A 56,564-nucleotide genomic window follows, 5' to 3' on the forward strand; every position below is an offset into this window, starting at 1 on the left:
TGGAAGTGCGTTGTGGCGAGCTGGACGTCGAGTTCCTGTGCCGTGCCGACGAGCTCTACGTGAGTCCCGGCCTGGCGCTGGCGACCCCGGCCCTGCAGGCTGCTGCCGCCCGCGGCGTGAAATTGTCCGGTGACATCGAGCTGTTCGCGCGTAACGCGAAGGCGCCGATTGTCGCCATCAGCGGTTCCAACGCGAAAAGCACCGTTACCACCCTGGTCGGCGAGATGGCTCTGGCGGCGGGCAAGCGTGTCGCTGTCGGTGGCAACCTCGGTACGCCGGCGCTGGATTTGCTCAGCGACGACGTCGAGTTGTACGTGATGGAGTTGTCGAGCTTCCAGCTCGAAACCACCGATCAACTCAACGCCGAAGTGGCGACCGTGCTCAACGTCAGTGAAGACCACATGGACCGCTACAGCGGTCTGCCGGCCTATCACCTGGCCAAGCACCGGATCTTCCGTGGCGCCAAACAGTTTGTGGTCAACCGTCAGGATGCCCTGAGCCGTCCGCTGATGGGCGAGGGCCAGCCGTGCTGGACCTTCGGTTTGAGCAAGCCCGATTTCAAGGCTTTCGGTATCCGCGAAGAAGACGGCGAGAAGTACCTGGCCTTCGAATTCCAGAACCTGATGCCGGTGCGCGAGTTGAAGATTCGTGGCGCCCACAACCAGTCCAACGCCCTCGCGGCCTTGGCGCTGGGCCACGCCGTCGGCCTGCCGTTCGACGCCATGCTCTCGAGCCTGCGTACCTTCGCTGGCCTCGAGCATCGCTGCCAATGGGTCCGGGACCTGGATGGCGTGGGCTACTACAACGATTCCAAAGCCACCAACGTCGGCGCCGCACTGGCGGCCATCGAAGGACTGGGCGCGGACATCGACGGTAAGGTCGTGCTGATCGCCGGTGGCGATGGCAAGGGTGCCGAGTTCAATGATCTGCGGGATCCGGTGGCGGCCAACTGCCGCGCCGTGATCCTGATGGGCCGCGACTCCGACAAGATCGGTGAGGCCATCGGCGATGCCGTGCCACTGATCCGCGCCGCTTCCCTGATCGAAGCCGTCGAACAATGCCGCGCCGCTGCGCAACCGGGCGACGTCGTGCTGTTGTCGCCTGCCTGCGCCAGTTTCGACATGTTCAAGAATTACGAAGACCGTGGTCATCAGTTCGTCCGCGCCGTGGAGGAACTGGCATGAGCCTGCTCAATATCATCAAGCCCTATCCGTCGCCGATCATCACCGGGCGCGGCATCGACCTCGACTTCCCGATGCTCGCCGGTTGCCTGGCCTTGATCGGCCTCGGGCTGGTCATGATCGCCTCGGCGTCGACCGAAGTGGCGGCCGTGCAGTCGGGCAGTGCCCTGTACTACATGATTCGCCACCTGATCTACATCGTGCTGGGCCTGGGTGCCTGCGTCGTCACCATGATGATTCCGATCGCCACCTGGCAACGCCTTGGCTGGTTGATGCTGATTGGTGCATTCGGTTTGCTGGTGATGGTGATCATCCCGGGGATCGGCCGTGAAGTGAACGGTTCGATGCGCTGGATCGGCTTCAGTTTCTTCAACGTCCAGCCGTCCGAGATCGCCAAGGTGTTCGTGGTGATCTACCTCGCCGGTTATCTGGTGCGTCGCCAGAAAGAAGTGCGCGAAAGCTGGATGGGCTTCTTCAAGCCGTTCATCGTTCTGCTGCCCATGGCCGGCCTGTTGCTGATGGAGCCGGACTTCGGCGCCACCGTGGTCATGATGGGCGCGGCGGCGGCGATGCTGTTCCTCGGCGGGGTCGGACTGTTCCGTTTCTCCTTGATGGTGGTCCTGGCGGTCGGGGCGGTGGTGCTGTTGATTCAAGTGCAACCGTATCGAATGGCGCGCCTGACCAACTTTGCCGACCCATGGGCTGACCAGTTCGGTGCCGGCTACCAGTTGTCGCAGGCGTTGATCGCGTTCGGTCGCGGCGAATGGCTGGGCGTTGGCCTGGGCAACAGCGTGCAGAAACAGTTCTACCTGCCGGAAGCCCACACCGACTTCGTGTTCTCGGTCCTGGCCGAAGAACTGGGTGCCGTGGGTTCCTTGTGCACGGTGGCGTTGTTCGTCTTTGTTTGCGTGCGTGGCATGTACATCGGCTATTGGGCCGAGAAGGCCAAGCAATTCTTCGCCGCCTACATCGCTTACGGCCTGTCGTTCCTGTGGATCGGCCAGTTCCTGATCAATATCGGGGTGAACGTCGGCTTGCTGCCGACCAAAGGCCTGACCCTGCCGTTCCTCAGTTATGGCGGCAGTTCGTTGGTGATCTGCGGTGCCTGTCTTGGCTTGTTGTTGCGCATCGAGTGGGAGAGTCGAACCCACCTGGGCAGCGAAGAGATGGAGTTCCATGAGAGCGACTTCGCCGAGGAGCCGACCCATGGGCGCTAACGTCTTGATCATGGCGGGCGGTACCGGTGGACACGTGTTCCCGGCGCTGGCGTGCGCGCGCGAATTCCAGGCCCGCGGTTACACCGTGCACTGGCTCGGAACACCGCGTGGGATTGAGAACGAACTGGTGCCGATGGCCGGCATCGAGCTGCATCGGATCAACGCCACCGGTCTGCGCGGCAAGGGCAAGTTGTCCCTGCTCAAGGCCCCGTTCATGGTGCTCAAATCCGTCTGGCAGGCGCGGGCGATCATTCGTCAGCTGCGGCCGGTGTGCGTGGTCGGCTTCGGTGGTTATGTGACCGGCCCCGGCGGCGTTGCAGCCAAACTGGCCGGCGTGCCGGTGATCGTTCATGAGCAGAACGCCGTGGCCGGTACCGCCAATCGGTTGCTGGTGCCGTTGGCCGCCCGAGTCTGTGAAGCGTTCCCCGACACCTTTACCCTGTCGGACAGCCGTCGGACCACCGGTAACCCGGTGCGCACCGAGCTGTTCCTCGAAACACAGCGCCCCGCCCTGGCGGGTCGCAAGGCGCGTTTGCTGATTCTGGGCGGAAGCCTGGGCGCAGAGCCGTTGAACAAGTTGCTGCCTGAAGCCCTGTCGCAAGTCGCCCCCGACCTGCGCCCGGAAGTGTTTCATCAGGCCGGCAAAAACCACGATGAAGTGACTGCAGAGCGCTATCGCGCGGCTGGCGTCGAGGCGCAAGTGCAGCCTTTCATCAAAGACATGGCCCAAGCCTATGGCTGGGCCGACCTGGTGGTGTGCCGCGCAGGCGCATTGACCATCAGTGAGCTGGCTGCCGCCGGTCTGCCCTCGATGCTGGTGCCTTTGCCCCACGCGATCGACGATCACCAGACCCGCAACGCCGATTATTTGGCCCGCGAAGGCGCTGCCTTCCTGATGCCGCAAAGAACGACTGGCGCAGCGGATCTTGCCGCACGCCTGACAGAGGTCCTGATGCAACCACAACGACTCAACGACATGGCCACTGCGGCACGCCGCCTGGCCAAACCCGATGCCACCCGTAACGTGGTCGATACCTGCCTGGAGGTGGCCCATGGTTGAGAAACAGAAAGCCATGCCGCAACCGGAAATGCGCCGCATCCGTCGCATCCACTTTGTCGGCATCGGCGGCGTGGGCATGTGCGGCATCGCCGAAGTGTTGCTGAACCTGGGCTATGAAGTGTCCGGTTCCGACCTGAAAGCTTCGCCAGTGACCGAGCGTCTCGAGTCTTTTGGCGCGCACATCTTTATCGGTCACCGTGCTGAAAACGCTGCTGCTGCTGATGTGCTGGTGGTGTCGAGCGCCGTGAACACGTCCAACCCGGAAGTCGCCACCGCGCTGGAACGTCGCATCCCTGTGGTGCCGCGTGCCGAAATGCTGGCCGAGCTGATGCGCTATCGCCACGGCATCGCCGTCGCCGGTACGCACGGCAAGACCACCACCACCAGCCTGATCGCTTCGGTGTTCGCGGCCGGTGGCCTGGACCCGACGTTCGTCATCGGTGGCCGCTTGAATGCCGCGGGCACCAATGCCCAGCTTGGCACCAGCCGCTACCTGATCGCCGAAGCCGACGAAAGCGACGCCAGTTTCCTGCACTTGCAGCCGCTGGTGGCCGTGGTCACCAACATCGACGCCGACCACATGGCGACCTACGGCGGTGACTTCAATGTATTGAAGAAAACCTTCGTCGAGTTCCTCCACAACCTGCCGTTCTACGGTCTGGCAGTGGTGTGCCTGGACGATCCGGTGGTGCGTGAAATCCTGCCGCTGGTGAAACGCCCGACGGTCACGTATGGCTTCGGCGATGACTGCGACGTGCGCGCCATCAATGTGCGCCAGCAAGGCATGCAGACCTTCTTCACCGTGCTGCGCCCTGATCGCGATCCGCTGGATGTCTCGGTGAACATGCCGGGTAACCACAACGTATTGAACGCGCTGGCCACCATCTGCATCGCCACCGACGAGGGCGTCAGCGATGAAGCCATCGTCCAGGGCCTGTCCGGCTTCCAGGGTGTTGGTCGACGCTTCCAGGTCTACGGCGAACTGCCGGTAGAAGGCGGCAACGTGATGCTGGTCGACGACTACGGTCACCACCCGACGGAAGTCGCGGCTGTGATCAAAGCCGTCCGCGGTGGCTGGCCGGAGCGCCGTCTGGTGATGGTGTACCAGCCGCACCGTTACAGCCGCACCCGCGACCTGTACGACGACTTCGTCAATGTACTGGCCGATGCCAACGTTTTGCTGCTGATGGAAGTCTACCCGGCCGGTGAAGAACCGATCCCGGGCGCCGACAGCCGCAAGCTGTGCAACAGCATCCGTCAGCGCGGTCAGCTCGACCCGATCTACATCGAACGTGGTGTCGACCTCGCACCGATCGTCAAGCCGCTGTTGCGTGCCGGCGACATCCTGCTGTGCCAGGGCGCCGGTGATATCGGTGGTCTCGCCCCGAAACTGTTGGCCAGTCCGCTATTCGCGGGTGCTGTTGCCGCGCCGACTGCGGGGAAGTTGAAATGACTGCTGCCTACGCCAACCTCGTCTCCACGGTCGCGCCGAAAGACTTCGGCCGCGTCGCCGTGCTGTTCGGCGGCAAGAGTGCCGAGCGTGAAGTGTCCCTGAAGTCCGGTAACGCTGTCCTCGACGCGCTGCTGAGCGCTGGTGTGGACGCGTTCGGCCTCGATGTGGGCGATGACCTTCTGCAGCGTTTGCTGAACGAAAAGATCGACCGCGCCTTTGTCATCCTCCACGGTCGTGGCGGTGAAGACGGCAGCATGCAGGGCCTGCTTGAATGCCTGGGTATTCCGTACACCGGCAGCGGCATTCTGGCTTCGGCGCTGGCCATGGACAAGCTGCGGACCAAACAGGTCTGGCACAGCCTCGGCATCCCGACGCCACGTCACGCGGTACTGAGCTCTGAGGCCGATTGTATTTCGGCAGCGACGGAACTGGGCTTCCCTTTGATCGTCAAACCGGCCCATGAAGGTTCAAGTATCGGGATGGCCAAAGTGACGTCCGCGTCGGAATTGATCGACGCCTGGAAAGCGGCCAGTACCTACGATTCGCAAGTGTTGGTCGAGCAATGGATTCAAGGTCCGGAGTTCACCATCGCCACCCTGCGTGACCAGGTGTTGCCACCGATTGCCCTGGGCACCACTCACAGCTTCTACGACTACGACGCCAAGTATGTGGCTTCCGATACCCAGTACCGGATCCCATGTGGCCTGGACAGCACCAAGGAAAAAGAACTGATGGACCTCACGGCGAAGGCCTGTGAGGCGCTGGGTATCGCCGGTTGGGGCAGGGCGGACGTGATGCAGGACGCCGACGGGCAGTTCTGGTTCCTCGAAGTCAACACGGCACCGGGCATGACCGATCACAGCCTGGTGCCGATGGCGGCCCGTGCTGCCGGTCTGGATTTCCAGCAACTGGTTCTGGCAATTCTGGCCGCAAGTACTGCCAGCAACCAAGAGCCGCGAGGTTAAGACCATGCAAGGCGCACAGCTGAGACATCAGCCCCCTCCAGCACCCGGCCGCAAGCCGGTGCCGCGGGGTGCCAGCCGAATGGTGGCCAAAGAGCCGATGTCTGCGCGCCTGCCGAAAGCCAATTTTGGTTTTCTGAAAAGCCTGTTCTGGCCGGTGCTGTTGGTGGCGCTGGGGTTCGGCACTTACGAAGGCGCGCAGCGTTTGCTGCCCTACGCCGACCGGCCGATCACCAAAATCGCAGTGCAGGGCGACTTGAGTTACATCAGCCAGCAAGCGGTGCAGCAGCGAATTGCCCCTTATGTGGCGTCGAGCTTCTTCACCATCGATCTTGCGAGCATGCGCACCGAGCTTGAAACGATGCCATGGATTGCCCACGCCGAAGTGCGTCGGGTGTGGCCGGATCAAGTCGTGATCCGCCTGGAAGAACAACTGCCGGTGGCCCGTTGGGGCGATGAATCGCTGTTGAACAACCAGGGCCAGGCATTCACCCCGCGTGAGCTGGCCAATTACGAACACTTGCCACAGCTGTTCGGCCCACAACGGGCGCAACAGCAAGTGATGCAGCAATACCAGGTGCTGAGCCAGATGCTCAGGCCATTGGGCTTCTCGATTGCACGCCTGGAGTTGCGTGAACGAGGCAGCTGGTTCCTGACCACCGGCGCCGGCAGCGCGGGCCCGGGGATCGAACTGCTGCTGGGACGCGGCAAGCTGGTGGAAAAGATGCGCCGCTTCATTGCCATCTACGACAAGACGCTTAAAGAACAGATTACGAACATTGCGCGCATCGATCTGCGCTACGCCAACGGCCTCGCTGTTGGCTGGCGGGAACCTGTAGCGCCCACGACAGCCCAACCCGCTGTCGCGAAGAATTAAGAAGAGGCAGGACCCATGGCAAACGTGCAAAGCGGCAAAATGATCGTCGGTCTCGATATCGGCACCTCCAAGGTGGTGGCGCTGGTCGGCGAGGTCTCGGACGACGGCACGCTCGAAATCGTCGGGATCGGCACTCATCCGTCCCGTGGCCTGAAGAAAGGCGTGGTGGTGAACATCGAGTCCACCGTGCAATCGATCCAGCGCGCGATCGAAGAAGCGCAGCTGATGGCCGGTTGCCGGATCCACTCGGCGTTCGTCGGCGTGGCCGGCAATCACATCCGCAGCCTGAACTCCCACGGCATCGTGGCGATTCGTGATCGCGAAGTCAGCGCCGCCGACCTTGAGCGCGTCCTCGACGCCGCCCAGGCCGTGGCGATCCCGGCTGACCAGCGCGTGCTGCACACCTTGCCGCAGGATTACGTGATCGATAACCAGGAAGGCGTTCGTGAGCCGCTGGGCATGTCGGGCGTGCGTCTGGAAGCCAAGGTCCACGTGGTGACCTGCGCCGTCAACGCTGCACAGAACATTGAAAAATGCGTGCGTCGCTGCGGTCTGGAAATCGACGACATCATTCTCGAGCAACTGGCGTCGGCCTATTCGGTCCTGACCGACGACGAGAAAGAGCTGGGCGTATGCCTGGTGGACATCGGCGGCGGCACCACCGACATCGCGATCTTCACCGAAGGCGCGATCCGTCACACCGCGGTGATCCCGATTGCGGGCGACCAGGTGACCAACGACATCGCCATGGCGTTGCGCACCCCGACCCAGTACGCCGAAGAAATCAAGATTCGCTACGCCTGCGCCCTGGCCAAGCTGGCCGGTGCCGGTGAAACCATCAAGGTGCCAAGCGTTGGCGACCGTCCACCGCGCGAGCTGTCCCGCCAGGCCCTTGCCGAAGTGGTCGAGCCGCGTTACGACGAGCTGTTCACGCTGATCCAGGCCGAACTGCGCCGCAGTGGCTACGAAGACCTGATCCCGGCCGGCATCGTGCTGACCGGCGGTACCTCGAAAATGGAAGGCGCGGTCGAACTGGCCGAAGAGATCTTCCACATGCCGGTCCGCCTGGGCGTGCCCCATGGCGTCAAGGGCCTGGACGACGTGGTGCGCAACCCGATTTATTCCACCGGCGTGGGCCTGTTGATGTACGGCCTGCAGAAGCAGTCCGACGGGATTTCGTTCTCGGGCATCAGCAGCCGTGACAGCTACAGCAATGAAGAACCGAAAGCCGCCTTGCTCGATCGCATCAAGAGCTGGGTACAAGGCAACTTCTAAAGATTTACCGCAGCACCGTTGTAGATACAGGCAGTAGGCGAAAAAACTAGAGAAATGAAAGGAGAGGGAAAATGTTCGAACTCGTAGACAACATCCCCGCAAGCCCGGTAATCAAAGTTATCGGTGTTGGCGGAGGCGGCGGCAACGCCGTCAACCACATGGTCAAGAGCAACATTGAAGGCGTTGAATTCATCTGCGCCAACACTGATGCCCAGGCGCTGAAATCCATCGGCGCGCGGACCATCCTGCAACTGGGCACCGGCGTGACCAAAGGCCTGGGCGCCGGCGCCAACCCTGAAGTAGGTCGTCAGGCCGCTCTCGAAGACCGTGAGCGCATTGCCGAAGTCCTGCAGGGCACCAATATGGTGTTCATCACCACCGGCATGGGCGGTGGTACCGGTACCGGTGCTGCGCCGATCATTGCTGAAGTGGCCAAGGAAATGGGGATTCTCACCGTTGCGGTGGTGACTCGTCCGTTCCCGTTCGAAGGCCGCAAGCGTATGCAGATCGCCGACGAAGGTATCCGTCTGCTGTCTGAAAGCGTCGACTCGTTGATCACCATTCCCAACGAGAAGCTGCTGACCATCCTCGGTAAAGACGCAAGCCTCTTGTCGGCTTTCGCCAAGGCCGACGATGTACTGGCCGGTGCCGTTCGCGGTATCTCCGACATCATCAAGCGTCCGGGCATGATCAACGTCGACTTTGCCGACGTACGGACCGTGATGAGCGAAATGGGCATGGCGATGATGGGCACTGGCTGCGCCAGCGGTCCGAACCGTGCACGTGAGGCCACCGAAGCGGCCATTCGCAACCCGTTGCTCGAAGACGTGAACCTGCAAGGTGCACGTGGCATCCTGGTGAACATCACCGCCGGTCCTGACCTGTCCCTGGGTGAGTACTCCGACGTGGGTAGCATCATCGAAGCCTTCGCTTCCGAGCACGCGATGGTCAAGGTCGGTACCGTTATCGATCCGGACATGCGCGACGAACTGCACGTGACTGTGGTTGCCACCGGTCTGGGCGCGAAAATCGAGAAGCCTGTGAAGGTCATCGACAACACCGTTCACACCTCCATGGCCTCCCAGCCGCAACAATCGGCGCCCGCTCGTCAGGAACAACCGGCGGTAAACTACCGTGACCTGGACCGTCCGACCGTCATGCGCAACCAGGCTCAGGCCGGTGCTGCGACTGCCGCGAAGATGAATCCGCAAGATGATCTGGATTACCTGGACATCCCGGCTTTCCTGCGTCGTCAGGCTGATTGATGGAATGTATCAGGGCTATGAAGGTGATTGGTGTTCAGCAAAGGTCTGGTCTGCTATTATCGCCAGCCTTTGTTGATACCAGTTCGCAATTTGCGCTGAAGCGGCCCAAGCCATGATTAAACAACGCACACTGAAAAATATTATCCGTGCTACAGGTGTAGGCCTGCACTCCGGGGAGAAGGTTTACCTGACCCTCAAGCCTGCACCTATCGACACCGGCATTGTGTTTGTTCGTGCCGACCTCGACCCTGTGGTGCAGATTCCTGCCCGCGCGGAAAACGTTGGTGAAACCACGATGTCGACCACATTGGTCAGTGGTGACACCAAAGTGGATACGGTGGAGCACTTGCTCTCGGCCATGGCTGGCCTGGGCATCGATAACGCCTACGTCGAGCTCTCCGCGTCCGAAGTCCCGATCATGGATGGTAGCGCTGGACCTTTCGTATTCCTGATTCAATCGGCCGGCCTGGAAGAACAGGACGCACCGAAGAAATTCATCCGGATCCTGCGGGAAGTGACAGTGGAAGACGGCGACAAGCGCGCCACTTTCGTCCCTTTCGAAGGTTTCAAGGTGAGTTTCGAGATCGATTTCGATCACCCGGTTTTCCGTAACCGCACACAAAGTGCAAGCGTGGATTTTTCCAGCACTTCGTTCGTAAAAGAAGTCAGCCGCGCCCGCACCTTTGGTTTCATGAGTGACATCGAGTACCTGCGCAAGCACAACCTCGCACTCGGCGGCAGCGTTGAAAACGCTATTGTGGTCGACGCGGATGGTGTACTGAACGAAGACGGCCTTCGCTATGAAGACGAATTCGTGAAGCACAAGATCCTCGATGCAATTGGTGACCTCTACCTGCTGGGCAATAGCCTGATTGGTGAGTTCAAGGGCTTCAAGTCCGGACATGCATTGAACAACCAGCTGCTGCGCAAGTTGATTGAGCAGACAGATGCTTGGGAAGTCGTGACTTTCGAAGACGCCAGCACTGCACCGATCTCTTACATGCGTCCCGTTGCGGCGGTGTAAGTAAAAAACCTCTCTAGTTTTTAAAGGCTGCCTTCGGGTGGCCTTTTTTTATGCCTGCGGGAAAGAGGTGGTGTTTGTTCCGGCCCCATCGCGGGCTTGCCTGCGATGGGGCCAGAACAAACACCCTGGATTTTACTGCGTGGCGACCACCCGATTCCGCCCCTTTTCCTTCGCCTGATACAACGCCTTGTCCGCTGCAAACAGCAAACTCTCCAAGCTGATATCGTTCGAAGTCGTCCAGGTGCTGATCCCGATACTGACAGTCATCGGCAACTCGGCGCCCTGAATCATCGGCAACTGCTCAACCGCCTTGCGGATGTGTTCGGCAATCTGCCGCGCACCCGCGCTATCGGTTTCCGCCAGGATCACTGAAAACTCTTCGCCGCCGTAACGGGCTGCCAGGTCCGCCGGTCGTCGGATGTGGGCGCTGATGACGTTGGCCAACGAGCGCAGCGCTTCGTCGCCAGCCTGATGGCCATGAAGGTCGTTGAACGCTTTGAAATGGTCGGCGTCAATCATCAGCAGCGACAAAGGCATGCCGGAACGTTGTGCGCGAAACCATTCATGGCGCAGGGCCTGATCCAGCGTTCGGCGGTTGGCCAGCCCCGTCAACGCATCGGTGGCGGCCAATTGCGCCAGTTCGTGTTCGGCGTTGTGGCGCCGACGCAACTCCCGGCGGAGCAACCACGTCAGCCACAGCAGGCTCACGCACAAGGCACCGGTTGCAGAGCTGACCACCACCGCCGTGCGTTTCCACGACGCAAACACTTCGTCGCTGGAGAGGGCAACGATGACGATCAACGGCAAGTTGCCCACCTTGGAGAACGTGTACAGGCGTTTGTCCTGGTAGCGGCTTGAAACACTGGTGAAGCTGCCGTTGCCTTCTTTGACGATGCGCTGGAAGTTGGGTCGGCTGCTGAAGTCCTTGCCAATCAGCTCTTCGGCCAGTCGCGGTTCCTGGGCCAACAGGATGCCGTCCGAGCTGATCAGGTTGACCGAGCTGTCCTTGCCGATACTCAAGCTGTTGAACAACTGATCGAAGTAACTCAAGCGCATGGCAGCTTCGGCCACGCCGAGGAATTCGCCCTGCGAGCCGCTGACCCGGCGACTGAAGCTGATTCGCCATTCGTGTTCAGCCTGCCTTGAGCGGAAGGGACGGCTGATGAACATGCCCGGGTCGCGATTGTTGACGTGGGACTGAAAATACTCTCGATCGGCAAAATTGCCCTTTCTGGGCTCCACCGACGCTGAGTCGGCGATCACGTCGCCCTTGTTGTCGAGCAACAGAATGTCGCCCTTGTACGGCGCAGCGGTGGCGCGGTCGAACAAGGCCAGATGGCGGATGGCGGCGGAGACTTGCTTGAGGTCTTCTCGCTGCGAGGCCGCGATCAGGCCGAGCAAGGACAGGTCATAGAGTTCGACATTGCGCAGTACGTCGGCGTCGATCAATTGCACGATGTTGGACGCTGAGCGTGTGGCAGACAATTCTGCATTGGCACGCTCACGCACCAACAGGAATGCGACGATGCTCAGGATAGCGATCACCAGCAGCAAACTGCCGAGAACCAGAAGCTGGTCCGACCGGGTCGAACGGATCGGATCGTGAGGTTGTGTACGGCTCACACTCATGGTTCTGGCTTCTGCTGATAAGCGTTATGAAAGTAGTGCTGCAAGCATCGGGCAGAACCCCGGGAGCCATTTGCGTTCAGGGCGCCTGTATAAGTCCCTGATAAACAAAAGGCCAGTAAAACGTGCTGGCCTTTTGTTTATTCAAGCTTAGAAGACATTGAACGGGTAGTCGACGATCACCCGGTATTCATCGGTGTCTTGATCCAGCGCGCCATAGCCATTGCCGCCACGGTTGGTGGCCCATTGCAGGCGCACCGCCAGATCCTTGGCCTTGCCGCTCTGGACCACGTACTTGAGATCGATGTCTCGTTCCCAGTGCCTGGCGTTTTTGCCGTCGGCGCTGTACCACGAGGCGTAGCCGCGGCTCTCTGGATCGACTTTGGTCAGGTCCAGTTCTCCTCGAGAGTACGACAGCGCCGAGGTCAGGCCGGGCAGCCCGATACCGGCAAAGTCGTAGGCGTACTTGAGTTTCCACGAGCGCTCGTTCGGACCGTTGAAGTCCGAATACTGCTGGGAGTTGTCGAGGAAGACGCTGTCGCCCTGGCTGATGTAGTCGAACGGCGTGTTGCCGTTGACCCGCTGATACGCCGCGGTAACGCTGTGATGACCCACGCCGACGGTGAAATGCAGGCTGTAGGCGTTGTTGTCGATGTTACCCAGCAGCGCATCGCCGGTGTCTTGCGTGTGATAGAAGTGCAGGCCCGGGTTGAGGCTGACCAGGTCGTTCAGCGCGTAGGTGTAATCCAGGTCGTAGTAGTACTGGTTCCAGATGTCCTTGAGTTCGGACGCGTACAGGCTGCTGGTCAACCCCGGCAGACCGCTCCACGCTATGCCGGCCCAGTTCAGGTGCTGACTGTCGTCACCGGCTGCCAGGCTGCCGTAGGAAGTGCCGATGCGGGTGTGGCCGCTCTGGTTGTACGGCTTGGTGAAACTCGCCTGGCCACCTTCGATCAGGAAACCGTCGAAGCTGTGGTTGGTCAGGCTGACGCCACGAAAGGTCTGCGGCAGCATGCGGGTTTCGCCGCCGGCAATCACCGGGTTGGTGAGGAACAGGTCGCCGGCCTTCAACTCGGTATCAAAAGCACGCATTTTCAGCGTGCCCCCCGCCGTCGAGAACGATCCCGGCGATTTGCCGTTGCCATCGCTGATTGGCAGGATGCTAGAACCATCCGTGCCGCCACCGCCGTCGAGCTTGAGCCCGAGCATGGCGTGGGCATCAACGCCGAATCCGACGGTGCCCTGGGTAAAACCCGATTCAAAGATGCCGAGGAAACCCTGGCCCCATTCGATGTTGTCGTCCGCCTGCTGCAGGCGGTTACGGTTCATGTAGTAGTTTCGGGCATTGAGGTTGAGGCTCGAACCTTCAGCAAAACCTTCCTGACTGGATTCGTCGGCGGCGTGTGCGGCGGGGGTCATCGTTGCAGCGATTGCAATGAACAGCGGGGTGAAGCGGAGAGGGAAACGCACTTGCAGTAAAGCTCCTTGGGTCAACTGAACACTTCATATGCTTGAAGTGCAAAATGTTTCTTGTTAGTGAAGACGAACCGGATGGCGTTTAAACCACAACGAAAAAAAGCCGCTGATAGCAGCGGCTTTGAAGACAACTTTTCAAAGGGAAGAGCCGATGAAAAGTGTCGAGGGAAAAGGAGCGGTGACGCGGGATCAGCTGTCTTTCTCAACCCGTTGCTGGGTCGTAGAGGTTGACGCTTGAGGGGTTTGTGCAGCGTCCTGGGCCTTGGCGGTCATTTCGCTCTGATGCTCTTCATACGCCGCGGCGCGCGCGGCATTTTGCGCGACGAACGTCTGCGACTCTTCAGCCATGGCGAATGGTGACAGGAACAAAGAGGACAAAACGAAAGCGCTGGCAATACCCATAGTGTTGGACATCTTTAAAACCTTCTTGCTTGGCAAGTGCTGTTTGGTGCGGGCAAAGGTAAGGGGGATTGGACAGGGGAAAAAGAGCGGATTCATGAAAGGACTGTTGCGTAGGAGGTAAGAGTCGAGTTTTTCGTTGGTGCAAAGAAACACCCCTCACCCCAGCCCTCTCCCCATGGGGGAGAGGGGGAAAGGGAGCCGATCTCCATGCTGTTCAAACCTGAGTTCGACTCGATATTTCAGGTCGATGTAGCTCGAAGCGCGCCGCGGTCAGTCCCCTCTACCCTTGGGGAGAGGGTTAGGGTGAGGGGGGATTCCGAGCCGGGCAAAGTCAGACCGGTAAATGGATTCCAAACGTATTCATGCCGTGGTCACTGCGCACAAACACATCCCCGCCATGCATCAGCGCAATCGCCTTGACGATCGCCAGCCCTAACCCGTGGTTGTTGCCGCTGTTGCTGCGTGATGCGTCGACGCGGTAAAAGCGTTCGAACAACCGTGGCAAATGCTCGCTGGCAATCGGCGATCCCGGGTTGGCCACGCCGATGCTGACCTGATGCTCCTCAACCTCGATGCGCACTTGAATCACCTGGCCGGGTTCGGTGTGTTGCACCGCGTTACTCAGCAAATTGATCAACGCCCGGCGCAGATGAGCAATCTCGATCCGTACCTGCGCATCACCACTGACCTGCACCTGAACCTGCGCATCCTCAAGAATGAAATCCAGGTACTCCAGCGTCGTCGCCACTTCATCGGCCAGCGAGGTGGAGGTCAGTTTGGTCGCCTTGCTGCCCTGATCCGCGCTGGCAAGAAACAGCATGTCATTGATGATCGAACGCAGCCGTTCCAGCTCTTCAAGGTTCGATTGCAGCACTTCGAAGTAGTGTTCCGCCGAACGTCCACGGGTCAGCGCGACCTGGGTCTGGCCGATCAGGTTGGTCAGCGGCGAGCGCAGTTCGTGGGCGACGTCGGCGTTGAACGACTCAAGACGCGAATAGGCCTGCTCGACCCGCTCCAGCGTGGAGTTGAACGAATTGACGAACTGATTGAGCTCCGGCGGCAACGACGATAAGCGCAAGCGCCCGGATCGCAACGGCGGCGCCAGGCGCTGGGCTTCCTGCGACAACTTGATCAAAGGTTTGAGGCCAATCCGCGCCACCCAATACCCCAGCGCGGAGGCCAGCAACACGCCAATAATTGCCAGGCTGATCAGCGCGATCAGCAAATGATGCTGGGTCTGTAAAAACGTCTCGGTGTCGATGCCGATCATGAAGCGCAGCGGCGGACGCTGATCCTTGGCCGGGAACTGGCTCACCAGCACTTTCAGCGGATAAGGCTGGTCTGGCAACGTCATGTCGCGCATCCCCAGCGGCCCTTCGGCAAAGGCGCGGATCTGCGGCGTCAGGTTGCCGTATTCGTAGTGAGGGTCGCCGCTGATAATCCAGAAACTGATGCGCTTGTCTTCTTCGCCGAGCAACTTGAGCTTGTTGTTGATCTTCACCCAATGCTCCGGCGTACCGTAACGCCCGACGGTGGATTCGAGCACGCTGTAACGCGCGTCCAGCTCCGCCTCAGGCAGCAAACCCAGGCCTTTGTCGACCTGCTGGTACAAGGCCCAGCCGATCAACAGAAACACCAGCAACGCCACCAGCGTGAACATTCCGCTCAGGCGCAGGGCAATCGAATTACTGGACACCGCGGCTCTCCAGCACATAACCCATGCCCCGGATCGTGTGCAGCAGTTTCTCGTCGAACGGCCCGTCGAGCTTGGCCCGCAGGCGCTTGATCGCGACTTCGACGACGTTGGCGTCGCTGTCGAAATTGATGTCCCAGACCATCTCGGCAATCGCCGTTTTCGAGAGGATTTCACCCTGCCGACGGGCCAGAACGCTGAGCAGCGAGAACTCCTTGGCGGTCAGGTCCAGGCGCGTACCGGCGCGGGTGGCCTTGCGGCTGATCAAATCGATCCACAGGTCGGCGATGCTCACTTGCACCGGTTCATGACCGCCGCTGCGCCGAGTCAGCGCTTGCAGGCGCGCCACCAGTTCGAGGAAGGAAAACGGTTTGCCAAGGTAATCGTCGGCACCGTCGCGCAGGCCTTTGATGCGGTCTTCGACCCGCTCGCGGGCGGTGAGCATGATCACCGGGGTTTGCTTGCGCGCACGCAGCGCGCGCAAGACGCCGAAGCCGTCGAGGCCCGGCAGCATGACGTCGAGGACGATCACCGCGTAGTCGCTTTCCAGCGCCAGGTGCAGGCCTTCGACGCCGTCCCGCGCCAGGTCCACGGTGTAACCCTGTTCCGTCAGGCCGCGGTGCAGATAGTCCGCGGTTTTTTCTTCGTCTTCGATAATCAGAACGCGCATGACCCCGCCTCAGTCTGTGGTTGCCAGCGCCGGCATCGGTGCGGGTTTGGGCTTATGGAATAGCCGCTCAAGCCACAAGTATATGACCGGAGTGGTGAACAGCGTCAGCGCCTGGCTCACCAGCAAGCCGCCGACCACCGCGATGCCCAATGGCTGGCGCAGTTCGGCGCCGGTGCCGTAGCCGAGCATCAACGGCAGGGCGCCGAGCAGGGCGGCGAGGGTGGTCATGATGATCGGCCGGAACCGCGTGATACAGGCCTGGTAAATCGCCTCTTCCGGCGGCAAGCCACGATTGCGCTGGGCATCGAGGGCGAAGTCGATCATCAGGATGCCGTTTTTCTTCACGATCCCGATCAGCAACACCAGCCCGATCAGCGCCATGATCGAAAAGTCCTGGCCGCAAATCCACAGCATGATCACCGCGCCAAGCCCCGCCGATGGCAAGGTCGAGATGATGGTCAGCGGATGCACGAAGCTCTCGTAGAGCACGCCGAGAATGATGTACACCGCCACCAGCGCCGCCAGGATCAGCCACGGCTGGCTGGCCAGCGAACTCTGGAACGCTTGCGCCGCGCCCTGGAAGTTGCCGCTCATGGCGGCCGGCATGCCGATGTCGGCCTTGGCCTGGTTGAGCATGATCACCGCATCACCCAACGCTACGCCGGGCGCCAGGTTGAACGACAAGTTGGCGGCCGGGAACATGCCGTCGTGGGCAATAGACAACGGGCCAACCGTCGGCGCATCGAATTTCGCCAGGGCCGACAGCGGCACCATTTCCCCGCTCAGCGGTGAGCGCAGGTAGAAATAGTTGAGGCTTTCGGCCTTGCCGCGCTGCTTGGTGTCCAGTTCCAGGATCACGTTGTACTGGTTGATCTGGGTTTGGAACTCATTGATCTGCCGCTGCCCGAACGCGTCGTACAGCGCTTCATCGACATCGCTGGCAGTCAGGCCGAAACGCGCGGCGGCGCTGCGGTCGATGCTGATGTGGGTGATGCTGCCACCCAGTTGCAGGTCGTTGGAAATGTCGCGGAACGCCGGGTTGGCGCGCAGTTTTTCCGTCAGGCGCTGGGTCCAGGTGCTGAGGGTCGCGCCGTCGTTGCTCTTGAGCACGTATTGATACTGGGCGCGGCTCGGGCCAGAGCTGAGGTTGATGTCCTGGCCGGCGCGCAGATAGAGCACGATGCCTGGGACTTTCATCAGTTGCGGACGAATGCGGTCGATGAACTGGCTGGCCGAGACGTCGCGGTCACTGCGCTTTTTCAGGGAAATCCAGAAGCGGCCGTTGGCGATGGTCTGGTTACTGCCCGAGACGCCGACCGAGTGGGAAAACGCCGCAACTGCTGGGTCTGCGGCGACGATTTCGGCCATCGCCAGGTGTTTTTTCACCATGTCGCCGTAGGAAATATCGGCGGCGGCTTCGGTGGTGCCGAGGACAAAACCGGTGTCCTGTACCGGGAAGAACCCTTTGGGGATAAAGATGTAACCGGCAATCGCCAGGCCCAGCGACAGGCAGAACACACCGATCATCAATTTCTGATGGGCGAGGGCGCGGCGCAGCAGTTTTTCATAGCCTGCCAGCAAGCGTTCGCCGAACGTGGCTTTGCTGTGGGCGTGATGCACCGGGGCGCGCATGAACAGCGCGGCCAGGGTCGGCGCCAACGTCAGCGACACCACCACCGAAATCATGATGGTCGATGTGGCGGTCAGGGCGAATTCCTTGAACAGCCGCCCGACCACGCCGCCCATGAACAGCAACGGAATAAACGCCGCCACCAGCGAAAAGCTGATCGAGACCACGGTAAATCCAATCTCACCGGCGCCCTTGATCGCCGCCTCGCGCATGCCGTCGCCGGCCTCCAGGTGGCGGTGAATGTTTTCCACCACCACAATCGCATCGTCGACCACAAATCCCACGGCCACCACGATCGCGACCAGCGTCAGGTTGTTCAGGCTGAAACCCATGATGTACATCAGGGCGAAACTGGCGACCAGCGACACGCCCAGCACGGCGGACACAATCAGAGTCGCCGACCATTGGCGCAGGAACAGCGCCATCACCGCCACCACCAGCATAATTGCGATCAGCAGGGTGATTTCCACTTCATGCAGCGAGGCGCGGATGGTCTGGGTGCGGTCGACCAGCACCTTGACCTGCACCGAGGCCGGCAGCATGGCTTCGAGGCCGGGCAGGGCAGCCTGGATGCGATCCACGGTCTCGACGATGTTGGCGCCCGGTTGCCGGGAAATCACCAGGTTCACCCCCGGCTTGTCACCGGCCCAGGCTTGCACGTAGGCGTCTTCCGAACCGTTGACGACTTTGGCGACATCCTTGAGGTGAACCGGGGCTCCGTCCTTGTAGGAAACGATGAGTTGGCTGTATTCCTCGGGATGGAACAACTGGTCGTTGGTCGACAGCGTCGAGATGCTCGACTCGCCATACAACGCACCTTTGGCGAGGTTGAGGCTGGTGTTCTGAATCGCCAGGCGAATGTCCGCCAGGGTCAGGCCGATGGCCGCGAGTTTGTCGGCAGACGCCTGAACGCGGATCGCCGGACGTTGCTGACCGGTGATGTTGATTTGGCCTACACCGTCGATCTGACTGATCTGGCGGGAGAGCAGGGTTTCCACCAGGTCGCTGAGTTCAGTGCCGGGCATTTGTGTCGAGTTGACGCTGAGGATCAGTACCGGGCTGTCAGCCGGGTTGACCTTGCGCCACGTCGGCAGGGTCGGCATGTCTTTCGGCAGTTTGCCGGCGGCGGTGTTGATTGCGGCCTGCACTTCCTGGGCGGCAGTGTCGATGCTTTTATCGAGGGTGAATTGCAGGGTCAGGTTGGTCGAGCCGAGGGCGCTGCTCGAGGTCATCTGGGTGACGCCGGGGATGGCGCTGAATTGCACTTCAAGCGGCGTGGCCACCGATGACGCCATGGTTTCGGGGCTGGCGCCGGGCAGTTGTGCGGCGACCTGAATGGTCGGGAATTCGGCTTCCGGCAGCGGCGCGATCGGCAGGCGCGGGAAGGCGATGACGCCGAGCAACACCAGGGCAAAGGTCAGCAGGATGGTCGCCACCGGATGATCGATGCACCAGGCCGAGACAGAACCGTGGCCCTTCATGGCTTCGACTCCGATTGCACCACTTGCGGCGGCTCGGTCATGACCTGCACGGTCGAGCCGGGTTTGAGCCGCGACTGGCCGTCGCTGACCAGCACGTCACCCGGTTTCACGCCTTTGATGATGTCCTGGCCGCTGCCTTGGTAGACCATTTGTACGGTGACGGTTTCGACCTTGTCGCCGTTGACCCGGTACACGAAATGTTGATCGAGGCCGCGCTGTACGACAGTGGGCGGGACCACCAGCGCATCTTTCTCCAAGGCTGTCTGAATTTTTACCGTCACCAGCAGGCCCGGCCAGAGTTTCTGCCCGGGGTTGTTGAATTCGGCCTTGGCGCGGATGGTCCCGGTGTTGGCGTTGATCTGGTTGTCGATCAGGGTCAGGTGCCCTTCGCCCAGCAGGTTGCCAGTTTCACCGTCGGTGTCGGCGCCGATATAGGCCTTCACTTGTGCGCGCTCGGGGTCGCCGATCAGGCCTTGCAGGGTGGGCAGCATTTGTTGCGGCAGGGAGAACTCCACGGCGATCGGGTCGATCTGGGTCACGGTGAACAGGCCCTGGGTGTCGGTCATGCGCAGGAAGTTGCCTTCGTCGACTGTACGAATGCCGACGCGGCCGGTGACCGGGGAGCGAATCTGTGTGTAGGAAAGCTGCACCTGAGCGGCGTCGATTGACGCTTGATTGCCTTGGGCGGTGGCTTTGAGTTGGTTGACTAGGGCTTGTTGTTGGTCGTAGGTCTGTTTGGACACGCCGTCGTCGACGCTGAGCAGTTTGTAGCGTTTGAGGTTGACCTGGGCGACTTGCAGTTGGGCCTGGCTTTCGCCCAATTGGGCCCGGGCCTGGTCGAGGCTGGCGCGGATCGAGCGGTCGTCGATGGTGGCGAGCAGGTCGCCTTTGTTCACCAATTGGCCTTCCTTGACCAGGATTTTGGTGAGGATGCCGTCGATTTGTGGGCGGACCACTACGCTGTGCAGGGACAGGACCGAGCCGATGCCGCTGACGTAGCGGGGGACGTCTTTTTCGGTGACGCTGACGACCCGGACCGGGATCGCTGTGGGCGCGGCTAGTTTGGCGGTGGCGGGTTTGGTGAGGTACCAGGTGCCCAGCGCTGCCAAGGCGATCAACAGACCTGCGATGAAGGCGGTTTTTTTCTGAATTCGCATGCGAGTGGGGCGCCGGGCTAGGTGGTCGGGAGTCGGGTCAGGTTTATACCTCCTTTATAAACCTGTTCGCTGGTCAGGAAGGTGACTGCTAACTGACGGCGCTGTCAGTTTGGGCTTGGCGGCCTGGTAGCCGACCAAGCTCTTGTTGAGGGCGTACATATCCATTTCTGCGGTAACGGCCGCTTATGGTTTCGCTCTTACAGCGAGTCCCTTTTGGCAAACGCCCCAAAAGGAACCAAAAGGTCTCGCCCCGGCGTCCGGCCCCTCGCCTGGGCTCGGCGTTCCTTCGCTCCGGCATTCATCTGGGGGCATCGCCTCCGGTCGGCTTCGCTTCGACCTCCTCTCGATGTGTGCGGCTTCGCCGCACGGCGCTACGCGCCCACCCCCCAGATGAACGCCTCCACTCAGCCTCCCGAAGGGGCGGGCAGATCAAGATCAAGAGCAGGCGAGCTAACGCTCGGCCTAATGAGTGGTGAGAAGCCTCGGGCGTACACCGTCCATTGTAGGAGTGAGCCTGCTCGCGATGGCGGCCTGACAGCCGACCAATTTCTTTCTACTGCCCCGATTGATCGTTCCCTACGCTCCGCGTGGGAATGCCGCCCGGGACGCTCCGCGTTCCATTTTTGTGTTGAATGATGTGTAAAAAACACGGCGTTTTCCCACGCATTTTTCAGGTTGCCGGGTAGGAAGCGTGTTCTCTAACCTTTGGTCGCTGAAAACTCAGCGACCGGGAGTGAGATTCCGGCTGAACAATTGGAAACCAGCGCAAGGCCCCCCATAATTGCCGCCAGCTTATCCGCTGCCTGCAAGTTTTTTATGGCGGCTGTGTGCGGGCAGACTTCGGTCTGGCCGGGTTCCTTTTGCCGGTAATCTCACACCGCACATAGCTGCCACCTCTGCTCCGAGTGAGATCGGAAATTGATGGCTCCAACATCAAAAGGAAATTTGTATGGATAAGTTAATCCCCGATCCACCCATCGACACCACCACTCCCCGCGACGAAGCCACCCAGGCCGAATCGCTTATCAAAGACCACGAAGCCATGAAGCGCGCGCTCGATTACTACCTCGATCCGCCCGAGTGCTACAGCGCAAAACCGCGCCGCCCGAGCACAATGTTTGTGGTCGATCCTGATGTTGATTCTGAAAGTCTGTTGGCCCATGCCTGTGAGTCGTTGGCGTCGGCGAGTGTGATGAGCAGTGATTTTGCGACGAGTCTGGAGGGGCCGCAGCGGCATACGGTGTTGGCGATTCAGCAGGTCATCATGCTGGCGGAGTTGGCGGTGAATCGGGTGCTGGACAGGGTTGAGGTTCCGGCGTAGGTAGCGATTGGTCAGGTCCACCGCGTTATCGTTCATCGCGGGCAAGCCCGCTCCCACAAGGACAGCGCTGTACCTGTGGGAGCGAGCTTGTCCGCGATGGCGGTAGATCAGTCAACACAAAACCCGACGGACTCGCTTGCGGTGTGAAGCTTGCGGCTCTGGACACAGGTATACTCCCGCCTTTCGCGGCTCGCTGACCGGGCCCGACTTTTTGCATCACCCGGAGCTTTCATGACTTCCCCAACACAACCGCCGGTTGCCGACGCTTTGAGCGACGACCCGGCAGACCTGCCAGACAGCGTCGACTCCAGCGCAGACAGCGAAACCAAAGCCGCGATCCCGGCGTTCAAGTTCCCGTTCAAACCGGGTGATCTGGCCGCTGCGAAGAATGCCAGCCAGCCTTGGTACAAGAATGGCGCGAAGAATGGCCATACAAAGACGCCGGGGGCTGCGCCTCCAGGGACTCGTCGGTCGATGGGTAAGCGCTGAGTTTTAGCTTTTGCGGTGCCTGTGATGGCCTCATCGCGGGCGAGCCCGCTCCCACAGTGGATCTTTGTCGTACACAAAATCGGTGCCTGTGGAGATCACCTGTGGGAGCGGGCTTGCCCGCGATGAAGCCATCAAAGGCAATACACCTTCCGGATCAAGCCGCCCGCAACGAAATAAACGCGTAGTTCACCGGCACTTTAGTCGCCACGTGCGCCCCGGCTGCCTGCACTTGCCCGGCGATATCGTCGCCCGACACATGAAACTGCCAATCACTGCCTGAGCCCGCCAGTGGCTGCCCGGCCAGCTGATCAATGACAGCGGCAAACGCATTCATATCCGGCAGATAAGCCGTAAACCCATCCCCCTTCAGCGCTGTAGTCCGAATCCCCAGCAACCCGCAAATCACATCTTTGGTCTGAATGTCATCGCGATCCGCCTGACGGGAGCGCTGGATCAATCCTGCCAGTTCCTGATCCACCAGCTCACCACCGATGATCAGGTCCGGCCCCTGTTCCCACGACTCGGGCGGGCATTCTTTCACTGCGGTGTTCAGCGCAATGTGCGGATTGATTTCCATCGGGTAGATGCGGCACACCAGCGGGCGGCGTTCGTAGATGCGGCAGAGGTTGTCTTCGTCAAGATTCCGGCAGGGACCGACGTTGTAGGCGGCAAAAGTGATCGCCACGTAAGCCTCGGACGTGCCGCTTCGGACCACTACTGAACGACGTTCGGCGTGTTCGCGTTGCTGCACGGGCAGGCCCAGGCCGTTGCCGAGGAAACCTTCCACCAACACGATCACCTGACCGCCGTCGGCCGCCCACATGCGGGCTTCGGCCAGGGTCAGGGGCACGTGGTGGTCGTTGCAGCATTTGCCGCAACCTACGCAGGAAAATGTCGTATTCATTGAGCGGCCGGTCGCTTCCGAGGGCATGAAACGGCGCCAGAAAGACACCGCGAAAGCACGTTTCGAAGCAAGTTATGCGCCACTCACTGGGCTTTGGCGGTGGGGCGGATGGAGTCCCACTCGGTCACGTAGGCGGTTTTGCTCTTTTTGTTGTAGAGGCACAGCTCGGTGCCTTGCTGGCCTTTCATGTGTTTTTGCGGGTATTGGCCTTGCAGCAGGAGTGCGGTGTAGCCGACCCGGTCGTCGAACTGAGCGGCGTTGCCGACGGGTTTGGCGTCTTTCAGACCGCTGGCTTTGGTGCAGCTGGCGAGCACGGCTTTGTCGTAGGCGGCCCAGGCGTCGGGGCTGGAGGCGTGGGCCTGGGTGGCGAGGGCGGTGAGGCAGAGGAAGGTCAGGGTTGCGGTTTTCATGGGGCAGGCATCCTTGGGCGGTGAGTTGGCCGAGGGGGGAGTATGCCTGATGGTGTTGGGTTGAATGTGTCGGCCTCATCGCCAGCAGGCTGGCTCCCACATTGGTTCTGCACAGGGCACAGATTTTGTGTTCGACGAAGACCCATTGTGGGAGCGAGCCTGCTCGCGATGGCGGTGTATCAGACCGGAACCGGCTCCCGGCGGACCACATACATCCCGGCACTTTCATACAGCCGCTGCGCTCGAAGGTTATCTTCCAACACCTTCAAATCCACAAAGCCTTCCCGGCGATTCTGAAATACCTTGAACGCGTGAAGCAGTAATGCGCGGCCAATCCCGCGTCGCTGTGCCCGTGGGTGCACCATCAGCTTTTTGATATAGGCGCTGGTCCAGCACTGCGCCACGCCGACGATCCCTTCGGCATCTTGAGCGATGAAGCAGAGCGTTGGGTCGTATTCAGGATCGGTTTCAAAACGCCGCTGCCAGATCGCCAGTTCCGGCACACGGCCGCCGCCTTCGAGATGACCCAGCTCCATCACGCGATGGACCGCTTGGGCGATTTCGGGACAGTATTGGGTCAATTCAATGCCGACCGGCCAACTGATCGTGGGCACAGCCTCAGCCAGGTTGCGCCGCATCAGCAAGCAAAAGCCTTCGGCCATGACTCAGTGACCTTGTTCGGCGACGGCCTTGGCCGCTTCGATCAGGCACCGGGTCAGTTCTGGCGAGGAGAACTTGGTCAGCACCGCGTTGGCCCCGGCCAGGCGCGCTTTCTCGCTGTTCATCGCGCTGTCCAGCGACGTGTGCAGCAGCACATAAAGGTGCGAGAAGTCCGGGGTCTCGCGCAGGGTGCGGGTGAAGGCGTAGCCGTCCATCTCTGACATTTCGATGTCCGAGACGATCAGATTGATCTGCTGCGCCGTGCCTTGCAGGTCCAGCAGGCAGTCGATGGCTTCCTTGGCGCTGCGGGCGGTGTGGCATTGCAGGCCGAGGTTGCGCAAGGTGTGAACCGATTGCTGCAGCGCCACCTGACTGTCATCGACCACCAGAATCCGCGCGTTGCCCAGCACTTCGGCGTCTTCCATGCTCAGTTCGGTCGGTGCTGTTTCGATCTGCGCCGGGGCGATGCCGTGGATGACCTTTTCGATGTCCAGCACTTGCACCAGGGTGCCGTCGACCGAGGTCACGCCGGTGATGTACGAGCGCACGCCGCCGGAGCCGAAGGGCGGCGGGCGGATGTCGGTGGTCAGGCAGTGGACGATTTTGCTCACGGCCTGAACGTGCAGGCCCTGTTTGGAGCGACTGACGTCGGTGACGATCAGGCAGCCACCGTTCGGGTCTTCCAGCGGCCGCTCGCCGATGGCCCGGCTGAGGTCGATCACCGACAACGAGGTGCCGCGCAGGGTGGCGATGCCTTTGACGTGGGGGTGTGACTCCGGCAGCTTGGTCAGCGGCGGGCAGGGGATGATTTCGCTGACTTTCAGCAGGTTGATTGCCATCAGCTTGCCGCTGCGCAAGGTAAACAGCAGAAGCGAAAGTGAGTCTGCGCGGGCTTTGGTGGTGGACATAAAAACCTTCTGTGGAAAAAGGTGATGGGCGAATAAAAAGTCGCCAAAAGCTATTGATGCCGGGTTATCGACTTGTTAGGGGCAGGCTTTAGGCTAAATACCCATTCCCGGCCCAACGGCGAACCCCTGTGGCGAGGGAGCTTGCTCCCGCTGGAGTGCGAAGCGCTCCCGATCAGATGATGTGTGTTATCAGACTATCTACATTTTCAGGTTTTGCGGCTGCTTCGCAGCCGAGCGGGAGCAAGCTCCCTCGCCACAGTGGGGGGTTATTTCATGCCCAACCGCTTGGCCATCCGCCCGAGATTCGCCCGGTCCAGGCCTAGTTCGCGCGCCGCGCTTGCCCAGTTGTCGTGATGCCGTTCCAGGCAAGCGCTGATCAATTGTCGCTGATAATTTTCGGTGGCCTCGCGCAGATCTCCCGCAACCAGAGCGGCGGGGCTGGCAACCGGTTGCTCGGCCGGGAGCTCGATGCTGCCGTTGGGCAAATCCAGATCCGCCGCACTCAAGCTGAGAATCTTCGGCCGCTCCTTGCAGTTACCCAACGCCTTCAACGCGCTGCGACCAATCAAATGCTCCAGCTCCCGTACATTCCCCGGCCAACCATACGTCAGCAATGCTGCTTGCGCATCGCTGTTCAGGCGCAGGCTGTTGAGGCCCATCCGCGAGCGGTTCTGTTCCAGGAAAAAACCGCTGAGCAGCAACACATCCCGCCCGCGATCGCGCAGCGCCGGCACCAGCAACGGATAAACACTCAAACGGTGATAGAAGTCGGCGCGGTAGCGGCCACTGCGCACTTCTTCGGCCAGGTCGCGGTTGGTCGCCGCGATCAAGCGCACGTCCACCTGATGTTCTTTATCCGACCCCAGGCGCTGCAACTGACCGCTTTGCAGCACCCGCAACAACTTGGCCTGCACGGTCAGGGACAGTTCGCCGACTTCATCGAGAAACAGCGTACCGCCATTGGCCAGTTCGAATTTGCCGCGCCGATCGCTGGTGGCGCCGGTGAAGGCGCCGCGCACATGGCCGAACAATTCGCTTTCCACCAGGGTGTCCGGCAGGGCGGCGCAGTTAAGGCTGATGATCGGTTTGTCCGCCCGAGGCGAGGCCGCATGAATCGCCTGCGCCACCAGTTCCTTGCCGACCCCGGTTTCGCCGGTGATCAGCACGGTCAGGTCGCTGCCGCCCACCAGGCTGATCTCTTCCACCAGGCGTTTATGCGCCTTGCTCTGGCCGATCATTTCGCGGTTCTGCTGGCCGCTGGCCTGGCGGTACACCTCGGCGCGCTGATGTTCATCTTCGGCGCGATTGGCCAGGCGCTCGATGCGCTCGGCGGCGTTGACGGTGGCGGCCGCGAGGCTGGCGAAGGCTTGCAGGGCGTCCAGTTCGATGGGTTCGAATTGTTCCGGGTCGAGGGCGTCGAGGGTCAGCAAGCCCCACGGACGCTCATCGATAAACAACGGGCAGCCCATGCAGTCGTGGACTTCCAGATGATCGTCGAGGCCGTCAACCAGGCCGTCGTAAGGGTCAGGCAAGTTGCTGTCGGCGGCGAATCGCGTCGGGCCTTGGCTGCTGAGCAACGCTTCGAAGCGCGGGTGCTCGCTGACTTTGAAGCGACGGCCAAGGGTGTCGGTGCTCAAGCCGTCGACGGCCAGCGGCACCAGCCATTCGCCATCAAGGCGCAGCAGGGCGGCGGCATCGCAGGGGAGCAGGGCGCGCATGGCTTCGAGCAGGCGTCGATAGCGCTCGCCCTCGGGCAGTTCGCGGGACAGGTCGGAGACCAGTGGTAGCAGGGCGGTGAGCAAGGATTTTGCAGTCATAGTGACTCCGTGTAGTCGGTATGACTATAAGTCAGCCTGTGTCGATATGACTACTGTGTTTTTAAGTTATTGATTTTAAACGTTTAAATATTTGGCATGGAAACTGATAAGCATAGGTCAATCAGTTAGCAATCCAAGTAGCCCCAGGAGTCACCTTATGCTTAGCGTCCAAGACCGTGCCATCGTCAAATCCACCGTGCCGCTGCTGGAAAGCGGTGGCGAAGCGCTGATCACTCACTTCTACCGCATGATGCTCTCCGAATACCCGGAAGTCCGCCCGCTGTTTAACCAGGCCCACCAGGCCAGCGGTGATCAGCCGCGCGCACTGGCCAACGGCGTTTTGATGTACGCGCGTCACATCGACCAACTCGATCAGTTGGGCGACCTCGTCGCCAAGATCATCAACAAGCACGTGGCCCTGCAAATTCTGCCGGAGCACTACCCGATTGTCGGCGCTTGCCTGCTGCGTGCGATCTCCGAAGTGCTGGGCGACGAAATCGCCACCCCTGAAGTGATGAGCGCCTGGGGCGCGGCCTACGGTCAATTGGCCGACATCCTGATCGGCGCCGAAACCAGCATCTACGATCAAAAGGAACAGGCACCCGGCGGCTGGCGCGGGGCGCGGGAATTCATCGTGGCGGCGAAGGTCGAGGAAAGCGCGGAAATCACCTCGTTCTACTTCGAACCTGCCGACAAAGGCGCGATTCTGGCGGCTGAACCGGGCCAGTACATCGGCATGAAATTGATCCTCGATGGCGAAGAGATCCGTCGTAACTATTCGCTGTCGGCATTGGCCAACAAGGGCCAGTACCGCATCAGCGTCAAGCGTGAAACCGGTGGCCGCGCCTCTAACCACTTGCACGATCAACTGCATGTCGGTTCGAGCATTCAACTGTTCCCGCCATCGGGCGAGTTCACCCTGACCGCCAGCGACAAACCGCTGGTGCTGATCAGCGGCGGTGTCGGCATCACCCCAACACTGGCGATGCTGGAAGCGGCGCTGGCGACCGAGCGGCCGGTGCACTTTATCCACTGCGCGCGCAACGGCAGCGTTCACGCCTTCCGCGACTGGATCGATGGCTTGGCCGAGCGTCACCCGCAACTCAAACGCTTCTATTGCTACGCCGAAGATGACGGCGTGAGCCCGGCGGCGCACAAGGTCGGGTTGTTGAGCCGCGAGCAATTGGGCGAGTGGCTGCCGGAGCAGCGTGATCTGGATGCTTACTTCCTGGGGCCGAAAGGGTTCATGGCGGCGATCAAGCGTCACCTCAAGGCGCTGGGTGTGCCGGAGAAGCAGAGCCGTTACGAGTTCTTTGGGCCGGCTTCGGCGTTGGAATAAATGATGTGGCGACTCGGACACACCGAGTCGCCTTCATCGCGGGCAAGCCCGGCTCCCACAGGATTGATGTCGATCACAAACGTTGTGTACGACATCAATCCTGTGGGAGCCGGGCTTGCCCGCGATAGGCCGCGCCGTGGTCCCGATTCGTAAAAATCCCTTAAAAGTTAATCCGTTCTTAACCGGTTTATCGTTTATTCCCCGATGCTGATGATAGGCGCTCGTTCGTTTACATGATCAGGATCGCCCCATGACTCACTTCACCTTCTCCCGTCTCGTTCTATCGGCTGCGTTACTGGCCAGCCCTTTCGCATTCGCCGAATCCACCTTGCTCCAGCCGCAGACCGTGATCGTCGATCAGAGCTTGCCCAAGGCGCAGCGCGATGCGATGGAATTGGCAGCCCGGCGTTACGGCAGTTTCTGGAACAGCGGGGAAGAGGCGTTGGCCAAGGCGGCCTTGTCGGAGCAGTTCATCGACATGACCCCGCCCGAAGGCCGGGTCCAGGGGCCGACCGGGCCGCTGCTGGCGTCGAAGTTTTTTCGCATGGCGGTGCCGGACCTGAGTTGCGAGATCGAGCAAATGATCATTGCTGGCGACCGGGTGGTGGTGCATTTGCACTTTCGCGGTCACTTCACTGGCCCGTTCAAGGCTCTCAAAGGTCAGGGCCAGCGTGTAGACTTCCGGGCAACCGATATCTATCAGATCAATAACGGTCGCATCGCGGCCAATTGGCATATCGAAGACAACATCAGCCTGATGCAGCAGCTGCAAGCGCAGCCGCCGGCGAGCTGATCCACGAGCACAAAAGGGAAACGCGATGAGCGAGGAAACAATGCGGTTGGGACGTGAACGGCGCTATCTGGTGTTGCTGGGCATCATCTGCCTGGCGCTGATCGGTGGCGCGCTGTACATGCAAATTGTGCTGGGCGAGGCGCCGTGCCCGCTGTGCATCCTGCAACGTTACGCGCTGTTGCTGATTGCGCTGTTTGCCTTCATTGGCGCGGCGATGCGCACCCGCCGCAGCATCACGGTGTTTGAAACCCTGGTGGTGATTTGCGCACTGGCCGGCGTCGCCGTGGCCGGGCATCACGTCTACACCCAGTTCTACCCGGCGGTCAGCTGTGGCATCGATGTGCTGCAACCGATTGTCGATGGACTGCCGCTGGCGAAGATCTTCCCGCTGGGCTTCCAGGTCGACGGTTTCTGCTCCACGCCGTACCCGCCGATCCTAGGTTTGTCGCTGGCGCAGTGGGCGCTGGTGGCGTTCGTGCTGATCGTGGTGCTGGTGCCGCTGCTCACTTCGCGTAACCGCAAAGCACTGCGCTGAGGTCATCCGCCACTCGCGCGGATAACGTGAAAAAACGCTCCGGTCCTCATCAAGAGAGCCGGGGCGTTTTGCATTTCAGGGCCAGCGTAAAAAGTTCGTGATGTGTGGCAGCGAAGGGTGCGACACGTGTGCGACATGTTGTCACAGCGGGACAGTCGCAAGGCATTTCACGGGGCTGGATCGGTGTATAGCGAGGCAACGAAATTGGCCTGCTCAGGCGTCTGCTGATTTATAGGCTATCGCGCGCATGCAGGCAGTTTTAACAGGGGCTTGCGAAACGCCAGAGCCCTTATCTCATAGGGGCTAGGGCATCGCCGAAGTGCCTGCGTCAGCCCCGATAGCTGTCTGAACTGCGCCCTGTAGACCTACAAATTTTGGTGTTTTTGTTGAGAATGAATTTCGATAAGATGCCGCACTTTTGCGAAAACCGTTAATGATTGTTGCTGGAATGGATAAAAATTATTTCGGGATGAGACATGGTTTATGAATCGCTACATATCTACAATCGCCCGCACTGAATTCCGGCACTGCTCTCCTTGAGCAGGAAAACAGGGCGTCGAGGGGCTTGAACGCTTCGTGCGACTCCCAGGTGTCGGAGCCTTCCAACTATCCGCACCAAATGGAATTGGTCTGTAACAAGGCCTTTGACCACGAATTCGAATAAGAACTTACCGCTAGCCCAGGATTTGTCGAACAGCGTCTGACGCGCGACGGGCAGCCCTTATTCAATCCAAGAAAAATGCCAACCCTTGGCAGGGTGAAGTGTTGGCGATCAAAACCCAACTGCATTGCGCAAGCTGCTTTAGAGGTCGTGAGATGAGTAAAAACAGGTACCCCAGACTACTAGGCTTATTGCCGCTGCTCGGCACGTTGTTGCTGTCAGGCTGCAACATGACCTTGCTCAATCCCACGGGCCAGGTCGGCCTGGAACAGCGAAACCTGATCATCACCGCCACGCTGCTGATGCTGTTGGTCGTGGTGCCGGTTATCGTCATGACCTTCCTGTTCGCCTGGAAGTACCGTGCCTCTAACAAGGACGCCATCTACACCCCGAAATGGTCTCACTCGACCAAAATCGAAGTGGCCGTCTGGACCATCCCGGTCCTGATCATCGTTGCCCTGGGTTACATCACCTACATTTCGACCCACGAATTGGACCCTTACCGTCCGATTCAATCCGACGTCAAGCCTGTGACCATCGAAGTGGTCGCGCTGGACTGGAAGTGGCTGTTCATCTACCCGGAACAAGGCATTGCCACGGTCAACAAGATCGTGTTCCCGGCGCACACGCCAATCAACTTCAAGATCACCTCCGACGCCGTGATGAACTCGTTCTTCATCCCGGGCCTGGGCGGCCAGATCTACGCGATGGCGGGCATGCAGACCAAGCTGCACCTGATCGCTGACCGTAACGCTGAAATGGACGGTATCTCCGCCAACTACAGCGGCGCAGGTTTCACCGGTATGAAATTCAAAGCGATCGCAACTTCCCAGGAAGATTTCGACGCCTGGGTAAGTGAAGTCAAGAAGGCACCTAAGCAGCTTGAACAAGCTGAGTACGCCGCCCTTGCCAAGCAGAGCCAGAACAACCCAGTCGAGCTCTACTCCTCGGTGACGCCGAACCTGTTCCAGACCATCGTCGACAAGTACGAAGGCATGAAACCGGGTCCTAAGGTGAAGCACGAGAAGAAAGAGAAAGAAGTGGCCGCTACGCAAGGAATGGACATGAACTCGCATTCAGCTGCCGGGGCAGAGGAGTAAACGATGTTTGGTAAATTAAGTTGGGAAGCGGTCCCGTTCCACGAACCGATCGTGATGATAACCATCGCCATGATCGCGCTCGGCGGTCTGGCGCTGTTCGCTGCAATCACCTACTTCAAGAAGTGGACCTACCTGTGGACCGAGTGGCTGACGTCGGTCGACCACAAGAAAATCGGCGTGATGTACATCATCGTCGCCATGGTCATGCTGCTGCGTGGTTTTGCCGACGCCATCATGATGCGTACCCAGCTGGCCATGGCCACCGAGGGTTCGCCTGGCTACCTGCCGCCTGAACACTATGACCAGATCTTCACCGCCCACGGTGTGATCATGATCATCTTCATGGCGATGCCATTCTTCACCGGCCTGATGAACCTTGCAGTGCCGCTGCAGATCGGTGCGCGTGACGTTGCCTTCCCGTTCCTGAACTCCCTGAGCTTCTGGCTGCTGGTGTCCGGCGTGGTGCTGATCAACCTGTCCCTGGGCGTCGGCGAATTCGCCAAGACCGGTTGGGTTGCCTATCCGCCGCTGTCGGGCCTGCAATACAGTCCGGGCGTGGGGATGGATTACTACATCTGGGCGCTACAGCTATCGGGTTTGGGGACAACGCTGACGGGGGTCAACTTCCTGGCCACCGTGCTGAAAATGCGTACCCCTGGCATGAAACTGATGGACATGCCGATCTTCACCTGGACCTGCACCTGGGCCAACGTTCTGATCGTGGCTTCGTTCCCGATCCTGACCGCTACCCTGGCACTGCTGACGCTTGACCGTTACATGGATTTCCACATTTTCACCAATGAACTTGGTGGCAATCCAATGATGTACGTCAACCTGTTCTGGGCGTGGGGTCACCCTGAGGTGTACATCCTGATCCTGCCGGCATTCGGCATTTTCTCGGAAGTCATCTCGGCCTTCACCGGCAAGAAACTGTTTGGCCACCACTCGATGATCTACGCTTCCGGCGCGATCTCCGTACTGGGCTTCATGGTTTGGCTGCACCACTTCTTCACCATGGGTTCGGGCGCCAACGTCAACGCCTTCTTCGGCCTGGCGACGATGCTGATTTCGATCCCGACGGGGGTGAAGCTATTCAACTGGCTGTTCACCATTTACCAGGGGCGTCTGCGTTTCACCAGCCAGGTTCTGTGGACCCTGGGCTTCATGGTGACCTTCGCCATCGGCGGCATGACCGGCGTATTGCTGGCCATCCCGGGTGCTGACTTCGTTCTGCACAACAGCCTGTTTGTAATCGCGCACTTCCATAACGTGATCATCGGCGGCGCCGTGTTCGGCTACATCGCCGGTTTCGCCTTCTACTTCCCGAAAGCGTTCGGCTTCAAGCTGCACGAAGGTTGGGGCAAGGCAGCGTTCTGGTTCTGGATCAGCGGCTTCTTCGTCGCGTTCATGCCGCTCTATGCACTGGGCTTCATGGGCATGACCCGTCGTCTGAACGCCACCACCAACCCCGAGTGGGTGCCGTACCTGTACGTCGCCATGTTCGGTGCGGTGATGATCGCTGTCGGCATCGCCTGCCAACTGATCCAGCTGTACGTCAGTGTGCGTGACCGCAACAAGCCAGAGAACATGTGCGAACACGGTGATCCGTGGAATGCCCACACTCTGGAATGGTCGACCTCGTCGCCACCACCGTTCTACAACTTTGCCGTGCTGCCGAAAGCCGACTGCATCGACCCGTTCACCGAAGCCAAGGAAAACGGTACCGCGTACCGCGCTCCGGCCAAGTACGAGCCGATCCACATGCCGAACAACACCGCCACTGGCGTGGTGATGGGCGCGCTGTTGACCGTGTTCGGTTTCGCGATGATCTGGCACATCTGGTGGCTGGCAATCGCGAGCCTGGCTGGCACTGTCATCTACTTCGTGATCCACGCTGCACGTGACGATCAAGGCTACATGGTGCCGGTCGATGTGATCGAACGCATCGAAGCCGAGCAGCACAAGCGTCTGGTCGCGGCAGGGAAAATCCCGGCCACCGCCACCCGTGTTGAAACCTCGTTGGAACAGGCTTAAACCATGTCGAACTTAGTGACCAATGCTGGACACACCCATGTCGATGGACATGGGCACGATGACCATCACCACGACTCGGGCGAGATGACCGTATACGGTTTCTGGCTCTACCTGATGACCGACTGCATTCTGTTTGCGTCGATCTTCGCGGTGTACGCGGTACTGGTTAACAACGTCGCCGGTGGCCCGTCGGGCCACGACATCTTCGAACTGCCTTACGTGCTGGGCGAAACCGCTCTGCTGTTGTTCAGTTCGATCACCTACGGTTTCGCCATGCTGGCGTTCTACCGGGGCAACAAGAAGCAGGTCCTGGGCTGGTTGGCCATGACCTTCCTGTTCGGTGCCGGCTTCATCGGCATGGAGATCAACGAGTTCCACATGTTGATCTCCGAAGGCTACGGCCCTAGCCGCAGCGGCTTCCTGTCCGGGTTCTTTACCCTGGTCGGCACCCACGGTCTGCACGTCACCAGCGGTCTGATCTGGATGGCGATCATGATGTATCAGGTCAACAAGCATGGCCTGACGTCGACCAACAAGACCCGCCTGAGCTGCCTGAGCCTGTTCTGGCACTTCCTGGACGTCGTGTGGATCTGCGTATTCACCGTTGTTTACCTGATGGGGACTATGTAAATGGCTAACACACACTCCCATGACAGCCACGACGCCGGCCACGGCAGCGTCAAGTCCTACGCGATCGGCTTCATCCTGTCGGTGATCCTGACCGTCATCCCGTTTGCGCTGGTGATGTACCCGACGCTGCCGAAGTCGATCACCCTGATGATCGTCCTGGCATTCGCCGTGATCCAGGTACTGGTGCACCTGGTGTACTTCCTGCACCTGGACCGTTCGGCCGCGCAGCGTAACAACGTGATTGCGTTTGTTTTCGCCGCGATCGTGATTGTCCTGCTGGTGGGCCTGTCGCTGTGGATCATGTTCAGCATCCACACGTTCATGATGGCGAAGTGAGGTAAATCCGGATGTCCTTGAAGCACTTTATCCAAATCACCAAACCGGGGATCATTTTCGGTAACGTGCTTTCAGTGGCAGGCGGATTTTTCCTGGCCTCCAAAGGGCATGTCGATCTGGCCATTTTCCTGGCTGCAATGATCGGCACGTCCCTGGTGGTGGCTTCCGGTTGCGTGTTCAACAACTGCATCGACCGCGACATCGACCTGAAGATGGAACGCACCAAGAATCGGGTGCTGGTCCAGGGCTTGATCTCCCTGAAACTGGCGCTGATTTACGCGACCGTCTTAGGTGTTGCCGGCGTTGCATTGTTGTACAAGGTGGCGAACCCGTTGGCCGCGCTGTTCGCGGTGATCGGTTTCGTCATCTACGTCGGCTTCTACAGCTTGTACCTCAAGCGCAAGTCGGTTCACGGCACGCTGGTGGGCAGTCTGTCGGGTGCGATGCCGCCGGTGATTGGCTACGTGGCCGTGACCAACAGCTTCGACATGGCCGCACTGACGTTGCTGGTGATGTTCAGCCTGTGGCAGATGCCGCATTCCTACGCCATCGCGATTTTCCGCTTCAACGATTACCTGGCCGCATCGATTCCGGTGTTGCCTGTGAAGCGCGGAATTCAGGTGGCCAAGAGGCACATCCTGCTCTACATCCTGGCGTTCCTCGTGGCGACCTTGATGCTGACCTTCAGCGGCTACGCCGGCATGAGCTACCTCGCCGTCGCCGCCGCCATGGGCATGTACTGGTTGTACATGGCCTGGACCGGCTACAAGGCAGTGGATGACACAGTCTGGGCACGCAAGCTGTTCGTGTTCTCGATCTTCACCATCACCGCGTTGAGCGTGATGATGTCGCTGGACTTCAAAGTGCCGAGTGAGTTGTTGCTGACTTACGCGCCTTAAGCGCCGGCTGCTGTAAAGAAAAGCCCCGTCTTCGAGAGAAGTGCGGGGCTTTTTGTTGGGTGCGATTTCAGTCGTTCGGCACACCAAGTCTCGTAGGCGCGCAACTAATGCGAGGCCCAGTGCTCCTGCTTACCCATATGGAAGAATCTTCCTACAAACCTTTCAGGTTGTCGGTCGGAAGTCGTCTTTCTAACCTCGGACTTTGCCAAATCAGCTGCAGCAGCTGCCTGGCGTTTTGTCGCTAGAGGTTCGAATATGGATTTGCCGGACGTAATCAATCCCCGTGTTAATACGAGCACGGCGTTAGGGCAGGCTTTGATTTCAATGTTCAAATCTGTCGAAGCTGAGTTGGTGCTTGAGTCTGCAGACACTGGGGCGGTCAAAATTATTGTGTTCGGTGGGTGTGCGGTTCACCTCTATACAAATCACCGTGTTTCCACGGATGTCGATGCCGAAATTTACGAGGCTAATGTCCCAAAAGGTCTCCACCTTCAAACTATGCTCGCAGAGGTTCCGGAACAGTTTGTCGATGAACGATCCGGTCGATTGATGGAACTGAACTACGACCTTCAATACAACACAAGCTTTGGGCCTGTTCACGAGGATTACTGGGAGCGAAGCCTTGCACTTGCCGAGTTTCCAAATGAGTCTCCTCTGCATGTCCACATTGCATCGCCTATTGACATTGCCATTTCTAAATTGGGCAGAGCTACTGATCAGGACATTGGCGATATCATGGCGCTGCTCAGAAGTGGTTTCATACTCACCACTGAGCTCCGCCGACTGGCGTTGCAGGCTATTGATGTATATGTTGGCAATAAAGAATCACCAACCTCTGTTCTCGAAAATATTCTGCAAAACTATCTGGAGAATACAGATGACGAAGCCCCTTAGCGGCCACGTCCTCTCATCCGCATTGGACACTCTGGTCAAAAGTCCTTTGAATCAAGCAGATGACGTTGCGCTTGTGAGCGCTGCCAAAGCTGTTTGGTACTCAAGCTCGAACCTCTCAAGTGAAGTCTCGGCTTTTTTGAGTCGGCATTCTGATGAGGTCGAGGTTCGTCGCGCAGGCTACCTGCTCGAACGCTTTACACGTTTTTCATGCGTGTCTGATAGCCGCGTGTTGGAAACCTTTAATGCCCTTGAGCTTTTTGCCTACTCGACTTTCAAGCAAGGCGTGAAGCCAGAACCAGCCGCGCCGCTTCGCCGTCGCCGTGATGAACTGGCAGCCTCCTGGGGGTTGAGTGAAGGCCTTGGCCTAAAGGCTCAAACCCTCATGCCTTTTCAGACTCGACATTACGAGGCGGAGCAACGCGCAACATTTTCTTGAACTGAGTTGCAAAACAAGAACCCGATGCAGTTCCGGTTGAAAGCCCCGTCTTCGAGAGCAGAGCGGGGCTTTTTGTTGGAACAGCAAAATGGCATCAGAAAAACTCAGCGATCGAGCAGCCGGAAAAACTGCTCACGCACCTGCAAGCTATCGCTATGCGCCACATTGAAACGCAGGAAACTCCTGGCATCGGCGGCTTTACTCAGCAAAGTGCCAGGTGCCAGCACCAGGTCGTGTTCAAGGCCTTTACTGGCCAGCGTTTCGGCGTGCAGTCCTTCGGGCAAGCGAGTCCAGATAAACAGCCCTTCGCCCGGTATCGATGACACCGAGCATCCAGCCTCTATCAGCCATCTCGCCACGCGACTGCTCGATTCATACAGGCGATCAACCGTGCGCCGGGTGTGTTTGGCGTAGCTGCCGTTACTGAGCATGGTGCAGGTGATCTGCTCCGCCAGTTCCGAGGTCACGCCACCGCAGGCTAACTTCAAGGTGATCATTCGTGCGGCCAGTTGCGGCGATAGCGCGGTATAGCTGACCCGGCTGTTGGCGGTCAGGGTCTTGGAGAAACCGGACACGTAACTGACATTGTCCAGACCGCTCGCGGCCAGGCGCGGGGTGCGTCTTTGCTGGATGTCGCCATACAAGTCATCTTCGAGGATGTGGACGCCGTAACGGTGACTCAGCTCCAGCAAGCGATAAACCTGGGCTGCGGAGAACGAGTGCCCGGTCGGGTTGTGCAGCGTGCTGTTGGTCATATACAGCACGGGACGATGGGCTATCAGCAATTGCTCGAATGCTTCCAGGTCCAGCCCGTCGCAATCGCGGGCAATGGTGATGACCTTGGCGCCGTGCAGCGCCAGATTGGTGTGCATGTTGAAGTAGCATGGATCGTCGAGCAGCACGGTGTCGCCGGGCTTTATCAACAGGCGCATCAGCAGGTCGATGGCCTGCACGGTGTTGGCGGTGGTGATGATCTGCTCCAACGGCACCTCGATGCCGACGGTCGACAGCTTCACGCGCAACGCCTCACGCAACGGGAGGTAACCGCCGACTTCACCGTATTCGCCCATGCGCAGCGCGGTCGCACGAAGGGTGCTGCGCACGGCTTTGAGCAATTCGTCGGCGGGCAGCCACGAGGCGGGCAGAAATCCGCAGCCGGGGCGCAGCGCACCGTTGTCCAGGAGCAAGGCGCGGCGGACCCGGCTGAGCGTGTCTTGGGGTTGCAGGTCCGGGCCAGTTGCATGCTGGGATTGATTGCTTGGGCGGTGAATGTAATGCCCCGAGCCTTGGCGAGAGACCACCAGTCCCTTGGCCCGCAAGCGGTCGAGGGCGTCGACCACCGTGGATTTGCCCACGTTCATCAACTCGGAGAGTTCGCGAATCGGCGGCAACTTGGCCCCGTTAGGCAGGCCACCCTGGTTGATGGCGACGGTCAGCTGATCGACGATCTGCTGCACCAGCGGCACTCCGGGCTGGAACTCGATGGCGGCGATGACGGCGCGCTGCATTTTACTGGTCTCCCTGGCAGTAAAGTTTGTTGGATCTTATACGAAGTTGCCCTGATCAAGACACGCATCTCTCTCTACCATCATCTGCGCGTATGCATGATTGATTAAGAGGGTTCGGTTAATGAGTAATCAAATGAGTCGCGACGAACGCTTCCTCGCGATGGCAAAAGAACTCGGCTTTGATATCTACGACGAGAACTCTGCCGGCGGGCATTACGCGCCGCTGATCCGGCACGATGACGAACTGTATGTCAGCGGGCTGGTGCCGCGCATGAACGGCAAAATCCAATACCCCGGCCGAGTGGGACTGGAACTCAACCTGGCCGATGCCCAAGAGGCTGCGGGTATCAGCGCGATCCGCGGGCTTGCACTGATTCGTGAGGCCATCGGCTCACTGGATAACGTCAAGGCACTGCTGCGCATCACGGTCTATGTGAAATCCACGTTCGATTTTGTGGACCTCAGTGAAGTTGCCAACGGTGCGTCTGACGTTTTCACGCATGTATTGGGTGAGGCCGGTAAACACACCCGAACAACCGTCGGTGTTTACCAGTTGCCAAAAAACGCGCCGATAGAAGTGGATATGATCGCGGCCTTGTATCCGTCAGCGCGGTAAGTCTTTCGGGCATTAAAAAGCCCCGCTTCCGGGGCTTGATGCTGTTCACTCAAACGCAACACCATATCTGTGGCGAGGGAGCAAGCTCTCTCGCCACAAATGCAGGCTCGCGCTCAAGTAAACGGCATTACGCCCCGGGAGCGGGGCTTTCAGGTCGATCAGGTTACTGCGCAGCGATGCTGTAGCCGTCGAACGCGGTTTGCTGTTGAAGAGCAGTGATGATGTTCTTGCGGTTGACCGCTTGTTCGGCCCCGGTGTTGTCCAGGAACGTTTCGTTTTCAATCGCCGCGTCATCACCTTCGCCGACAAAAGTGAAACCGAGGAACTCCAGCGCCTTGCGATCAACGTTCAGGCTCGCACGTGGCGTGCGCAGCGGCAGCGTAACGCTCACGCCATCCTTGCTGATGGTGAACACTTCGAGGTCTTTCTTGGCGCGAGCCACTTTGCTCTTGCCGGTGCTTGGGTTGCTGATGGCCTGGTGAGTCTGGTTCAGCACCTTCAAGGCCAAGCCATAGACGATTTCCTGAAAAGCCGGGTCGTCTTTGAAGCTGGAAAGAATACGGCTGATCGGGAACTTGCTGCTCAGGTCTTCCAGCGCAGCAATGTCAGACGCTTCGGCGTCTTTCAGTTGTTTGAGTTCGCCCATCAGTTCATAGGCTTTATCGTCGTCGAAGCTGTCGTGCGCCTGGCGAATCGCGGCGCGCAGCTCGCGGATCTGGTCGCTTTCCCGGGTGGATTGAAAAGCGTCCAGGACCATCTCGCTGATGGTCTTGGCCTGAGGCACATGTTGTGAAAGATTGATGGAGTTTTCGTATTCCGCTTTGGACGACAAGGTGACTACGGATTCAGCGGTATTGGAATCGGACATTGAAATTTCACTACTTCTTTTTACTTGGGTTTAGGCGAGAAAGCACAGGGCCTTTTCAGGCCGCCTAATCTATTGGACCTGACCCGAGTTGTCACGGATGAAACAGGCGGTTGGTCATCATTTTTGGCGTGGGGGCTTTAGCCCGCGGCCATTTGCGGGCGTTGTGCCTGGAGTGTTCGAAGCAACCGATAGAATTTGATCGCTCGACCGCTGATCACTCCGCAGACAACGCCGGACGCCGAGGCCTTGAGCAACAACATTTCAAGCATTGCGGCCTGTTCCGGGTGAACGTCATTCTGATAACCGAAGTAATAGTTCACCGCAAAAAACATCAGGTAAAGCACCAGGGTTTTCGCAGTGCCCGGCACGATCAGGCCGGTATTCGACTCATCCAGTGCGACGCCTTTGCGTGGGAAAATCGCAAGTGCTATCAATCCGCCCACAATGACTGCTGCCAACCAGCAACTGACTGATAGCGGAGGGTTTAGCGAGAGGTTCTGTGAATACAGCGACCAGATGAGCAATATGGGTGGCGTCAGGAGCAATGATGTTTTGCTTTCATGCGTCGTCGAAAGGGCTTTGATGCCGAAGTAACAGAGCAACAGAAATATTGCGTAAACCCACAGCGGGGTGTTTTGCAGGGTGTTGAGCATCGCGCAGCGTCCGTGCCGAATCAGGAGCCCGGATCATAGCCGCTGTTGCTGTTGTGAGTCAGGTTTTGGGTTTGTCATCCGCTGAAGCTCCAGTGCATTCGTCGTCGCCGCGCCGCTGGCGGTGTTATCGAAGATGCACCAGGTGGGAACGCCATCGGCTTGGGGTTGTAGCTTTTGAGCCAGGTCTTCAAGCCATCGTATCTCGTAGCTTGAGTAGTAGATTCGCGGTGACCCGTGCAATCGGTAGTAGCGGATGCCCGGCCAGGCACCGGGTACGTCGCCATTGGGTAGCGGTGCAGGATCGGCCGCCACTTGGCCTATTCGGTGCTCGATCAGTAGCGCTTGCGCTTCGGGTGTTTGCCAGCTGACGTGCCTGGGTTCAAACACCGCAAAGCCTTGGTAGCGCGAGCGAAATGTGGCGAAGAAGGTTTCGGCAGTTTTGACGTCGAAGGACAAGGAGGGCGGGATCTGGATCAGCAGGCACCCAAGCTTCTGACCCAGATGGGAGCATTGCTCGATAAAGTCATCGATCAACTTTTCGCAATCCAGCAAGCGAGCTTCGTGGGTGATTTGCTTAGGGACTTTGACTGAAAACCGAAAACCCGCCGGCACACTCTCGGTCCATCGCGCATACGTCGCCGGGCGGTGAGGCCGATAAAACGAGCTGTTGATTTCCACGCACGTCAACTGTGCCGCGTACCGTTGCAAGTGTGTGCCTGCGACGGGAAATGCCTCCCACTGTTCGCGGGGCAGGCTCCATCCGGCGCAGCCGATATACAGGGGCGTCGTGGCAATCATCAGCGTTTTCTCGCCTCGGCATCAGGTTCAAAGCTGTGACCGCTGAAACCGGGCTATTTCCCCATCGAATTCAGGTTCATCGAGCGAACGGCCCATTGCTCCGCCGTTTGCTCGTCCACCGGCAAGGAGAAACGGAACGTCGCCCCCCGTCCCGGAACGTCGATCAACTGAATCCCGCGACCGTGCAGCTGCAGGATTCGGTGCACGATGCGCAGCCCCAGTCCGCCATCGCGCCGGGCGCCGCCAATGTTGAACGGACGCAGAAACAAACCTTCGCGCAATTCGGGAGCGATGCCGGGGCCGGTGTCGCTGACGGTGACTTCGATAAACGGCCCTTGAGGGCGCAGGCTCAGTTCGATTTCTCCACCCTGCGGGGTATCGCGCAGGGCATTGTCGAACAGGTTGGTCAGCACACGTTCGATCAGACCCAGATCGGCGCAGGCGGCCGAGACGTTGGGCGCGAAGGTGGCTTTGAGCTCGATCTGGCGCGCTTCGGCGGTGAGTTCGAATTTCTGGAAGATGTCCTGCACCAGATCGGTCAGGGAAAAACGCTCCAGCACCGGTTGCACAAATCCATGTTCCAGCCGCACCAGTTCCAGCAGCGATTGCGCCAGGCCGCCAACCTTACGGCTTTGATCCAGGGCGATGCCCAGGTAGCGACGACGGTCGGCGGGGGACAGCGTGGCGTCTTTGAGCGACAGGGTTTCCAGATAACCGTGCAGCGAGGCCAGCGGTGTGCGCAGATCGTGGGAGATGTTCGCCACCAATTCGCGGCGTTCCTGATCCTGGCGAGTCAGCGAGCGCCATTGTTCGCCGAGGCGGTTTTGCATCTGGCGGAAAGCGGCGTCGAGTACGGCTATTTCATCGTGGCTCGACGCTTTTTCTACCGGGTCCGATGCGGGCGGAGGGGAGGGGACGCCGTCGATGTCGAACTGGCTGACTCGATCGGTCAATCGACGCAACGGTCGGGTAATCAGGGCAAATGCGGCAAGGCCGGCGATCAGGCACAACAACGCCACCAGACCGATGGACAGCAGCGCCGTATTGAGCGCAGCGCTGGTGGCACCGCGTGCGGCGAAGCGGTCGTGTTCTTCACTGAGCAACACCACATAGAGGTAACCTTCCGGCTTGCCGTTGACCTGTAACGGCGCGGCGCTGAACACCTTGCGTCCGTCGACGCTGCGCGGGTCATCACCGAGAATCGGCAGCGCATCGCCCTTGAGCAAGCGCTGGATTGGTGCCAGATCGACCCGCTCCCGGTGCATTCGGCCTTCGGGGGCGGCGCTGCCGACAATTACCCCCTCGGTGTTGAGCAGATAGACCTCGACACTTGGATTGACCAGCATGAGTTTGCTGAACAATTCGCGCACGGCATTGGGCATCAGGCCATTGGTGTCCATCAGCACGGTGTCGCGGGCAATGTGTTGGGCAAGATCGCGCGACAGCCCTTGAACCACCTCCAGTTCGTGCATTTTGTTGGAGCGCACTTGCATCCAGGCCGAGGTGCCACAGCACACCAGCAACAGGACGGCGAACACCAGGGACAGGCGTTGTGTCAGGGTCAGCCTCATGGCTGCTCCTCCTTGGCCGCGAATTTATAGCCACGGCCCCACACCGTCAGGATGCGAGCGGGTTGTGCCGGATCGGCTTCGATCTTGGCCCGCAGACGATTGATGTGGGTGTTGACCGTGTGTTCGTAGCCTTCGTGGCTGTAGCCCCAGACCGCGTTGAGCAGGTCCATCCTCGAGAACACCTTGCCAGGCTGGCGGACGAAGAAATACAGCAGGTCGAACTCTCGCGGGGTGAGGTCCAGGCGACGACCGTCGAGGGAAACGTCGCGGGTGATGGGGTCGATGGAGAGGCCGTTGGTGATCAGGCTGCCGGCGTCCATTTTCAGGTTGCGGGCCATGGCGTCGACACGTCGCAGCAGGGCTTTGACCCGGGCGACCAGCTCAAGCATTGAAAAAGGCTTGGCCAGGTAATCGTCGGCCCCGAGTTCCAGCCCCAGGATCCGGTGCATTTCACTGGAGCGGGCGCTGGTGATGATGATCGGTGTGTAGCGGGCCATGGCCCGCGCCCGACGGCAGATTTCCAGGCCGTCGACGCCGGGCAACATCAGGTCGAGGATCAGTGCGTCCCAGCTTCCTTGCTGCAGCAGTCGCATGCCTTCATCACCGTCGGCGCAGTGCACCACCTCGAACTGCTCATCGCGTAGATGCAGGCAGATAAGGTCGGCGATGTGCAGGTCGTCCTCGACCACCAGGACACGTTTGGTCTGTTCCATAAAGCTCAATCCTTTGTAGCGCAATGGGCACATTGTGCGGGTTTTCCCCGGGGCGAGTTATCACGAATTGTTTAACTGTCCGTGAGGATTTGGCGATCAACCCAAGCCTAGGCTGTGTTCCTTATCAGGCACCTGGAATTTTGGAGATGGCCATGTTTTCACGGCGACAGTTTCTTGTAGCGAGCGGCGGGCTGGGCGCTGCAGCCCTGGTGGTCGGTGTGTTGCCAAAATTTGCCGCCCGTACTGCGCTGGTCAGTGACGCCAGTGCGTCGGAGGTGTTCGAGGTGACCCACAGCGACAGCGAATGGCGCGCCCTGCTCAGCGCCGAGCAATACGAAATCCTGCGGGAAGAGGGCACCGAGCGGGCCTACAGCAGCCCGTTGAACAACGAGCATCGCGAGGGTGTTTTTGCCTGTGCCGGTTGTGACTTGCCGCTGTTCTCTTCCGACACCAAGTTTGATAGCCGCACCGGTTGGCCCAGTTTCTGGGCGCCGCTGGACAAGGCGGTGGCGACTCGTCAGGACCGTTCCTTCGGCGTGCTGCGCGAAGCAGTCCACTGCCGGCGTTGCGGTGGTCATCTGGGCCATGTCTTCGATGATGGACCCAAACCCACCGGCTTGCGTTACTGCATGAACGGTCTGGCGATGACCTTCGAGCCCCAGGCGGCGTGACCCATGGGCACTTCCTTTCACTCATTCAATGCAGGTCGATGCTATGTGGCTTCTGGTTCTCGCTTATCTCGGTGGTGTGCTGACGATTGTCAGCCCGTGCATTCTGCCGGTATTGCCCTTTGTCTTCGCTCGCACCGGGCAGCCGTTTATGAAAAGTGGCTTGCCACTGCTGGCGGGGATGGCACTGACCTTCGCGCTCGTCGCCTCGTTGGCGGCGGTGGGCGGCGGCTGGGTGGTGCAAGTCAATCAGTACGGTCGCTGGCTCGCGTTGCTGTTCGTGGCACTGTTCGGCCTGACGCTGCTGCTGCCTCGGTTGGCCGAGCGCCTGACACGTCCACTGGTGGCGGCCGGCAGCCGACTGTCGGAAGCCGCAGGCGCCGATGCTCGTCCGCGTCCCGGCGCTTCGTTCCTGATCGGCGTCGCCACGGGCCTGCTCTGGGCTCCGTGTGCCGGGCCGATTCTGGGCCTGTTGCTGACCGGCGCGGCGCTGCAAGGGGCAAGCATCGCCACCACGTTGCTGTTGCTGGCTTACGCCGCGGGTGCCGCCACTTCCCTCGCCGTGGCGTTGTTGCTGGGCGGTAAAGTCTTTGCGGCGATGAAGCGCTCGATCGGCGCGGGTGAATGGGTCCGTCGAGGTTTGGGCGCAGCGATGTTGGCCGGCGTGGCGGCGATTGCCCTCGGGCTGGACACCGGCATCCTGGCGCGGGTTTCGACGGCTTCCACCGGCGGCCTCGAGCAGGCGTTGGTGGGGCGATTGGCCGGGAAGTCACCACACAACAGCGGGGCGATGATGGCCGCTGGCGGGGCGATGAAAATGTCGGCGAAAGCGCCGGGTGCATTGCCGATTGAAGGCAACCTGCCGCCGCTGGATGGCGCCGTGCAATGGCTCAATTCACCTCCACTGACCGCACAGGCATTGAAGGGCAAGGTCGTGCTGGTGGATTTCTGGACTTACTCCTGTATCAACTGCTTGCGCACCTTGCCGTATGTCAAAGCCTGGGCCGAAAAGTACCGCGATCAGGGGCTGGTGGTGATCGGTGTTCATGCGCCCGAATTCGCGTTCGAGCGGGATGTGGGCAATGTCACCAAAGCCATGAAAAACCTGGGCATCAACTATCCGGTGGCGATCGACAACGACTACAAGATCTGGCGTGCCTTCAACAACGAATACTGGCCGGCTCACTATTTTGCTGACGCACAGGGGCGCATTCGTTATCACCACTTCGGTGAAGGCGAGTACGCCGAATCGGAGCGCGTCATCCAGCAGTTGCTGCGTGAAGCGGGCGCCACAAAGGTCGCCGACGGGTTGATCAATGCCGACGCCACCGGGGTTCAACTGGCCCCGGACATGAATGAAGTCCAGTCGCCGGAAACCTATGTCGGCTACCAGCGTGCAGAGCACTTCGTGCCTGAAACAGGCCTGGTGCCGGACAAGGTCTCGGCGTACAGCACGCCGGCGCAATTGGCACTCAACGATTGGGGCCTGGACGGTCAATGGAACGTCGGCTCGGAACGCGCGACCTCAAGTGCGCCGGCCAGCCGCATCGTCTACCGCTTCCACGCTCGCGATTTGCATCTGGTACTGGGCCCCGGCGCAGACGGTAAACCGGTGCGCTTCAAGGTGCTGATCGACGGAAAAGCCCCGGGCGATGCCCACGGTACCGACGTCGCCCCCGATGGCAGCGGCAGCGTTACCGAGCAACGGTTGTATCAATTGGTGCGCCAGAACGGCGGCGTGACGGATCGCACCTTCAGCATCGAGTTTCTAGATCCGGGTGTGTCGGCATATGCCTTTACGTTCGGTTGATCGCCCTATCATTTGTTCAGGAGTCAGACTCATGAAAATCCCGGTTACCTGGCGCCGCACCTTGTTGGGTTTGGCGGCTGCAGGCGTCATCGGCCAATGCTCGGCGTTTTCTTTCGGCGCTGCTGAAGAAGCGGTCATTATCCCGCCGCCTGCCCTGGATGAAACCACCCAGGCCCACAGCGAAACCGCGGTCTTCGCCGGCGGTTGTTTCTGGGGCGTCCAAGGGGTGTTCCAGCACGTCAAAGGCGTGAAAAAAGCCGTCTCCGGTTACGCTGGCGGTGAAGCCAACACCGCTCGGTATGAACGGGTCAGTGATGGCGATACCGGTCATGCGGAATCGGTCGAGGTCACTTTCGATCCGTCACAGGTCAGCTATGGCACCCTGCTGCAGATCTATTTCTCAGTGGCGCACAACCCCACCGAGTTGAACCGCCAGGGCCCCGACAGCGGCACGCAGTATCGGTCGGCGATTTTCCCTGAGAACACCGAACAGCAGCGCGTCGCCCAGGCCTACATTGCCCAGCTCGACGCCGCCCGTTCATTCAACAAACCCATTGTGACCAAGCTGGAAACCTACAACGGTTTCTACCCGGCGGAAGAGGAACATCAGGACTTTCTGACCGAGCACCCGACGTATCCATACATCGTGATCAACGACCTGCCGAAAGTCGCGCAGCTGAAGCAGCTGTACCCGGATCGGTATCAGGAGAAACCGGTGCTGGTGAAGGCGGGGATGTGAAGGGCGTTTTGGCTATCGACTGCGCGGGCGCTCCATCGCGATGCTGGACGGTTCAAAGCCCAGGCGAGAAAAGAATGCCGAAGCGCCTTCACGACCTGCGCGCAGAACCCAGGTGATGTCGGTGTTCTCGCCCATGACATGCTCGACCAGCGCCCGACCCACGCCTTCACGTCGATGCTGCCCGGACACGACAACCATCGACAGATAACCGTTGGACAGGCCGTCGGTGATGCCACGGGCAAACCCGACAATGTGCGCATCTTTCACGGCAAGCGCAGTACGTTGGGAGTTGGCGATCAACTGCGCAAAATGTTCAGTTGATCCCAAGCGGTGAGCCCATCCGTTCAGCTCAAGAAACAGCCGCACGGACTCCACCTCCGAGGGCAGTACATCACGGACATGCAGGAGGGCGCTCAACCGGAAATCACATTCTTGCCCGCAACTTTCGACCGATACAGCGCCTGATCGGCCCTGGCCAGAAGACCGGTCTGTTGCTCTTCTTCAAAGCGCTGGACCACGCCAAAACTCATGGTCACCTGAAACTCGCCCACAGGGGGCAGGCTCGACAGGCCATGGCGGATTTTTTCGGCGAAGGATCGGGCGTCGGCCAGCGCGGTATTGGGCAGGATGAGGATGAACTCGTCGCCACCCCAGCGCGCCAGTAGATCGCCTTCGCGCACGCAGCGTTTCACGCTCTTCACGACCTGCACCAACGCCGCATCTCCCAGGGCATGGCCGTAGTGGTCGTTGATGTTCTTGAAGTCATCGATGTCCATGGCGATCAATGACAGCGGCTGCCGAAAGCGCTGGGCACGTTCGCATTCCTGGGGCAGGTTTTTTTCCAGGCGATAGCGATTGGCGATCGATGTCAGCGCATCGGTTTCCGCCAGTTTGCGATTTTCTTCCAGTTGAATTTGCAGCTGCTGATTGACCCGCGACAACTCCCGGGTGCGTTCTTCGACGATGACTTCAAGGGATTGATTACGCCGTTCCATCTCCTCGAAGAGGCGTTTCTTGTCTTCGATGCTGCGGTGCGCGCCGACCATTCGTGCCACCGATCCGTCGGCATTGCGTGCCAGTACGTAGCCGCGATCTTCGATCCAGGTGTAACTGCCATCTTGCTTGCGGCAGCGGTACTCGGCTTGATAGCCCGGTGCGTGTTGATTCAGGTACGCATCAAACAACGCCATCACCCGCGGGTAATCATCGGGGTGCATCACGTTTTCCCAAGTCAACACGGTGTTGTCCAGGGAGTGAGGTGCGTAGCCGAGCATCACGTACCACCCGGGATTGCGGTAGACGAACCCGGTGTTGGCGTTCCAGTCCCAAATGCCGTCACTGACCAGTTCCAGGATGGTGTGCAGCATGTCTTCGTTCAGATCCGACACATTGAATTTCAACGGCTCGATATTTGATGCCTCACCCATCACCGCTCTCCCTGCCGCACTGATATCAAAGTGACCCGTCAGTTGGGGAGATTAGTGCATGGTGTATTGCCCCGGCTAGTGCTTGGCCCACATCTGCATGGCGAAGTCGACGAAGCGACGCAATTTCGGCAAGCGGTAGCGATCCTGGGCGTACACCAAGTGCATCGGCCGACTCGGCAGTCGATAGTCCTGCATCAACGCCACAAGGTGTCCGTTGAGCAAATCCTGCTCGACCAACGCATCGGGCAACATCACGATGCCCATCCCGGTTCGAGCGGCCTGGTGCAGCCCGGCCGAACTGTTGATCAACATCGGGCCTCTGACGGCCACCATGACTTCACCTTCCGGCCCGCTCAGCCGCCACTGTTTTTCCACGGATTGCCAGTCATCGCCGACCGGATAGGCAAAGGACAAGCAGTCGTGGTGTTGCAGGTCGTCGGGTTTTTCCGGTGTGCCCCGGCGTGCCAGATAGGCCTTCGAAGCGCACATGGTCAGCGTGTAGTCGATGAGCGGACGTGCGATCAGGTTGGACGGTTCAATAGCGCCCAGGCGAAACGCCACGTCGAGGCCGTTTTCGAGAAGGTCGGGCCGCCCGTTGGTGAGCACCACGTCCAGTTTGACTTGCGGATAACGCAGGGTGAATTCGCTGAGCGCCGGCGCTAGTTTTTCAGTGCCGAAGGTCAGCGGGGCGGTGATGCGCAAGGTCCCACTCGGGGTGTCCTGACTTTGTTCGGCCAGCCGCTCGGAATCTTCCACCAACCCCAACACCTCCAAGCAGCGCTGGTAATAAGCGGAGCCGAACTCCGTCAATCGCTGACGCCGTGTCGTCCGGTTCAGCAAGCGCACGCCCAGACGTTGTTCCAGCGCACGAAGGTGATTGCCGACCATGGTGGTGGACATTTCGCACTGCTGGGCGGCGGCGGTCATGCTGCCGGCTTCGACCACTCGGACGTAAACCGTCATTGCCTGGAATAAATCCATTATCAAGCTCAGCTTTAAGATGATTGAAGTGTTGCGGCGTTTATCCAGCTCAGGTGGCTAACCATACTGCAAAAACACCGACAATTGATGGAGCTTGATGTCATGACCGCCGCTTGCCTGATGACCACTTACCAACCCCTGGCCCTGAGTTTCAGCAAAGGCCTGGGCACCCGACTTTGGGACCAGGCGGGCCGTGAGTATCTGGATGCGGTGGCGGGTGTGGCGGTGACCAATGTCGGCCACTCTCATCCCAAAATCGTGTCGGCGATCAGCGAGCAGGCCGGGCTGTTGTTGCACACCTCAAACCTCTACAGCATCGACTGGCAGCAGCGGTTGGCGCAGAAACTGACGCAGTTGTCGGGCATGGAGCGGGCGTTCTTCAACAACTCCGGCGCCGAAGCCAATGAAACCGCGCTGAAACTCGCACGGCTTTACGGCTGGCACAAAGGTGTCGAGCAACCGCTGGTGGTGGTGATGGAAAACGCCTTTCATGGCCGGACGCTGGGTACCTTATCCGCCAGCGACGGCCCGGCCGTGCGCCTGGGGTTCAACGAGTTGCCCGGCGACTTCGTCAAAGTGCCCTTCGGCGACCTCAACGCGTTGGGAAAGGTGCAGCAAGCCCATGGCCCGCGGATCGTGGCCATTCTGATGGAACCGATTCAGGGCGAAAGCGGCGTGCAGTTGGCGCCTCCCGGTTACCTGAAAACCGTGCGCGAACTGTGCAACCGGCGCGGCTGGCTGATGATGCTCGACGAAATCCAGACCGGAATCGGCCGTACCGGCCAGTGGTTCGCCTTCCAGCACGAAGGCATCGTCCCGGACGTCATGACCCTGGCCAAGGGCCTCGGCAACGGTATCCCCATCGGCGCTTGCCTGGCCCGGGGCAAAGCCGCCGAGCTGTTCACCCCCGGCAGCCATGGCAGCACCTTCGGCGGTAATCCACTGGCGTGTCGGGTCGGCTGCACGGTGTTGGACATCATCGAAGAACAAGGTCTGCTGGTAAACGCCAGGCTTCAGGGGGAACGCCTGCTGGCCAGACTGCGGGCCGAACTGGCCGACGACCCGAACGTCCTGGCGATTCGTGGTCAAGGCTTGATGGTCGGCATCGAACTCAAGCAACCGATCCGCGACCTGACCCTGATCGCCGCACGCGACCACGGCTTGCTGATCAACGTGACACGGGGCAAGACTATCCGCCTGCTGCCACCGCTGACGATTGATGAGCAGGAAGTGGAAATGATTGTCAGAGGGGTTTGTCGGGTGGTGAGAACATCCTGAGATCGTGTGTGATCGTTCCCACGCAGAGCGTAGGAACGATCTTGCTCGGGGTAATGGTTGTTGCGACCTCAACAACCTGACAAACACACCCGCTCCCCCAGACTCTCCACCAACCGAACCAGATACCCATCCGGGTCCTGCACCAGAAATTCCCGCTGCCCGACTTCCACCTGATCGGCGCGATACCAGACATCGGCGCAGGGACGAAACAACGGCCATTCAACAGCCGCCAATCGCGTGAGTATCGGTTCGACAAGATCAACAGTGATCTGAAAGTTGATGCCCCGACCAAACGGCGCTTCCAATGCCCCGCTCATCCACTGGCCTTCGTCCGGAGCGTATTGTTCCAGCATGATCTGCACGCCGTTTTTATCCAGGTAGGCGAAACCTACTTCCGGACGCTCGTAGGCGATCTCGAAACCGATTAACGAGGTCCAGAAATGCAGGCTTTTCTTGAAGTCGGTGACCATCAGTTCGGGCACCAATTTGCTCCGTGCAAACATACCTATCCTTTTTAAAAGCCGTGAGATGAGTCGGGAAGAGTGTTCAAGAAAGCCGTGATTTCACTTCGATCCATGAGTCTGATTTTTGAGCCGCTGAACCCTTCAAACAGTTGCCGGTGTGCGGAAAACCCACTGGAATCTTCGCGATCAAGATAACTGCCGGCCCATTCCAGCAACGCTATCAGCCGTTCGTCATCGTCCCGTCTGTTTTCTCGCTGGCGAATATTGGCGACGCAGCGTTCGTCGTCAACACACAGCCAGACAAGTGCTGTTGCGCGGTGGATCAGTTCGCTGACGATCCAGCCGTAAACGCCTTCTATCACCCAACATTCATCATCGGCCAGCACGCGCGCCATGCCCAATGCTTCGGGGCGAGCGCGGGCGATGCTGCATTCATCCGACTCCCAGTGAACCCGGTCAAGATCGGTCCACGGCGCATGGAGGTGTTCGGCCAGTCGTTTAGCCAGCCAGCTTTTGCCAGCGCCAGAGTTGCCGATGATCAGGGTGCGGGTGAGGTTCATGGTGGCTCACACGTTCAGTCGTCATTGTCAGGTGCAATCATCCGCGTCTTCGGCGCACCGTTTGAGTTGTGCTGATAGATTTCCTGCGGCTGTCCTTTCTCATTGAAGAACACCTGACCGATCCCCGCCGAATTCCACAACCGTTCACCTGCTTCAGCATGTTCAGGGGTGTGCGGGATGATGCGCATGCGGCGGCGCTTGGTCAGCCAGTTGAGCGGCGAGCGCGGCGAGTAGAGCCAGCGGTTGAGGCGGTCGAACCATTCGAGCAGCGCGGGCGGGAATTCGTTTTTGATGCCGCTGCTGGTGATCTGCCAGATCCTTGGGCCTGCCTTGCGGTGTCGGATCAGGACTTCGTAGACGAAGGAATAATGCACATCGCCCGACAGCACCACGTAATTACCCGGTGTGCGCGAGTGTCTGAAAATGTTCAGGATCACTTGGGCCGCGCCACGATGGGCCATCCAGTTTTCCGCGTCGACCAGCAGCGGATAGCCGCACCAGCTGAAGACGCGTTGCACGGTTTCGATCAACTTGACGCCGAAGATCGGTGCCGGCGAAACGATGATTGCCGACGGGTGATCGAGCAGTTCCTGTTGCAGTTCGCTGAGGGCTTCCCAGTCCAGCAGACCCGAGGGTTGCTGGAGATTCATCTCGCTGCGCCAGCGTCGGGTGCGGGTGTCGATGACGACCAGCGCTGGAGTGGTCGGCAGCACGTAATGCCAGTGTTGAAAGCCGAGCAGCTCATCGATCAGAGCGTCCTGGACGTCGCTGTCGAGATAATCGTCGTGCCCCGTGGCACTCAATAATCGGGCTTTTTCCAGCACATTGCCGAATGCATCCGGGTTATTGCCCCAGCCCTGGCACAGCATGTAGGCGAGCAGCGCGTTGCCGATGATGCGCTTGGAGAACGGATGGCCGTAGGCCGTTTCCTCCCATTGCGCGGACAGATTCCAGTCATCGGTAATGTCATGGTCGTCGAAAATCATCAGGCACGGCAGATGCGCCATCGCCCGGGCGACACCGCCAAGACCTGTCTTGAAGTCATCGATACGCGTCTGTTCAAGGGCATAACGCTTGCGTCTTTCGGGCGTCAGCGTCGGTGGTTGTGGCGCGATCAGCGTCCAGGGTGTCGGCGACCAGACCAGCAGGTACATGGCCATGACTTCGGCGAACGTCACCAGGTGGTTGTCGGCACTGCTGCTGGTGAAAATCGGCTTGCGCGCCCCGCCGAAAAATCGCTCGCGCAAGGTTTTGTTGCTCTCAAGCGCCGGCAACAAATCCGCACGATGGTAATAACTGGCAGGGTGTTCGTAGAGTTTGGCGCTGTCGCTGACCACCGCGCCTTCGAGGTGTTCTTCGAACAGCCCCAGTTGCTCGATCAAGGCATGGATCGCCCGCAACATCGGACCGGCGACATCGTCGGCGTACACCTGATCACCGCTCATCATCAGCAGGGCCGGGCGCTCTGTCGCGGCATGCTCCGTTGCCAGAAAACGATCCACGCACAGCAAGCCGTCGGCTGCCGGGTGGTGAGGTTTACGGCAGGAACCGTGCATTAACTGATCGATGCGCGAACGCAAAACAAAATTCGGGCAACGCGCTTCGCCGTACAGCAGATGAGGTGCCCAGTCGGCGATGCCTTCCAATGCGTCATCAATCAGCAGGTCATAGTCGATCAGGGTGTCGCAGGGCAGGGCGGTCGACAACGGCACATCGATCAGGTGAACGAAAGCACGCTTGCCCACCGGGATGACCGTGCATTGCCCGGCATCGAGGCGAATGTCGCCGACACCTTGCAGGCGCAAGGTCAGCGACAAGGCCCGGGTTCCCACCAGCCAGAGCACCAGGCGCGTGGGCTCCAGACGCCGCAACAGCGGGCCGGCGAGGACCGGTGGCAGAGGGCGATGGTTGTCGGGGAATGGCGAAGACATGGGCATGCAGGTTCAAGACTCTTGGTGCACAGAGCGCGCGATGATAGCGCAGCCAGCGCCCAGGGTTATCTGATGGCCACTGGCTTGCTGCTGAATCTGTAACAAACGGTGATCGTTTCGGTATCACTGGCACCCGTCAAAGGCTTTAGGGCGATACATCAAGGTCGCGAAAGGCTGTTCGCTGTCAGGACACTGGTTTCCCCATTGGCCACCAGCCAGCGAAACAGCTCGCTCAGCGACACCGTATGACTGCGCTCGATCCAGCGCACCACCGCCGGGCCGTAGTGTTCGGTGTAGCGGCTGAGCACCAGCTGGCGGCAGTCCGGTGACAGGCGCAGGGTGATTTCCCGGCAGTGCACATTCGCCGCATCGTGCCGGGTCACTCGCTGTTGCAGCGTCAAATGATTGCTTTCAGAAACCATCGGCCGGTGCTCCTTCGCATTGAGGTTTGGTTGCTTGCGCTGAGCCTTGTTTGCCATCCGCCACGTAAGCGGCTCGATGCTCGGCGACCACGTTGCGCAAGGCGCTGTAGTAATCCGGCAGCTTTTGCAGGCTGTCGGTCAGCGGTAACGCTTCTGCTCGACCATCGACGATGCCGCCGACCGTGTTGATCGTGGACAGCGTGTCCACGGTGTCGCTGTTGCTGCCGAACGGATCCACCACAAAACTCAGTACTCGCCCGGCCGCATCGCGGCTGTTCGAGGTGCCGAACAAGGGCAGTTCGACGATCGGACCGTTGCCAATCCCCCACACCCCGAAGGTCTGGCCGAAATCTGCTTTGTGACGCGGGATGCCGGCCATGCCGGACACATCGATCAAGCCCACCACGCCCACGGTGGTATTGAGCGCGAAGCGTCCCAACGTGTTGACCGAGCGCATCGGGTTGCCTTGCAGCAGGTCGTTGATAAAGACCTTGGGCTCGCCAAAGTTCGCGACAAAGTTATGCACACCGGTCTGGAAAAAGTCCGGCGAGTAACGATAGCCACGGGCGACCGGTGCCAGGGCATAGTCATCGACCACCCGATTGAAGGCAAAGACACCGCGGTTGAACGGTTCCGCCGGGTCGTACACCGAATAGCTGATTTGGGCGCAGGTCACGGTGGTGGACGCAGGCGGTTGGCTGCTGCAACCCGCCAGCCCGGCGGCCAGCACGGCCATCGATGTGTTGCGGACCAGCCAGGGAGCACATTTGAAAGGCAACATGGACGCGAGTCTCGGGAGGAATTCGCCGAGATGCTGAGCCCCAGGCCTTGCACAAAGATGTCTGGTTTATTGCGGCGCTGATGTTTTATTGCAGGATTGAAATATATGACGCGCTGCCGTGAATGGTTTTAGATGGCGGTTCCATTCGGCCCCTTAAGTGACCTTCGGTGAACAGCCTTTTAATTGTCGACGACGACCTTGAAGTCCTCGATCTGCTGAAAAAATTCTTTGTGCAGCACGGCTACAGCGTCGAGGTCGCCACCGACGGCGCGTCGCTGTGGGCGGCCATCGAGCGACAGCCGCCGGACCTGATCATTCTTGACGTGATGTTGCCGGGGGACAGCGGATTGATCCTGTGTCAGCAACTGCGGATTCGCTACGCCATGCCGGTGATCATGCTGACCGCCATGGGCGAGCTCAGCGACCGGGTCGTCGGCCTTGAACTGGGCGCCGATGATTACCTGACCAAACCCTTCGACGCCCGCGAACTGCTGGCCCGGGTGCGCGCCGTGTTGCGGCGCGTGGACGAGCGCCGCCCGGTCGTGCAGGAGCGTCCACGGCCGCTGATCGACTTCGCCGACTGGCACCTTGACGTCACCCGCCGTGAACTGCGCTCGCCGGACAACGTGATGATCCCGCTCTCGGCCGGCGAGTTCGACTTGCTGCTGGTCTTCGTCGAACACCCCCAACGTATCCTCACCCGCGAGCAACTGCTGGACCTGGCGCGCGGGCACTGCCATGACGCGTTTGATCGCAGCATCGATGTGCAAGTCAGCCGCCTGCGACGCAAACTCGAATCCGACACCAAACGCCCGGCGATGATTCGCACGGTGCGCAATGGTGGTTATCTGTTCACCCCCAGCGTGACCCGGCGATGAGCTGGCTGAAGCGGATTCGCCGGGACACGGTGGCGCGCTGGATCGCCTTGACCATCATTCTGGCGATGCTCATTTCGCTGGTGCTCAATGGGCTGTTTATCCAACTGGCCGGTGTGTGGGCGCGTCCGCCGCTGACCGAAACCGGGCTGCTGGATAAGATGGCCGCCATCGCCCGCGTCATTCAGGCAGCCCCGGCGCCATTGCGCAGTCAACTGGCGCACGCCGTCAGCGATGAAGGCTTCACCGTCAGCTGGCACCTTGATCGACGTGAGCTCGATCTACCGCCGGTGGAGGACCTGGACTCCGAAGTCGGCTCGACCGTCCTGCAGCCGTTGCTTAAATTCGCCGGTCGAATCCAGGTCTATGAGCCGTCTGACTGGACAGACAACTCGCCGGACGCACATTACGCGCTGCTGATCGAGCTGCCGGACGCCTCCTGGCTGATGTTCGCCGCACATTCGCGCAATTGGGGCCTTGATGACACGCCACGCTACCTGATCGTCATCCTGCTGGTGCTGATCTCCACCACCCTCGTCACACTGATCGCCACTCGCCGTCTCGCCACCCCCTTGCAACACTTCGCTGAAGGCGCCCGACGCTTCGGCGTGGACTTCCGCGCCCCGCCCATCGAGCCGCTAGGCCCTCAGGAAATCCGCCAGGCGATCCTCGCCTTCAACGCCATGCAAGCCCAGCTGCAACACTTCATCCGCGACCGCACGCAAATGCTCGCCGCGATCTCCCACGACCTGCGCGCGCCCCTGACGCGGATGCGCTTGCGCGGGGAATTCATCGAAGACAGCGAGCAACAGCAGCGGCTGTTTCGTGATGTGGATGAAATGCAGGCGATGATCAACTCGGCGCTGGAATTCTTCCGGGATGACGCGCGGCTTGAACCGGCGACCCAGTTTGATCTGGCCGAGTTGCTGCAAACGTTGCTGGATGATTACCGGGATCAGGGGGTTGAGATGGCCTACGACGGGCCGACGCGGTGGGTGTATTTTGGCCGACCGTTGGGGCTTAAGCGGGTGGTGACCAATCTGCTGGACAACGCGATCAAGTACGGCAGTGAGCCGGCGATTGAGTTGATTGCTGATGCTGGGGAAGTGCGGATCAAAGTACTGGATAGTGGGCCGGGTATTCCGGAAGCCAGCCTTGAGCAAGTATTTGCGCCGTTCTTTCGCATGGAAGGATCGCGCAACAAAAGCACCGGCGGTGTGGGATTGGGATTATCGGCGGCGCGGGCGATAGTGTTGGAGCACGGCGGGGAACTGAAACTGCGTAAT

Annotated in this window: 54 protein-coding genes (2 of these 54 only partly in view); 28 read left to right on the plus strand and 26 right to left on the minus strand. The window is 59.8% G+C overall.

The window, feature by feature from the left end; translation table 11 throughout:
- The 9 genes from murD to lpxC all read left to right on the plus strand — a co-directional run.
- Positions 1–1,184 carry the 3' portion of a UDP-N-acetylmuramoyl-L-alanine--D-glutamate ligase gene (murD, locus tag K0F88_RS05210; protein WP_219094427.1) on the plus strand. 163 nt of this gene lie to the left of the window's left edge, so only the last 1,184 of its 1,347 coding nucleotides appear in the window; the start codon falls outside the window, past its left edge; the stop codon is at positions 1,182–1,184.
- Entirely contained in the window at positions 1,181–2,398 is a 1,218-nt protein-coding gene (gene ftsW, locus K0F88_RS05215) for a putative lipid II flippase FtsW (protein ID WP_374039706.1), read from the plus strand. Before murD ends, ftsW begins: the two co-directional genes overlap by 4 nt.
- Positions 2,388–3,458, plus strand: coding sequence for an undecaprenyldiphospho-muramoylpentapeptide beta-N-acetylglucosaminyltransferase (gene murG, locus K0F88_RS05220; protein WP_219094429.1), 1,071 nt, complete (start codon positions 2,388–2,390; stop codon positions 3,456–3,458). The genes ftsW and murG overlap by 11 nt, the downstream gene beginning before the upstream one ends.
- Complete coding sequence (murC, locus tag K0F88_RS05225; protein ID WP_219094431.1) at positions 3,451–4,911, plus strand: UDP-N-acetylmuramate--L-alanine ligase; 1,461 nt, start codon at positions 3,451–3,453, stop codon at positions 4,909–4,911. The genes murG and murC overlap by 8 nt, the downstream gene beginning before the upstream one ends.
- Entirely contained in the window at positions 4,908–5,876 is a 969-nt protein-coding gene (locus tag K0F88_RS05230; protein WP_219094433.1) for a D-alanine--D-alanine ligase, read from the plus strand. Before murC ends, K0F88_RS05230 begins: the two co-directional genes overlap by 4 nt.
- A gap of 4 nt (positions 5,877–5,880) precedes the next feature.
- Positions 5,881–6,750, plus strand: a complete 870-nt coding sequence (locus K0F88_RS05235) for a cell division protein FtsQ/DivIB (protein ID WP_219094435.1) — start codon at positions 5,881–5,883, stop codon at positions 6,748–6,750.
- A 15-nt stretch (positions 6,751–6,765) separates the two neighbouring features.
- Complete coding sequence (gene ftsA / locus K0F88_RS05240) at positions 6,766–8,025, plus strand: cell division protein FtsA (RefSeq protein ID WP_046048247.1); 1,260 nt, start codon at positions 6,766–6,768, stop codon at positions 8,023–8,025.
- A 71-nt stretch (positions 8,026–8,096) separates the two neighbouring features.
- A complete protein-coding gene (gene ftsZ / locus K0F88_RS05245; protein WP_007943486.1) occupies positions 8,097–9,290 on the plus strand; it encodes a cell division protein FtsZ in 1,194 nt (397 codons plus the stop codon).
- A gap of 112 nt (positions 9,291–9,402) precedes the next feature.
- Entirely contained in the window at positions 9,403–10,314 is a 912-nt protein-coding gene (gene lpxC / locus K0F88_RS05250; RefSeq protein ID WP_008147525.1) for a UDP-3-O-acyl-N-acetylglucosamine deacetylase, read from the plus strand.
- A gap of 132 nt (positions 10,315–10,446) precedes the next feature.
- Here lpxC and K0F88_RS05255 read toward each other — a convergent pair whose 3' ends face one another.
- From K0F88_RS05255 to K0F88_RS05285, 7 genes are all read right to left on the minus strand, one after another.
- Positions 10,447–11,943: a sensor domain-containing diguanylate cyclase gene (locus K0F88_RS05255; RefSeq protein WP_094470744.1), complete on the minus strand. Its 1,497-nt coding sequence runs from the start codon at positions 11,941–11,943 to the stop codon at positions 10,447–10,449.
- Positions 11,944–12,090: 147 nt separating this feature from the next.
- On the minus strand, positions 12,091–13,410 hold the full coding sequence (locus K0F88_RS05260) for an OprD family porin (RefSeq protein WP_219094437.1): 1,320 nt from the start codon (positions 13,408–13,410) through the stop codon (positions 12,091–12,093).
- 195 nt (positions 13,411–13,605) lie between these two features.
- A complete protein-coding gene (locus K0F88_RS05265) occupies positions 13,606–13,830 on the minus strand; it encodes a hypothetical protein (RefSeq protein WP_094470750.1) in 225 nt (74 codons plus the stop codon).
- A 319-nt stretch (positions 13,831–14,149) separates the two neighbouring features.
- Positions 14,150–15,514, minus strand: coding sequence for a heavy metal sensor histidine kinase (locus K0F88_RS05270; protein WP_219094439.1), 1,365 nt, complete (start codon positions 15,512–15,514; stop codon positions 14,150–14,152).
- Complete coding sequence (locus K0F88_RS05275; RefSeq protein WP_007916978.1) at positions 15,504–16,181, minus strand: heavy metal response regulator transcription factor; 678 nt, start codon at positions 16,179–16,181, stop codon at positions 15,504–15,506. Before K0F88_RS05275 ends, K0F88_RS05270 begins: the two co-directional genes overlap by 11 nt.
- 9 nt (positions 16,182–16,190) lie before the next feature.
- On the minus strand, positions 16,191–19,292 hold the full coding sequence (locus K0F88_RS05280) for a multidrug efflux RND transporter permease subunit (protein WP_219094441.1): 3,102 nt from the start codon (positions 19,290–19,292) through the stop codon (positions 16,191–16,193).
- Positions 19,289–20,449 (minus strand): efflux RND transporter periplasmic adaptor subunit, encoded by a 1,161-nt coding sequence (locus K0F88_RS05285; RefSeq protein WP_219094443.1) that lies wholly within the window; start codon positions 20,447–20,449, stop codon positions 19,289–19,291. The genes K0F88_RS05280 and K0F88_RS05285 overlap by 4 nt, the downstream gene beginning before the upstream one ends.
- Positions 20,450–21,398: 949 nt before the next feature.
- Between K0F88_RS05285 and K0F88_RS05290 the strand changes: the two genes are divergently transcribed.
- A complete protein-coding gene (locus K0F88_RS05290) occupies positions 21,399–21,770 on the plus strand; it encodes a DUF6124 family protein (RefSeq protein ID WP_094470751.1) in 372 nt (123 codons plus the stop codon).
- A 231-nt stretch (positions 21,771–22,001) separates the two neighbouring features.
- On the plus strand, positions 22,002–22,259 hold the full coding sequence (locus tag K0F88_RS05295) for a hypothetical protein (RefSeq protein WP_083375782.1): 258 nt from the start codon (positions 22,002–22,004) through the stop codon (positions 22,257–22,259).
- A gap of 154 nt (positions 22,260–22,413) precedes the next feature.
- On the opposite strand, the gene K0F88_RS05300 is transcribed toward K0F88_RS05295, so the two are convergent.
- The 5 genes from K0F88_RS05300 to norR form a co-directional block, all read right to left on the minus strand.
- Positions 22,414–23,163: a YkgJ family cysteine cluster protein gene (locus tag K0F88_RS05300; RefSeq protein WP_219094445.1), complete on the minus strand. Its 750-nt coding sequence runs from the start codon at positions 23,161–23,163 to the stop codon at positions 22,414–22,416.
- A gap of 83 nt (positions 23,164–23,246) precedes the next feature.
- Positions 23,247–23,573 carry a hypothetical protein gene (locus K0F88_RS05305; RefSeq protein WP_094470752.1) on the minus strand — a complete coding sequence of 109 codons (327 nt, stop codon included), beginning with the start codon at positions 23,571–23,573 and terminating at the stop codon, positions 23,247–23,249.
- 179 nt (positions 23,574–23,752) lie between these two features.
- Positions 23,753–24,235 (minus strand): N-acetyltransferase, encoded by a 483-nt coding sequence (locus K0F88_RS05310; protein ID WP_255142447.1) that lies wholly within the window; start codon positions 24,233–24,235, stop codon positions 23,753–23,755.
- Between the two features lie 3 nt (positions 24,236–24,238).
- Positions 24,239–25,141 (minus strand): chemotaxis protein CheV, encoded by a 903-nt coding sequence (locus tag K0F88_RS05315; RefSeq protein WP_219094447.1) that lies wholly within the window; start codon positions 25,139–25,141, stop codon positions 24,239–24,241.
- A 266-nt stretch (positions 25,142–25,407) separates the two neighbouring features.
- Entirely contained in the window at positions 25,408–26,958 is a 1,551-nt protein-coding gene (norR, locus tag K0F88_RS05320; RefSeq protein ID WP_219094448.1) for a nitric oxide reductase transcriptional regulator NorR, read from the minus strand.
- Between the two features lie 157 nt (positions 26,959–27,115).
- On the opposite strand from norR, the gene hmpA reads away from it, so the two are divergent.
- The 10 genes from hmpA to K0F88_RS05370 all read left to right on the plus strand — a co-directional run bounded on the left by hmpA (position 27,116) and on the right by K0F88_RS05370 (position 36,615).
- A complete protein-coding gene (gene hmpA, locus K0F88_RS05325; protein ID WP_219094450.1) occupies positions 27,116–28,297 on the plus strand; it encodes an NO-inducible flavohemoprotein in 1,182 nt (393 codons plus the stop codon).
- Between the two features lie 250 nt (positions 28,298–28,547).
- Entirely contained in the window at positions 28,548–29,090 is a 543-nt protein-coding gene (locus K0F88_RS05330; protein ID WP_094470756.1) for an ester cyclase, read from the plus strand.
- 25 nt (positions 29,091–29,115) lie between these two features.
- Entirely contained in the window at positions 29,116–29,625 is a 510-nt protein-coding gene (locus K0F88_RS05335) for a disulfide bond formation protein B (RefSeq protein ID WP_219094452.1), read from the plus strand.
- A gap of 816 nt (positions 29,626–30,441) precedes the next feature.
- Positions 30,442–31,386 carry a ubiquinol oxidase subunit II gene (gene cyoA / locus K0F88_RS05340; protein WP_219094454.1) on the plus strand — a complete coding sequence of 315 codons (945 nt, stop codon included), beginning with the start codon at positions 30,442–30,444 and terminating at the stop codon, positions 31,384–31,386.
- Between the two features lie 3 nt (positions 31,387–31,389).
- Positions 31,390–33,420, plus strand: a complete 2,031-nt coding sequence (gene cyoB, locus K0F88_RS05345) for a cytochrome o ubiquinol oxidase subunit I (RefSeq protein ID WP_010458058.1) — start codon at positions 31,390–31,392, stop codon at positions 33,418–33,420.
- A gap of 3 nt (positions 33,421–33,423) precedes the next feature.
- Positions 33,424–34,050, plus strand: a complete 627-nt coding sequence (locus K0F88_RS05350) for a cytochrome o ubiquinol oxidase subunit III (RefSeq protein WP_219094456.1) — start codon at positions 33,424–33,426, stop codon at positions 34,048–34,050.
- Positions 34,051–34,386, plus strand: coding sequence for a cytochrome o ubiquinol oxidase subunit IV (gene cyoD / locus K0F88_RS05355; protein WP_010458054.1), 336 nt, complete (start codon positions 34,051–34,053; stop codon positions 34,384–34,386).
- An 11-nt stretch (positions 34,387–34,397) separates the two neighbouring features.
- On the plus strand, positions 34,398–35,285 hold the full coding sequence (gene cyoE, locus K0F88_RS05360; protein ID WP_219094458.1) for a heme o synthase: 888 nt from the start codon (positions 34,398–34,400) through the stop codon (positions 35,283–35,285).
- Positions 35,286–35,540: 255 nt separating this feature from the next.
- Complete coding sequence (locus tag K0F88_RS05365; protein WP_219094460.1) at positions 35,541–36,179, plus strand: DUF6036 family nucleotidyltransferase; 639 nt, start codon at positions 35,541–35,543, stop codon at positions 36,177–36,179.
- Complete coding sequence (locus tag K0F88_RS05370; protein ID WP_219094462.1) at positions 36,163–36,615, plus strand: hypothetical protein; 453 nt, start codon at positions 36,163–36,165, stop codon at positions 36,613–36,615. The genes K0F88_RS05365 and K0F88_RS05370 overlap by 17 nt, the downstream gene beginning before the upstream one ends.
- Before the next feature lie 104 nt (positions 36,616–36,719).
- On the opposite strand, the gene K0F88_RS05375 is transcribed toward K0F88_RS05370, so the two are convergent.
- Positions 36,720–38,123, minus strand: coding sequence for a PLP-dependent aminotransferase family protein (locus K0F88_RS05375; RefSeq protein WP_094470765.1), 1,404 nt, complete (start codon positions 38,121–38,123; stop codon positions 36,720–36,722).
- A gap of 133 nt (positions 38,124–38,256) precedes the next feature.
- Between K0F88_RS05375 and K0F88_RS05380 the strand changes: the two genes are divergently transcribed.
- Positions 38,257–38,739 carry a RidA family protein gene (locus K0F88_RS05380; RefSeq protein ID WP_374039707.1) on the plus strand — a complete coding sequence of 161 codons (483 nt, stop codon included), beginning with the start codon at positions 38,257–38,259 and terminating at the stop codon, positions 38,737–38,739.
- A gap of 163 nt (positions 38,740–38,902) precedes the next feature.
- Here the strand turns inward: K0F88_RS05380 and K0F88_RS05385 are convergent, their stop codons facing one another.
- The 5 genes from K0F88_RS05385 to K0F88_RS05405 all read right to left on the minus strand — a co-directional run bounded on the left by K0F88_RS05385 (position 38,903) and on the right by K0F88_RS05405 (position 43,342).
- Positions 38,903–39,607, minus strand: coding sequence for a hypothetical protein (locus K0F88_RS05385; RefSeq protein ID WP_219094464.1), 705 nt, complete (start codon positions 39,605–39,607; stop codon positions 38,903–38,905).
- Between the two features lie 137 nt (positions 39,608–39,744).
- Positions 39,745–40,260 (minus strand): DUF6622 family protein, encoded by a 516-nt coding sequence (locus K0F88_RS05390; protein ID WP_219094466.1) that lies wholly within the window; start codon positions 40,258–40,260, stop codon positions 39,745–39,747.
- 33 nt (positions 40,261–40,293) lie between these two features.
- Entirely contained in the window at positions 40,294–41,058 is a 765-nt protein-coding gene (locus tag K0F88_RS05395) for a DUF72 domain-containing protein (RefSeq protein ID WP_219094468.1), read from the minus strand.
- 53 nt (positions 41,059–41,111) lie between these two features.
- Positions 41,112–42,629, minus strand: a complete 1,518-nt coding sequence (locus K0F88_RS05400; RefSeq protein WP_219094470.1) for a HAMP domain-containing sensor histidine kinase — start codon at positions 42,627–42,629, stop codon at positions 41,112–41,114.
- Positions 42,626–43,342 carry a response regulator transcription factor gene (locus K0F88_RS05405; protein ID WP_010458041.1) on the minus strand — a complete coding sequence of 239 codons (717 nt, stop codon included), beginning with the start codon at positions 43,340–43,342 and terminating at the stop codon, positions 42,626–42,628. The genes K0F88_RS05400 and K0F88_RS05405 overlap by 4 nt, the downstream gene beginning before the upstream one ends.
- Positions 43,343–43,494: 152 nt before the next feature.
- Between K0F88_RS05405 and msrB the strand changes: the two genes are divergently transcribed.
- From msrB to msrA, 3 genes are read left to right on the plus strand one after another with little or no spacing between them, the layout of a single operon-like run.
- Complete coding sequence (gene msrB / locus K0F88_RS05410; RefSeq protein ID WP_094470796.1) at positions 43,495–44,013, plus strand: peptide-methionine (R)-S-oxide reductase MsrB; 519 nt, start codon at positions 43,495–43,497, stop codon at positions 44,011–44,013.
- Between the two features lie 43 nt (positions 44,014–44,056).
- The gene (locus K0F88_RS05415) at positions 44,057–45,820 is read left to right on the plus strand and encodes a cytochrome c biogenesis protein DipZ (protein ID WP_219094472.1); all 1,764 of its coding nucleotides are present in this window, start codon (positions 44,057–44,059) and stop codon (positions 45,818–45,820) included.
- 31 nt (positions 45,821–45,851) lie between these two features.
- Positions 45,852–46,559 carry a peptide-methionine (S)-S-oxide reductase MsrA gene (gene msrA / locus K0F88_RS05420; RefSeq protein WP_094470771.1) on the plus strand — a complete coding sequence of 236 codons (708 nt, stop codon included), beginning with the start codon at positions 45,852–45,854 and terminating at the stop codon, positions 46,557–46,559.
- Positions 46,560–46,571: 12 nt separating this feature from the next.
- On the opposite strand, the gene K0F88_RS05425 is transcribed toward msrA, so the two are convergent.
- From K0F88_RS05425 to K0F88_RS05435, 3 genes are all read right to left on the minus strand, one after another.
- Positions 46,572–46,976, minus strand: a complete 405-nt coding sequence (locus tag K0F88_RS05425; RefSeq protein WP_094470772.1) for a GNAT family N-acetyltransferase — start codon at positions 46,974–46,976, stop codon at positions 46,572–46,574.
- Positions 46,973–47,986 carry a sensor domain-containing diguanylate cyclase gene (locus K0F88_RS05430; protein ID WP_094470773.1) on the minus strand — a complete coding sequence of 338 codons (1,014 nt, stop codon included), beginning with the start codon at positions 47,984–47,986 and terminating at the stop codon, positions 46,973–46,975. The genes K0F88_RS05425 and K0F88_RS05430 overlap by 4 nt, the downstream gene beginning before the upstream one ends.
- 75 nt (positions 47,987–48,061) lie before the next feature.
- Entirely contained in the window at positions 48,062–48,967 is a 906-nt protein-coding gene (locus tag K0F88_RS05435) for a LysR family transcriptional regulator (RefSeq protein WP_219094474.1), read from the minus strand.
- Between the two features lie 102 nt (positions 48,968–49,069).
- On the opposite strand from K0F88_RS05435, the gene K0F88_RS05440 reads away from it, so the two are divergent.
- A complete protein-coding gene (locus K0F88_RS05440; protein WP_219094476.1) occupies positions 49,070–50,245 on the plus strand; it encodes an aspartate aminotransferase family protein in 1,176 nt (391 codons plus the stop codon).
- 68 nt (positions 50,246–50,313) lie between these two features.
- Here the strand turns inward: K0F88_RS05440 and K0F88_RS05445 are convergent, their stop codons facing one another.
- From K0F88_RS05445 to K0F88_RS05465, 5 genes are all read right to left on the minus strand, one after another.
- Positions 50,314–50,748 carry a VOC family protein gene (locus K0F88_RS05445; RefSeq protein WP_094470776.1) on the minus strand — a complete coding sequence of 145 codons (435 nt, stop codon included), beginning with the start codon at positions 50,746–50,748 and terminating at the stop codon, positions 50,314–50,316.
- An 11-nt stretch (positions 50,749–50,759) separates the two neighbouring features.
- The gene (locus K0F88_RS05450; protein WP_094470777.1) at positions 50,760–51,269 is read right to left on the minus strand and encodes an adenylate kinase; all 510 of its coding nucleotides are present in this window, start codon (positions 51,267–51,269) and stop codon (positions 50,760–50,762) included.
- Positions 51,270–51,283: 14 nt separating this feature from the next.
- The gene (locus K0F88_RS05455) at positions 51,284–53,206 is read right to left on the minus strand and encodes an alkaline phosphatase D family protein (RefSeq protein WP_219094478.1); all 1,923 of its coding nucleotides are present in this window, start codon (positions 53,204–53,206) and stop codon (positions 51,284–51,286) included.
- A 152-nt stretch (positions 53,207–53,358) separates the two neighbouring features.
- A complete protein-coding gene (locus tag K0F88_RS05460) occupies positions 53,359–53,622 on the minus strand; it encodes a hypothetical protein (RefSeq protein WP_094470780.1) in 264 nt (87 codons plus the stop codon).
- The gene (locus tag K0F88_RS05465; protein WP_094470781.1) at positions 53,612–54,403 is read right to left on the minus strand and encodes a VacJ family lipoprotein; all 792 of its coding nucleotides are present in this window, start codon (positions 54,401–54,403) and stop codon (positions 53,612–53,614) included. Before K0F88_RS05465 ends, K0F88_RS05460 begins: the two co-directional genes overlap by 11 nt.
- A gap of 167 nt (positions 54,404–54,570) precedes the next feature.
- On the opposite strand from K0F88_RS05465, the gene K0F88_RS05470 reads away from it, so the two are divergent.
- Both K0F88_RS05470 and K0F88_RS05475 read left to right on the plus strand, forming a co-directional pair.
- Entirely contained in the window at positions 54,571–55,281 is a 711-nt protein-coding gene (locus K0F88_RS05470; RefSeq protein ID WP_094470782.1) for a response regulator, read from the plus strand.
- Positions 55,278–56,564, plus strand: partial view of an ATP-binding protein gene (locus K0F88_RS05475; protein ID WP_094470783.1) — the 5' portion only. It continues 66 nt past the right edge of the window; only the first 1,287 of its 1,353 coding nucleotides appear in the window; the start codon lies at positions 55,278–55,280; the stop codon falls past the right edge of the window. The genes K0F88_RS05470 and K0F88_RS05475 overlap by 4 nt, the downstream gene beginning before the upstream one ends.

The sequence above is a fragment of the Pseudomonas sp. UMAB-40 genome, from assembly GCF_900095275.1.
Classification (GTDB): Bacteria; Pseudomonadota; Gammaproteobacteria; order Pseudomonadales; family Pseudomonadaceae; genus Aquipseudomonas; species Aquipseudomonas mandelii_B.

Bases quoted from the DNA above. Each gene is read 5' to 3' on its own strand.
- ftsW (WP_374039706.1), top strand. From the start codon at position 1,181: ATGAGCCTGCTCAATATCATCAAGCCCTATCCGTCGCCGATCATCACC.
- murG (WP_219094429.1), top strand. From the start codon at position 2,388: ATGGGCGCTAACGTCTTGATCATGGCGGGCGGTACCGGTGGACACGTG.
- murC (WP_219094431.1), top strand. From the start codon at position 3,451: ATGGTTGAGAAACAGAAAGCCATGCCGCAACCGGAAATGCGCCGCATC.
- K0F88_RS05230 (WP_219094433.1), top strand. From the start codon at position 4,908: ATGACTGCTGCCTACGCCAACCTCGTCTCCACGGTCGCGCCGAAAGAC.
- K0F88_RS05235 (WP_219094435.1), top strand. From the start codon at position 5,881: ATGCAAGGCGCACAGCTGAGACATCAGCCCCCTCCAGCACCCGGCCGC.
- ftsA (WP_046048247.1), top strand. From the start codon at position 6,766: ATGGCAAACGTGCAAAGCGGCAAAATGATCGTCGGTCTCGATATCGGC.
- ftsZ (WP_007943486.1), top strand. From the start codon at position 8,097: ATGTTCGAACTCGTAGACAACATCCCCGCAAGCCCGGTAATCAAAGTT.
- lpxC (WP_008147525.1), top strand. From the start codon at position 9,403: ATGATTAAACAACGCACACTGAAAAATATTATCCGTGCTACAGGTGTA.
- K0F88_RS05255 (WP_094470744.1), bottom strand. From the start codon at position 11,943: ATGAGTGTGAGCCGTACACAACCTCACGATCCGATCCGTTCGACCCGG.
- K0F88_RS05265 (WP_094470750.1), bottom strand. From the start codon at position 13,830: ATGTCCAACACTATGGGTATTGCCAGCGCTTTCGTTTTGTCCTCTTTG.
- K0F88_RS05275 (WP_007916978.1), bottom strand. From the start codon at position 16,181: ATGCGCGTTCTGATTATCGAAGACGAAGAAAAAACCGCGGACTATCTG.
- K0F88_RS05280 (WP_219094441.1), bottom strand. From the start codon at position 19,292: ATGAAGGGCCACGGTTCTGTCTCGGCCTGGTGCATCGATCATCCGGTG.
- K0F88_RS05285 (WP_219094443.1), bottom strand. From the start codon at position 20,449: ATGCGAATTCAGAAAAAAACCGCCTTCATCGCAGGTCTGTTGATCGCC.
- K0F88_RS05290 (WP_094470751.1), top strand. From the start codon at position 21,399: ATGGATAAGTTAATCCCCGATCCACCCATCGACACCACCACTCCCCGC.
- K0F88_RS05295 (WP_083375782.1), top strand. From the start codon at position 22,002: ATGACTTCCCCAACACAACCGCCGGTTGCCGACGCTTTGAGCGACGAC.
- K0F88_RS05300 (WP_219094445.1), bottom strand. From the start codon at position 23,163: ATGAATACGACATTTTCCTGCGTAGGTTGCGGCAAATGCTGCAACGAC.
- K0F88_RS05305 (WP_094470752.1), bottom strand. From the start codon at position 23,573: ATGAAAACCGCAACCCTGACCTTCCTCTGCCTCACCGCCCTCGCCACC.
- K0F88_RS05310 (WP_255142447.1), bottom strand. From the start codon at position 24,235: ATGGCCGAAGGCTTTTGCTTGCTGATGCGGCGCAACCTGGCTGAGGCT.
- K0F88_RS05315 (WP_219094447.1), bottom strand. From the start codon at position 25,141: ATGTCCACCACCAAAGCCCGCGCAGACTCACTTTCGCTTCTGCTGTTT.
- norR (WP_219094448.1), bottom strand. From the start codon at position 26,958: ATGACTGCAAAATCCTTGCTCACCGCCCTGCTACCACTGGTCTCCGAC.
- hmpA (WP_219094450.1), top strand. From the start codon at position 27,116: ATGCTTAGCGTCCAAGACCGTGCCATCGTCAAATCCACCGTGCCGCTG.
- K0F88_RS05330 (WP_094470756.1), top strand. From the start codon at position 28,548: ATGACTCACTTCACCTTCTCCCGTCTCGTTCTATCGGCTGCGTTACTG.
- K0F88_RS05335 (WP_219094452.1), top strand. From the start codon at position 29,116: ATGAGCGAGGAAACAATGCGGTTGGGACGTGAACGGCGCTATCTGGTG.
- cyoA (WP_219094454.1), top strand. From the start codon at position 30,442: ATGAGTAAAAACAGGTACCCCAGACTACTAGGCTTATTGCCGCTGCTC.
- cyoB (WP_010458058.1), top strand. From the start codon at position 31,390: ATGTTTGGTAAATTAAGTTGGGAAGCGGTCCCGTTCCACGAACCGATC.
- K0F88_RS05350 (WP_219094456.1), top strand. From the start codon at position 33,424: ATGTCGAACTTAGTGACCAATGCTGGACACACCCATGTCGATGGACAT.
- cyoD (WP_010458054.1), top strand. From the start codon at position 34,051: ATGGCTAACACACACTCCCATGACAGCCACGACGCCGGCCACGGCAGC.
- cyoE (WP_219094458.1), top strand. From the start codon at position 34,398: ATGTCCTTGAAGCACTTTATCCAAATCACCAAACCGGGGATCATTTTC.
- K0F88_RS05365 (WP_219094460.1), top strand. From the start codon at position 35,541: ATGGATTTGCCGGACGTAATCAATCCCCGTGTTAATACGAGCACGGCG.
- K0F88_RS05370 (WP_219094462.1), top strand. From the start codon at position 36,163: ATGACGAAGCCCCTTAGCGGCCACGTCCTCTCATCCGCATTGGACACT.
- K0F88_RS05375 (WP_094470765.1), bottom strand. From the start codon at position 38,123: ATGCAGCGCGCCGTCATCGCCGCCATCGAGTTCCAGCCCGGAGTGCCG.
- K0F88_RS05380 (WP_374039707.1), top strand. From the start codon at position 38,257: ATGAGTCGCGACGAACGCTTCCTCGCGATGGCAAAAGAACTCGGCTTT.
- K0F88_RS05385 (WP_219094464.1), bottom strand. From the start codon at position 39,607: ATGTCCGATTCCAATACCGCTGAATCCGTAGTCACCTTGTCGTCCAAA.
- K0F88_RS05390 (WP_219094466.1), bottom strand. From the start codon at position 40,260: ATGCTCAACACCCTGCAAAACACCCCGCTGTGGGTTTACGCAATATTT.
- K0F88_RS05395 (WP_219094468.1), bottom strand. From the start codon at position 41,058: ATGATTGCCACGACGCCCCTGTATATCGGCTGCGCCGGATGGAGCCTG.
- K0F88_RS05400 (WP_219094470.1), bottom strand. From the start codon at position 42,629: ATGAGGCTGACCCTGACACAACGCCTGTCCCTGGTGTTCGCCGTCCTG.
- K0F88_RS05405 (WP_010458041.1), bottom strand. From the start codon at position 43,342: ATGGAACAGACCAAACGTGTCCTGGTGGTCGAGGACGACCTGCACATC.
- msrB (WP_094470796.1), top strand. From the start codon at position 43,495: ATGTTTTCACGGCGACAGTTTCTTGTAGCGAGCGGCGGGCTGGGCGCT.
- K0F88_RS05415 (WP_219094472.1), top strand. From the start codon at position 44,057: ATGTGGCTTCTGGTTCTCGCTTATCTCGGTGGTGTGCTGACGATTGTC.
- msrA (WP_094470771.1), top strand. From the start codon at position 45,852: ATGAAAATCCCGGTTACCTGGCGCCGCACCTTGTTGGGTTTGGCGGCT.
- K0F88_RS05430 (WP_094470773.1), bottom strand. From the start codon at position 47,986: ATGGGTGAGGCATCAAATATCGAGCCGTTGAAATTCAATGTGTCGGAT.
- K0F88_RS05435 (WP_219094474.1), bottom strand. From the start codon at position 48,967: ATGGATTTATTCCAGGCAATGACGGTTTACGTCCGAGTGGTCGAAGCC.
- K0F88_RS05440 (WP_219094476.1), top strand. From the start codon at position 49,070: ATGACCGCCGCTTGCCTGATGACCACTTACCAACCCCTGGCCCTGAGT.
- K0F88_RS05445 (WP_094470776.1), bottom strand. From the start codon at position 50,748: ATGTTTGCACGGAGCAAATTGGTGCCCGAACTGATGGTCACCGACTTC.
- K0F88_RS05450 (WP_094470777.1), bottom strand. From the start codon at position 51,269: ATGAACCTCACCCGCACCCTGATCATCGGCAACTCTGGCGCTGGCAAA.
- K0F88_RS05455 (WP_219094478.1), bottom strand. From the start codon at position 53,206: ATGCCCATGTCTTCGCCATTCCCCGACAACCATCGCCCTCTGCCACCG.
- K0F88_RS05460 (WP_094470780.1), bottom strand. From the start codon at position 53,622: ATGGTTTCTGAAAGCAATCATTTGACGCTGCAACAGCGAGTGACCCGG.
- K0F88_RS05465 (WP_094470781.1), bottom strand. From the start codon at position 54,403: ATGTTGCCTTTCAAATGTGCTCCCTGGCTGGTCCGCAACACATCGATG.